General features: G+C 59.1%; 50 protein-coding genes, 1 tRNA gene, 1 pseudogene and 1 riboswitch (2 of these 53 only partly in view). Of the genes and pseudogenes, 27 read left to right on the forward strand and 25 right to left on the reverse strand.

Translation table 11 applies throughout. The features are described 5' to 3' along the window. The 3 genes in view from cobM to cbiE are tightly spaced (each overlapping or abutting the next) and all read right to left on the reverse strand, a layout consistent with a single transcriptional unit that may run on beyond the window. Window positions 1-442, reverse strand: partial view of a precorrin-4 C(11)-methyltransferase gene (gene cobM / locus GS614_RS13290; protein WP_171206612.1) — the 5' portion only. 353 nt of this gene lie to the left of the window's left edge; only the first 442 of its 795 coding nucleotides appear in the window; its start codon is at window positions 440-442; its stop codon lies beyond the left edge, outside the window. Next, entirely contained in the window at window positions 439-819 is a 381-nt protein-coding gene (locus GS614_RS13295; RefSeq protein WP_171726621.1) for a cobalamin biosynthesis protein, read from the reverse strand. The genes cobM and GS614_RS13295 overlap by 4 nt, the downstream gene beginning before the upstream one ends. Further along, the gene (cbiE, locus tag GS614_RS13300) at window positions 816-2015 is read right to left on the reverse strand and encodes a precorrin-6y C5,15-methyltransferase (decarboxylating) subunit CbiE (protein ID WP_171726546.1); all 1200 of its coding nucleotides are present in this window, start codon (window positions 2013-2015) and stop codon (window positions 816-818) included. The genes GS614_RS13295 and cbiE overlap by 4 nt, the downstream gene beginning before the upstream one ends. Between cbiE and GS614_RS13305 the strand changes: the two genes are divergently transcribed. Beyond that, window positions 2014-2745, forward strand: a complete 732-nt coding sequence (locus GS614_RS13305; RefSeq protein ID WP_171328966.1) for a cobalt-precorrin-6A reductase — start codon at window positions 2014-2016, stop codon at window positions 2743-2745. The genes cbiE and GS614_RS13305 overlap by 2 nt on opposite strands. On the opposite strand, the gene cobJ is transcribed toward GS614_RS13305, so the two are convergent. The 10 genes from cobJ to GS614_RS13355 form a co-directional block, all read right to left on the reverse strand. After that, window positions 2736-3500, reverse strand: coding sequence for a precorrin-3B C(17)-methyltransferase (gene cobJ / locus GS614_RS13310; protein WP_152457458.1), 765 nt, complete (start codon window positions 3498-3500; stop codon window positions 2736-2738). The two genes, GS614_RS13305 and cobJ, sit on opposite strands and share 10 nt — an antisense overlap. Further along, complete coding sequence (locus GS614_RS13315; protein WP_171206609.1) at window positions 3497-4225, reverse strand: precorrin-2 C(20)-methyltransferase; 729 nt, start codon at window positions 4223-4225, stop codon at window positions 3497-3499. Before GS614_RS13315 ends, cobJ begins: the two co-directional genes overlap by 4 nt. Then, window positions 4222-4851 (reverse strand): precorrin-8X methylmutase, encoded by a 630-nt coding sequence (locus tag GS614_RS13320; RefSeq protein WP_171726547.1) that lies wholly within the window; start codon window positions 4849-4851, stop codon window positions 4222-4224. Before GS614_RS13320 ends, GS614_RS13315 begins: the two co-directional genes overlap by 4 nt. After that, the gene (locus GS614_RS13325) at window positions 4851-5972 is read right to left on the reverse strand and encodes a cobalamin biosynthesis protein CobG (RefSeq protein WP_171726548.1); all 1122 of its coding nucleotides are present in this window, start codon (window positions 5970-5972) and stop codon (window positions 4851-4853) included. The genes GS614_RS13320 and GS614_RS13325 overlap by 1 nt, the downstream gene beginning before the upstream one ends. Beyond that, complete coding sequence (gene cobN, locus GS614_RS13330; RefSeq protein ID WP_171726549.1) at window positions 5969-9262, reverse strand: cobaltochelatase subunit CobN; 3294 nt, start codon at window positions 9260-9262, stop codon at window positions 5969-5971. The genes GS614_RS13325 and cobN overlap by 4 nt, the downstream gene beginning before the upstream one ends. A 5-nt stretch (window positions 9263-9267) precedes the next feature. Continuing rightward, complete coding sequence (gene cobW, locus GS614_RS13335) at window positions 9268-10323, reverse strand: cobalamin biosynthesis protein CobW (protein WP_171726550.1); 1056 nt, start codon at window positions 10321-10323, stop codon at window positions 9268-9270. A gap of 1 nt (window position 10324) precedes the next feature. Beyond that, window positions 10325-10696, reverse strand: a complete 372-nt coding sequence (locus GS614_RS13340) for a DUF1636 domain-containing protein (RefSeq protein ID WP_152457464.1) — start codon at window positions 10694-10696, stop codon at window positions 10325-10327. Window positions 10697-10787: 91 nt separating this feature from the next. Next, a riboswitch (cobalamin riboswitch) is annotated at window positions 10788-10995 on the reverse strand. A gap of 227 nt (window positions 10996-11222) precedes the next feature. After that, complete coding sequence (locus GS614_RS13345; RefSeq protein ID WP_171170677.1) at window positions 11223-13079, reverse strand: SLC13 family permease; 1857 nt, start codon at window positions 13077-13079, stop codon at window positions 11223-11225. Window positions 13080-13855: 776 nt separating this feature from the next. Then, window positions 13856-15175: a hypothetical protein gene (locus GS614_RS13350; RefSeq protein WP_171231959.1), complete on the reverse strand. Its 1320-nt coding sequence runs from the start codon at window positions 15173-15175 to the stop codon at window positions 13856-13858. Between the two features lie 256 nt (window positions 15176-15431). Further along, window positions 15432-15505: transfer RNA gene (locus tag GS614_RS13355), tRNA-Cys, on the reverse strand. 225 nt (window positions 15506-15730) lie between these two features. Here GS614_RS13355 and GS614_RS13360 point away from each other — a divergent pair. The 3 genes from GS614_RS13360 to GS614_RS13370 all read left to right on the forward strand — a co-directional run bounded on the left by GS614_RS13360 (window position 15731) and on the right by GS614_RS13370 (window position 18744). Next, window positions 15731-16384 carry a protein-L-isoaspartate O-methyltransferase gene (locus GS614_RS13360; protein WP_171231941.1) on the forward strand — a complete coding sequence of 218 codons (654 nt, stop codon included), beginning with the start codon at window positions 15731-15733 and terminating at the stop codon, window positions 16382-16384. Between the two features lie 94 nt (window positions 16385-16478). Further along, complete coding sequence (locus GS614_RS13365) at window positions 16479-17897, forward strand: TolC family outer membrane protein (protein ID WP_171170416.1); 1419 nt, start codon at window positions 16479-16481, stop codon at window positions 17895-17897. Window positions 17898-17970: 73 nt separating this feature from the next. Continuing rightward, on the forward strand, window positions 17971-18744 hold the full coding sequence (locus GS614_RS13370) for a hypothetical protein (RefSeq protein ID WP_171726551.1): 774 nt from the start codon (window positions 17971-17973) through the stop codon (window positions 18742-18744). Between the two features lie 3 nt (window positions 18745-18747). Here the strand turns inward: GS614_RS13370 and GS614_RS13375 are convergent, their stop codons facing one another. Further along, the gene (locus GS614_RS13375; protein ID WP_152457468.1) at window positions 18748-20205 is read right to left on the reverse strand and encodes a cobyric acid synthase; all 1458 of its coding nucleotides are present in this window, start codon (window positions 20203-20205) and stop codon (window positions 18748-18750) included. A gap of 62 nt (window positions 20206-20267) precedes the next feature. On the opposite strand from GS614_RS13375, the gene GS614_RS13380 reads away from it, so the two are divergent. Then, entirely contained in the window at window positions 20268-20837 is a 570-nt protein-coding gene (locus tag GS614_RS13380) for a cobalamin biosynthesis protein CobQ (protein ID WP_171228415.1), read from the forward strand. A gap of 87 nt (window positions 20838-20924) precedes the next feature. Here GS614_RS13380 and GS614_RS13385 read toward each other — a convergent pair whose 3' ends face one another. Then, complete coding sequence (locus tag GS614_RS13385; RefSeq protein ID WP_037310273.1) at window positions 20925-21245, reverse strand: DUF6280 family protein; 321 nt, start codon at window positions 21243-21245, stop codon at window positions 20925-20927. 218 nt (window positions 21246-21463) lie between these two features. Between GS614_RS13385 and efp the strand changes: the two genes are divergently transcribed. After that, a complete protein-coding gene (gene efp, locus GS614_RS13390; RefSeq protein ID WP_170346480.1) occupies window positions 21464-22027 on the forward strand; it encodes an elongation factor P in 564 nt (187 codons plus the stop codon). 54 nt (window positions 22028-22081) lie between these two features. Here efp and GS614_RS13395 read toward each other — a convergent pair whose 3' ends face one another. Together GS614_RS13395 and GS614_RS13400 are read right to left on the reverse strand one after the other, a co-directional pair. After that, on the reverse strand, window positions 22082-23023 hold the full coding sequence (locus GS614_RS13395) for an ABC transporter transmembrane domain-containing protein (RefSeq protein ID WP_171119462.1): 942 nt from the start codon (window positions 23021-23023) through the stop codon (window positions 22082-22084). Window positions 23024-23136: 113 nt separating this feature from the next. Continuing rightward, entirely contained in the window at window positions 23137-23874 is a 738-nt protein-coding gene (locus GS614_RS13400) for a folate-binding protein YgfZ (protein WP_171119463.1), read from the reverse strand. 73 nt (window positions 23875-23947) lie between these two features. On the opposite strand from GS614_RS13400, the gene GS614_RS13405 reads away from it, so the two are divergent. Continuing rightward, on the forward strand, window positions 23948-24622 hold the full coding sequence (locus GS614_RS13405) for a TIGR04283 family arsenosugar biosynthesis glycosyltransferase (protein WP_171170422.1): 675 nt from the start codon (window positions 23948-23950) through the stop codon (window positions 24620-24622). 7 nt (window positions 24623-24629) lie between these two features. On the opposite strand, the pseudogene GS614_RS13410 reads toward GS614_RS13405, so the two are convergent. Further along, a pseudogene (locus GS614_RS13410) lies at window positions 24630-25385 on the reverse strand (hypothetical protein); the annotation flags it as partial. Window positions 25386-25488: 103 nt separating this feature from the next. Here GS614_RS13410 and GS614_RS13415 point away from each other — a divergent pair. Both GS614_RS13415 and GS614_RS13420 read left to right on the forward strand, forming a co-directional pair. Beyond that, a complete protein-coding gene (locus GS614_RS13415) occupies window positions 25489-26259 on the forward strand; it encodes an alpha/beta hydrolase (protein WP_171206582.1) in 771 nt (256 codons plus the stop codon). 98 nt (window positions 26260-26357) lie between these two features. Next, the gene (locus GS614_RS13420) at window positions 26358-27197 is read left to right on the forward strand and encodes a DMT family transporter (RefSeq protein WP_171726552.1); all 840 of its coding nucleotides are present in this window, start codon (window positions 26358-26360) and stop codon (window positions 27195-27197) included. A 39-nt stretch (window positions 27198-27236) separates the two neighbouring features. Here the strand turns inward: GS614_RS13420 and GS614_RS13425 are convergent, their stop codons facing one another. Beyond that, window positions 27237-27518, reverse strand: a complete 282-nt coding sequence (locus GS614_RS13425) for a hypothetical protein (protein ID WP_152457476.1) — start codon at window positions 27516-27518, stop codon at window positions 27237-27239. A gap of 210 nt (window positions 27519-27728) precedes the next feature. On the opposite strand from GS614_RS13425, the gene GS614_RS13430 reads away from it, so the two are divergent. Continuing rightward, on the forward strand, window positions 27729-28340 hold the full coding sequence (locus GS614_RS13430) for a hypothetical protein (protein ID WP_171206580.1): 612 nt from the start codon (window positions 27729-27731) through the stop codon (window positions 28338-28340). 83 nt (window positions 28341-28423) lie between these two features. On the opposite strand, the gene GS614_RS13435 is transcribed toward GS614_RS13430, so the two are convergent. Continuing rightward, window positions 28424-29392: a UDP-glucuronic acid decarboxylase family protein gene (locus tag GS614_RS13435; RefSeq protein WP_171170429.1), complete on the reverse strand. Its 969-nt coding sequence runs from the start codon at window positions 29390-29392 to the stop codon at window positions 28424-28426. 292 nt (window positions 29393-29684) lie between these two features. Here GS614_RS13435 and GS614_RS13440 point away from each other — a divergent pair, with 292 nt between their 5' ends. Continuing rightward, the gene (locus GS614_RS13440) at window positions 29685-30134 is read left to right on the forward strand and encodes a hypothetical protein (protein WP_216601178.1); all 450 of its coding nucleotides are present in this window, start codon (window positions 29685-29687) and stop codon (window positions 30132-30134) included. A 4-nt stretch (window positions 30135-30138) separates the two neighbouring features. Here GS614_RS13440 and parE read toward each other — a convergent pair whose 3' ends face one another. Further along, window positions 30139-32097, reverse strand: a complete 1959-nt coding sequence (gene parE, locus GS614_RS13445; protein WP_171119470.1) for a DNA topoisomerase IV subunit B — start codon at window positions 32095-32097, stop codon at window positions 30139-30141. Between the two features lie 434 nt (window positions 32098-32531). Between parE and GS614_RS13450 the strand changes: the two genes are divergently transcribed. The 6 genes from GS614_RS13450 to GS614_RS13475 are packed head-to-tail and all read left to right on the forward strand — an operon-like array spanning window position 32532 to window position 42563. Continuing rightward, window positions 32532-33194 (forward strand): hypothetical protein, encoded by a 663-nt coding sequence (locus GS614_RS13450; protein ID WP_171726554.1) that lies wholly within the window; start codon window positions 32532-32534, stop codon window positions 33192-33194. A 48-nt stretch (window positions 33195-33242) separates the two neighbouring features. Continuing rightward, the gene (locus tag GS614_RS13455) at window positions 33243-37472 is read left to right on the forward strand and encodes a PKD domain-containing protein (RefSeq protein ID WP_171726555.1); all 4230 of its coding nucleotides are present in this window, start codon (window positions 33243-33245) and stop codon (window positions 37470-37472) included. A 16-nt stretch (window positions 37473-37488) separates the two neighbouring features. Then, window positions 37489-38886, forward strand: a complete 1398-nt coding sequence (locus tag GS614_RS13460) for a S8 family serine peptidase (RefSeq protein WP_171726556.1) — start codon at window positions 37489-37491, stop codon at window positions 38884-38886. A 30-nt stretch (window positions 38887-38916) separates the two neighbouring features. After that, window positions 38917-39372: a hypothetical protein gene (locus GS614_RS13465; RefSeq protein ID WP_171170442.1), complete on the forward strand. Its 456-nt coding sequence runs from the start codon at window positions 38917-38919 to the stop codon at window positions 39370-39372. Then, a complete protein-coding gene (locus GS614_RS13470) occupies window positions 39365-40339 on the forward strand; it encodes a polyprenyl synthetase family protein (protein WP_171726557.1) in 975 nt (324 codons plus the stop codon). Before GS614_RS13465 ends, GS614_RS13470 begins: the two co-directional genes overlap by 8 nt. A gap of 1 nt (window position 40340) precedes the next feature. After that, window positions 40341-42563, forward strand: coding sequence for a geranylgeranyl reductase family protein (locus tag GS614_RS13475; protein WP_171726558.1), 2223 nt, complete (start codon window positions 40341-40343; stop codon window positions 42561-42563). 168 nt (window positions 42564-42731) lie between these two features. Here GS614_RS13475 and GS614_RS13480 read toward each other — a convergent pair whose 3' ends face one another. The 3 genes from GS614_RS13480 to GS614_RS13490 all read right to left on the reverse strand — a co-directional run bounded on the left by GS614_RS13480 (window position 42732) and on the right by GS614_RS13490 (window position 48378). Beyond that, window positions 42732-47021, reverse strand: coding sequence for a thiopeptide-type bacteriocin biosynthesis protein (locus tag GS614_RS13480; RefSeq protein ID WP_171726559.1), 4290 nt, complete (start codon window positions 47019-47021; stop codon window positions 42732-42734). Window positions 47022-47059: 38 nt separating this feature from the next. Then, window positions 47060-47452: a hypothetical protein gene (locus tag GS614_RS13485; protein ID WP_171119478.1), complete on the reverse strand. Its 393-nt coding sequence runs from the start codon at window positions 47450-47452 to the stop codon at window positions 47060-47062. A 254-nt stretch (window positions 47453-47706) separates the two neighbouring features. After that, entirely contained in the window at window positions 47707-48378 is a 672-nt protein-coding gene (locus tag GS614_RS13490) for a GntR family transcriptional regulator (RefSeq protein WP_171726560.1), read from the reverse strand. Between the two features lie 128 nt (window positions 48379-48506). On the opposite strand from GS614_RS13490, the gene GS614_RS13495 reads away from it, so the two are divergent. From GS614_RS13495 to GS614_RS13515, 5 genes are all read left to right on the forward strand, one after another. Further along, window positions 48507-49451: a glutamine amidotransferase gene (locus tag GS614_RS13495; RefSeq protein ID WP_171119479.1), complete on the forward strand. Its 945-nt coding sequence runs from the start codon at window positions 48507-48509 to the stop codon at window positions 49449-49451. After that, on the forward strand, window positions 49448-50161 hold the full coding sequence (locus tag GS614_RS13500; RefSeq protein ID WP_171119480.1) for a glutamate synthase: 714 nt from the start codon (window positions 49448-49450) through the stop codon (window positions 50159-50161). Before GS614_RS13495 ends, GS614_RS13500 begins: the two co-directional genes overlap by 4 nt. After that, window positions 50146-51570: an FMN-binding glutamate synthase family protein gene (locus GS614_RS13505; RefSeq protein ID WP_152457492.1), complete on the forward strand. Its 1425-nt coding sequence runs from the start codon at window positions 50146-50148 to the stop codon at window positions 51568-51570. The genes GS614_RS13500 and GS614_RS13505 overlap by 16 nt, the downstream gene beginning before the upstream one ends. Continuing rightward, window positions 51567-52262, forward strand: a complete 696-nt coding sequence (locus tag GS614_RS13510; RefSeq protein ID WP_171726561.1) for a type 1 glutamine amidotransferase — start codon at window positions 51567-51569, stop codon at window positions 52260-52262. The genes GS614_RS13505 and GS614_RS13510 overlap by 4 nt, the downstream gene beginning before the upstream one ends. Before the next feature lie 87 nt (window positions 52263-52349). Further along, window positions 52350-52700, forward strand: coding sequence for a DUF1127 domain-containing protein (locus tag GS614_RS13515; RefSeq protein ID WP_171726562.1), 351 nt, complete (start codon window positions 52350-52352; stop codon window positions 52698-52700). Here the strand turns inward: GS614_RS13515 and GS614_RS13520 are convergent. Continuing rightward, the gene (locus tag GS614_RS13520; protein ID WP_171206568.1) at window positions 52697-53836 is read right to left on the reverse strand and encodes an FAD-dependent oxidoreductase; all 1140 of its coding nucleotides are present in this window, start codon (window positions 53834-53836) and stop codon (window positions 52697-52699) included. The genes GS614_RS13515 and GS614_RS13520 overlap by 4 nt on opposite strands. A 91-nt stretch (window positions 53837-53927) precedes the next feature. Between GS614_RS13520 and GS614_RS13525 the strand changes: the two genes are divergently transcribed. The 5 genes in view from GS614_RS13525 to GS614_RS13545 are tightly spaced (at most 40 nt apart) and all read left to right on the forward strand, a layout consistent with a single transcriptional unit that may run on beyond the window. Next, window positions 53928-55220: a glutamine synthetase family protein gene (locus GS614_RS13525; RefSeq protein ID WP_171119485.1), complete on the forward strand. Its 1293-nt coding sequence runs from the start codon at window positions 53928-53930 to the stop codon at window positions 55218-55220. Then, window positions 55220-55486 carry a EutN/CcmL family microcompartment protein gene (locus tag GS614_RS13530; RefSeq protein ID WP_171170465.1) on the forward strand — a complete coding sequence of 89 codons (267 nt, stop codon included), beginning with the start codon at window positions 55220-55222 and terminating at the stop codon, window positions 55484-55486. The genes GS614_RS13525 and GS614_RS13530 overlap by 1 nt, the downstream gene beginning before the upstream one ends. Window positions 55487-55526: 40 nt before the next feature. Continuing rightward, entirely contained in the window at window positions 55527-55835 is a 309-nt protein-coding gene (locus GS614_RS13535) for a BMC domain-containing protein (protein ID WP_117869464.1), read from the forward strand. 22 nt (window positions 55836-55857) lie between these two features. After that, window positions 55858-57042, forward strand: a complete 1185-nt coding sequence (locus GS614_RS13540; protein ID WP_171726563.1) for a hypothetical protein — start codon at window positions 55858-55860, stop codon at window positions 57040-57042. Further along, on the forward strand, window positions 57042-57671 hold the start of the coding sequence (locus GS614_RS13545) for an aldehyde dehydrogenase family protein (protein WP_171726564.1). The gene runs 750 nt beyond the window's last position; 630 of the gene's 1380 nt are visible here — the first part of the coding sequence; its start codon is at window positions 57042-57044; its stop codon lies beyond the right edge, outside the window. The genes GS614_RS13540 and GS614_RS13545 overlap by 1 nt, the downstream gene beginning before the upstream one ends.

Raw genomic sequence — 57671 nt, forward strand, 5'->3', positions numbered from 1 at the left:
CTTCAGGCATGGAAGATGCACGGCCCGGCGTCCGCGTCAGAACCACGGATTGCGCCAGCCCGGGCAGAGTAAGCTCGGTTCCCAAAGCCGCCGCAGCCGCCGCAAAGGACGGAACGCCCGGAGTTACGCTGACCGGGATGCCCATTTCCTTGAGGCGGCGGATCTGTTCCCCCATCGCCGACCAGACCGACAGGTCGCCGGAATGCAGACGGGCCACGTCCTGGCCGGCCTGATGTGCGGCCTCGATCTCGGCCATGATCTGATCCAGATCCATTGGCGCGGTGTTCACGATCCTTGCGCCTTCGGGGCAGTGGCCGAGGATTTCTTCAGGAACCAGGGAACCCGCATAAAGGCAAACGGGGCAGGATGCGATGATGTCGCGCCCGCGCAGTGTCAACAGGTCGGCGGCGCCCGGTCCGGCGCCGATGAAATGAACGGTCATGTCTGTCCTCCGATGGCAATGGCGCAGGTCGCCAGCCGGTCGTCTGAAATCTGTCTGGGTGAAAGCAGCCGCGCGCCCGGGCCAAAAAGCTTTCCGGCGGCGGCCAATGCGGATGCTTCGGCCACGCTCCCGGTGCCATAGGTGGCGCGGCTGCGGGTCGAGCAGGTGAGAGTGCGTTGATCGGCCAGGTCGGCGGCGGCAACGAAATGCAGAGGAAGGGACAGTTCTTCGGCAAAAACCGTCAGGGCGGAATGACCTTCCTTGTCGGCAACGGTTGCCAGGGCGGCGACATCGTGGTTTGCGGCCGCCGTGACAAATACGGCGCGCAAGCTGTCAACCGTGGCGGCGGACGAGAATCCCAAACCGGCAACGATCATAGCGTCACGCTCCACTGCACCACCGGATAGGCGGATTTCCAGCCGCGCCGCGGTCCAAGCGGCGCCGACTGCGCGAGTTCGATCCGCAGGAGTTCACCGCCCAGCTTCTCATGCCAATGGGCCAACGTGGCCTCGCTTTCCAAAGTCACGGCATTGGCAACCAGGCGGGTTCCGGAAGACAGGTTCTGGTGCAGCCAGTGCAGCAGGTCTGGATCAAGCCCCCCTCCGATGAACACCACGTCGGGCAGTTCCAACCCATCCAGTGCAGCGGGCGCGGTGCCATGGATGACGTTCAGCCGATCCTGACCCAGTGCATCGGCATTCCGACGAATGCGCTCAGCCCTGTCAGCACGGGGTTCAATGCTGGTTGCGGTCAGGGTCAAATCGCACATCAGCCATTCGATGCTGATCGAGCCGGTGCCCCCTCCGATATCCCACAGGTGCTCGCCCCTTTGCGGAGCAAGCGCCGAGAGTGTCAGCGCGCGGATCGGGCGTTTGGTGATCTGCCCGTCCGTCTCGAAGATGTGGTCCGGTTTGCCAGACGCCTTGGAAAGGGCAGGTCCTGCACCGGAAACCTCCAGACCGACGCAGACCGGATGGTCGAACGTACCCAACAGCGCCTCGGTCAACGTGACTGTTCGGGTGTCTTCGCGCGGACCGCCAAGCGCCTGCATCACATGCAGGGCCGAGTCGGCAAAGCCTGTCTCGGTCAGATACCGTGCCAGTTCCGCCACGGACTTTCCGTCACGCAGCAACAAGATCGCGTGCGCTCCCGGCGCCAGATGAGGACGCAAACGGGTCAGCGGCGCGGCGTGAAGGCCGAAGGTCAGTGTGCTTTCCAAAGGCCAGCCGAGCCGGGCAGCGGCCAGCGAGAAGGTGGATTGGCCGGGCAGGGCGGTCCATTCACCGGCATCGAAATTGCGCGCAATGACCGAACCCGCGCCAAACCAGAACGGATCGCCCGAGGCCAGAACAACCGTCTGCCGGCCACGCAATCCCTTCAGGATCGGCAGCCCTTCCGAGAACGGCACAGGCCACTCGACACGTTCCGCCCCTGTTTCGGGCAGCAATGACAGGTGGCGCGGCGGCCCCATGATCACTTCGGCCCGGTCCAGCACTTGACGGCTGGTTGGCGACAGGCCATCAAACCCATCTTCGCCCAGTCCCAGAACGGTCAGCCACGGAGATTCAGACATGACAACCCTCCTGATCCTTGGCGGCACGACCGAGGCCAACGCGCTGGCCAAAGCTGTTTCGCAACAAGGGATTGCGGCTGTGTATTCCTACGCTGGACGGGTGGAAAACCCGCGTCCGCAGCCCTTGCCGGTAAGGGTTGGCGGTTTCGGCGGTCCGGAAGGTCTGGCCGCCTATATCCATGAGAACGCCATCACCCATGTCGTGGACGCGACCCATCCATTTGCGGCCCGGATGAGCCGGAACGCGACCGAGGCATGCGCCGCGACGCGGACGCCATTGGCCGCGTTGACTCGCGCGGCCTGGGTGTCGCAGCCCGGCGATGTCTGGCGTCACGTGCCCGACATGGCTGCCGCCGTGGACGCATTGTCCGGCGATGCTCAGCGTGTCTTCCTTGCCGTTGGCCGCATGCATCTTGAAGATTTTTCGACCCGACCTCAACACAGTTATCTGCTGCGCCTTGTGGATGAGCCCGACACTTTGCCCTTGCCGAATGCAGAGGTGGTCGTCGCCCGAGGGCCGTTTACCGAAGCCGACGACCGGGCGTTGATGCAGCGCCATGGTACGCAGCTGGTCGTGTCCAAGAACGCCGGCGGCACGGGCGCGCGCGCCAAGCTGGACGCGGCGCGGGCGCTGGGCCTTCCCGTGCTGATGATCGACCGCCCGGTTCTGCCGAAGCGGACCGAGTTTTCGCAGGTCGCACAGGTTCTGGACTGGCTGTCTCATCCCTGATCCTCATCAGGGGTGAAGCGAGGGGTGTAAACGATGGGTGCGCCATCGCGCTCGATGACGCGCGTTCGGGATGACCCCACGATCACCACGGTCTGCATATCCGCCATGTCGGGCGTGGCTTCGGCCAGTGTCGAAATACGCATCTCTTCATCGGCCCGCGATACGGCGCGGGCGAACAGGATCAGACGTTCGGGCTCACATTCTTCACGCAGGATTTCCAGCGTTTTTACAAAGCCTTCCGGGCGGGACTTCGAGCGCGGATTGTAAAAGGCCATCGAGAAATCCGCCTGTGCGGCAAGGCGCAGGCGTTTTTCGATCAATGACCATGGTTTGAGGTTGTCGCTGAGGTTGATGGCGCAGAAGTCATGCCCCATCGGGGCGCCCGCGCGCGCGGATGCAGCCAACATCGCCGTGATCCCCGGCAGCACATCGATCTGAAGGCCACGCCATTCCGCAGGGCCGTTTTCCAGTGCTTCGAAGACGGCCGCCGCCATGGCAAACACGCCGGGATCGCCCGAGGATACAACGACCACCCGTTTGCCATCGGCAGCCATTTGCAGCGCATGTTGCGAGCGGTCGATTTCGACCCGGTTGTCACTGGCATGCAGTGTAAGGCCGGGGCGTTCGGCAATACGCGCCACATATGGGATATAGCCCACAACATCGGTGGCTTCGGCCAGCGCGGCTGTTACTTCTGGTGTAACAAGCGCCTCGTCACCCGGCCCCAGACCGGCAATCTTGACCCAGCCGCTCATGGTCGCCGTCCCTGACCGTGCACGACGATGATCGAGAAATACGGGGTGATCTTCTCGCAGGCTTCGGACAGCTTTGTCACCGTCTGGTTCGGCATCTGCGCATATTCCACGATCCACGCCCGGTCATACAGGCCAGCGGTCTTCAGAGCGCGCTTCACCTTGTCGATGTTGCGTCCGATTTTCATCACGACCAACGCATCGGTCAGAGCCATGCGTTCCGCCAGCGTGTCCTCGGGCAGGGTGCCAACCAGCACGGTCAGCACATCATCACCCCAGGTGATCGGGTCTCCGGTCGCGGTCCAGGCTCCGGACATGCCGGTAATGGCGGGTACAACTTCAACCGGCGCGTCTTGGCGCAGTCGGCTGTAAAGGTGCATGAACGAGCCATAGAAGAAGGGATCGCCCTCGCACAGAACAACCACGTCCTCACCCCGTTCTGACAGGGCCTTGAGATGCCTTGTGCAGTCTTCGTAGAATGCTGCCAGCAATTCGTTGTAACGCGGGTCTGTCACCGGGATCTCGGTGGTTACGGGATATTCCATCGGAAACTCGACCGCGCCTTCGGGGATCATCCCGTTGACGATCTTGCGCGCCTGACCACTGCGACCGGGTTTGCGGAAATACGCCACATGCTTTGCATTGCGCAGGAGGCGATCAGCCCGGACGCTCATCAAATCCGGATCGCCGGGGCCAAGGCCCACACCGTATATGGTGCCCATCTTCATTCTGCCCGGCTTGAGATGGCGTTGATGGCCGCCACCGTGATGGCGCTGCCGCCCAGACGACCTTTGACGATGCAGGATGGCACCGGTTGCGCCTGCCACAGCGCATCCTTGGATTCCACCGCGCCGACGAAGCCAACCGGGCAGCCGATGATCGCGGCAGGGCGCGGGCAATCCGGGTCTTCCAGCATGTTCAGCAAATGGAACAGTGCGGTGGGCGCATTGCCGATGGCGACCAGCGCACCCTCCAGATGCGGCCGCCACAGCTCCAGCGCAGCGGCGGAACGGGTGTTGCTCATCTCGGCGGCCAGCGGGCGTACGCGTTCATCATGCAGGGTACAGATCACTTGGTTGTCGGCGGGCAGGCGGAAACGGGTGACACCTTCGCTGACCATGCGCGCATCACACAGGATCGGTGCGCCATTTTCCAAAGCAGTGCGGGCCGTCTGCACGAAGCCGGGCGAGAAATGCACGAACTCTTCCAGTCCGACCATGCCCGCGGCGTGGATCATGCGAACGGCAACCTGCTCTTCATCGGCATCAAAACGGGCCAGATCAGCCTCGGACCGGATGGTGGCAAAGCTTTCCTTATAGATCGCCGCGCCATCGGTTTCGTATGTATAGGGCATCAGGTGAAGTCCATAGTCATGAGTGTTTCCGGGTCGAGTCCGCGTTGGCTGGGCTCATCCCCTGCGCGGCCCTGTTTGACAAGATCAAATCGTCCGTTTGCGCCCACCAATGTGATGTCGGCAGGACCCATGCGAGCGCATCCCTTGCTACAGCCCGAAACATGGAGGCGTCCGGACACCCGCACAGCCAACGCCCGGGCGATGTCGCGCGTCTCGGCCTGCGCCTGCGGGCAGAACGGCGCGCCGGGGCAGGCGTCGGTGGTCATCAACGGATCGGTTCCATCTTCGACAAAGGCCGGGGCAGGTATCGCCGCCCCGCCTTCCAGCAGGATCAGCCGCCACGGGGTGACGCGCAGGGCGCAAGCGCCGCTGTCCTCGATCAGGTCATACAGCTTGCGCGCAGGCAGCGACCCAAAAGCCGCGCCGTACAGGGCACCCAGTTCACAGCGGCCCGGTTGAAGCTTTGCGCCAACAGAACCGGGCGCACATCCCTTCCATTCCTGCGGCAGGGCGTCGATGACATGCGCCATGCGGCGTGTCTCGGGTGTGTAGGTTTCGGCAAACCACATTGCCAGCGCGATCACGTGGTCAATGGCGTCGGTCTCGGTCACGCTCCGCCCGGTTTCGCAGCCATCGGCGCGCAGGATCAGGCCGCCTGCACCGGTTTCCAGACGAATATCAGCCGAATCCGACGCCAGCAGACGTTCGCGGCCCGTGTCGATTGCAAAGCCGAACTTTGCCGGCAGGGCCGGCAGCTCCGCAAGCCGATCAATCAGTTCATGGGTCAGTCGAGCAGTCAAATCGCCCGCCTGATAGAGCGGCGTAACCAGAATATTGCGGCGTATTTCGATACCGGGTTCCGCATCCAGCAGGTTCAGCGCGGCAAGCTCTTTGAGCAGAGGCTGATGGTCTTCCTCTTCCACGCCCCGCAATTGCAGATTGGCGCGATTGGTCAAATCGATCGAGCCGTTGCCAAAGCGGTCCGCCAGATCGCACAGTCCCAGTGCCTGATCGGCCTCCAGACGCGCCAGCCGGGGCCTGACCCTGACGACCAGACCGTCACCGGACATCATCGGACGATGGGCGCCCGGGCACCAGCCCTGAACAATTGGTGCACTCATCTCAATCCCTCCAGATCAGCCCGGATAGAGTTCCGGCGCGTGTTCCAAAGCCCGGCCTCAAGCAGCGCGCGGAACCGGTCCTGCATGGCCTGGCGCGCCTTGGGATTGGCCTCTTGCAGGAACGCGTCGACCTCTTCGTTGCCCAGAGTGGCATCGTGGTAGAGGTCAAAAAGATGTGGTGCGACCGTGCCAGACAGATGCGCGAAAGAAGCCATATGATCCAGCGTTGCCGCGATTTCAGCCGCCCCCCGGAAACCATGGCGTTGCATCCCGGCGATCCAGCCGGGGTTGGCGGCACGGGCGTGGACGACTCGGCTGATTTCTTCGCGCAAAGTACGGGCCCGCGGATTTTCGGGGTTGGTATTGTCCAGATGGTAAAGCTGCGCGGTTCCGCCGGCGATCTTCTTGGCGGCGGCAAAACCCGCCTCGTGTGTGGCATAATCGTTGGCCAGAAGAAGATCGGTTTCGGTCAGGTCCTGCAAGTGGACAAAGCTGTCCGCATTTGCAACGCGTTGGGTGATGCCGTCCTTGTCCTGCGAGATGTGTTCGCCTTCCAATGCAAAAGAGCTGGCCTCAAGCCACGCTTCACCGGCCTGCGCACGGGCCTCGTCGGTATACACTTCGGAAAGTTCGGTCATATTGACGCCATAGCTTCCGGGCGCAGGTCCATAGACCCGCGCTGCCGGCTCCTGCCCGGCATAGGGGTTCCAATCCCTTGCCTCATCGCGCGCGGCCAATGCGCGAACCGCTTGGCCAAACAAAGCGGACAGCGTCGGGAAAACATCCCGGAACAGGCCCGAAACCCGCAAGGTCACGTCCAGACGCGGGCGGCTCAGGTCGGTGATCGGCAGAACCTCGATGCCGGAAACCCTCTCGGACCCTTTGTCCCACACGGGTTTGACGCCCAGCAGGTGCAGGGCCATGGCGAATTCCTCGCCCGCCGTGCGCATGGTGGCTGACCCCCACAGATCGACGATCAGCCCCTTCGGGTAATCGCCTTCTTCCTGAAGATGGCGCCGCACCAGTTCTTCGGCCAGTTTCACACCCTGAGCATAGGCCGCACGGGTCGGAACCGACCGCGGATCGGTGGTGTAAAGGTTCCGCCCGGTGGGCAGAACATCTGACCGGCCACGATAGGGGGACCCTGAAGGCCCGGCATCAATCCGCTTGCCTTCGAGCGCTTTGATCAGCGCGTCGCGTTCGGCGTGGGCCGAAGGAGCCGGATCGAAACTGCCCGTCACTTCGGGCACACGCCCGAAGATGTGCAGCCCGTCGCCAAACTGGCTTTCCTTGATGTCACAGACAAAGCGGTCGATGCGGGTGATGGCCTCGGCGGTGCAGGTTGCCTGATCGAGGCCAAGATCGCTTTCCAGCCCTATCGCCTGCGCCTCATCACGGATATCTTCCTGCAAGCGGTCGCGGCGTTTGGGGTCAAGCCCGTCGGCGTTGGAAAACTCATCCAGCAGCGATTCAAGCCGCACCATCCGATCCGGCGTGCCGCTTTCCTTCATCGGGGGCGGGATGTGGCCCAGCGTGACGGCTCCGATCCGGCGCTTGGCTTGCGCGGCCTCGCCCGGGTCGTTCACGATAAACGGGTAGATCACCGGCAGATCGCCGATCAGCGCCTCGGGCCAACAATCGGCAGACAAGGCGACCGATTTTCCGGGCAACCATTCCAGCGTTCCATGCGCGCCGATATGGATCAGCGCATCGGCACCCAACCCTTTACGCAGCCACAGATAGAAGGCGACATAACCGTGGCGCGGGGTGCGCGAGAGGTCATGATAGTCGTCATCCCGCAGCTCGGGCGAGCCGCGTTCGGGTTGCAGCGCGACCAGCGCCTTGCCGCGCCGAAGCGCGGTGAAATGGAAGGCACCATCGGCACAGGCCGGATCATCTTCGGGCGCGCCCCAAACGGCGTGCAGATCAGCGCGCAGGGTCTCGGGCAATTCCGCAAGCGCATCCTGATAATCCCCAAGCGACCACGAAATCCGTGCGTCCAGAAGAGTGTCGGCAATCGGTTCGCCAGTCGCGATGTCGTAGCCTTCTTCGTCAAGATCGGACAGCATCGCCGCGGCCGAGGCCAGCGCGTCGAGGCCAACCGCATGAGCCATCTGCCAGTCTTTGCCGGGATAGGTGGACAGGACCAACGCAGGAATCTGATCTGCCTTGGGTTTGTCGTTCAGTGCAAGCCAGCCCGATACACGGTCGATGATCGCTTCGATCCGGTCCGGTTCAGGCCGATGTGCAAAGCGCGCGTATTCCAGATGCGGATCGCGTTTGCTGGGTTCCTTGAAAGACGCGATTCCTGCTGAGATACGTCCATCCACCTCGGGCAGTACCACATGCATGGCAAGATCGGCGGGGGACAAACCGCGTTCCGCCTCGGCCCAGGCTTTGCGGCGCGAGGTGGCGAGAGCGACCTGAAACACCGGCACGCCTGCCGCGTCCAGAGGCGACGTTCCCGACGCGCCTTTTCCCGAAAACGAAGTGGCGTTGACAATGGCCGATGGGTTCAGCGCAACAACATGTTCCCGCAACCAGTCGGCGGCCACAGGCGCCTTGAGAGACGGGGCAAACAGGCCCACCGCCTGGAATCCACGGGCGCGCAGGCTGCGGATCAGGACGGCGATCGGGGCGGTGTCTGCCGAGGTCAGGTAAGCGCGGTAAAAGGTGACGAGGATTCGTTTGGCCTTGCTTTCGAACGCGGTTTCCACCGGGATTACGCCGCGATCCGGACACCACACGCCACATTCGGGCAAGGTCTTGGCGCCCATCACCGGACCGGCATAAAGCCCCGCCGCCAAAGCCATCTGCGCCAGCGCCGCCTGTGCCGCGACCTCGCCGCCGGTATCGCACAGATGCGCCAGACGCCGCAGGGTCGAGACCGGCAGGGTGGAATAGTCATCCAGCCGCGTGTCCTCGCGCCCGTCAGCGGGCAGCACCGCCAGCGCGATGCCCTTGGCCTGCGCCAGCGCCAGAACCTGCTGCAACCCATAAGCCCAGTAGGGGACGCCGCCGATCAGCCGGATCAGAATGCCCTTGGCGCCCTCGAGCGTCTGTTCGACATAGGTATCGACCGACAACGGGTGTTTCAGCGCCGTCAAATTCGCCAGCCGCAGGGTCGGCATTCGCCCTTCCGGTCCGCCACCACGATGCCAGCCCGCCGCGAAAGCACCCAGATCGCTGTCCGAAAAGGACAGCACCACCAGTTCCGCCGGGCTCTGGCCCAGATCGGTTGGGGTCTCGGTTTCCTCGAGCCCGTGGCTTTCGCGGAAGACGACGTGCATGTGTCTTACTCGGCAGCCTCACGCACACCCACGAGGATTTCGCGGATTTCCGCCTCTTTGATATCGTCATGCTCGGCGATGACGACCAGACGCGAACGACGGTCTTCACCGGGTTCCCACGGGCGGTCATACTGGTGCCGTACCCGCGCGCCGACCGCCTGAACCAGCAGGCGCATGGGTTTGCCCTGAACGGCGGCATACCCTTTGACGCGCAGGACGTTCAGTTCATTGGCGAGGCGTTCGATATTGGCGACCAGTTGGGCCGGATCGGTCTGCTCGGGCAGCTCGACGATGATGCTTTCGAAATCGTCATGCTCGTGATCGTGATGGCCGTCGTGATGCGAGGGGCGGGCGTCCATGTCATCCTCGGCGGCGGCTTCCAGACCCAGCACAACGCGCACGTCCACGGCACCTTCGGCCACTTCGACGACGGGCAGGGGGCGCGGCGCCTCGGCGGCGATGATCTCGCGCGCTTTGGCCACGCCTTCGGGGCCGGCGAGGTCGGGCTTGGTCAGCAGGATGATGTCGGCGCACGAGATCTGATCCTCGAACACCTCGGACAGGGGCGTTTCGTGGTCGATCGAGTCATCGGCCATGCGCTGGGCGTCCACCGCTTCGACATTGGGCGCGAAACGGCCTGCGGCCACAGCCTCGGCATCGGCCAGAGCGATCACGCCGTCGACGGTGATCTTCGAGCGGATGTCAGGCCAGTCGAATGCCTTGAGCAGCGGTTTCGGCAGGGCCAGACCGCTGGTTTCGATCAGGATGTGATCCGGGCGCGGCTCCAACGCCATCAGGGCCTCGATGGTAGGAATGAAATCATCTGCCACGGTGCAGCAGATGCAGCCATTGGCCAGTTCCATGATGTTTTCCGCCGGGCAATCAGGAATGGCACAGGATTTCAGGATGTCGCCATCGACGCCCACATCGCCGAACTCGTTGACCACGACAGCAAGGCGCTTGCCCTGTGGGTTCTGCATCAGGTGACGCACCAAAGTGGTCTTGCCCGAGCCCAGAAAGCCGGTGATCACTGTGACGGGGAGTTTTTCGAGGTTCGACATGTCAGGCTCCAATCGGGGGAATGCGCGAGGCACAGTTCTTGCGAAAATGTTCGGGGCGTTCGCGCCATTTCACCAAACCATCTTCCGTGGCCAGATACTTGGTCGCGCCGTCGACGATGACGTCGACATGATCTGTTTCGTTCAGGTTTTCATACACGAATGTCCAGCGGCCCGGCCCGCGCAACACGATCGAACAGCCTTGATCGCAGTTTGACAGGCATTCAACGGCTTTCAGGGTGACACCGTCGGGCAGGTCTGCCTGTTCCAGGGCCTTGTGCAACAAAGCGCCCGGGCGTTGCGCATCATCTTCGACAGGCAGGCCGCGACGGCAGGTAGTACAGACCAGCAACTCGACTGGTGCGGTCTCGGTCATGTCTCTCATCCCCCCAAATCCTCTTCGCGGGGGACGGGGTTTCATGCGGGCCACGAGTGGTCATGGACCCGACACCGGAACACCCCGCCCGGTTTCAACTTCGGTTGTTGGCAGGTCTCCCGGCTTGCGGATGCCAGAGGCGGGCCTCTGTCGGATGTCCCGCCTTCCCGGCTTTCGGGCCAGTGGCATTGGGCATCCTCTCCGTTCACGGTCGCGGGGGCGGCTGCGTTTGGCGGCAAGACCGTTGACGCATTCCCTTTTCATCGGCTCTCACCGACACCAACGAAAGGGACATGCGGCACCGCTGGCCTGCTTGTCAAGCGAGTCGCGCGCAACAATGATGCAGAGGCATGGAAAGCGACCTGTGGGCGTCGATGGGCGGCATGGTGTGCCGGGACCCAGCCTGAGGTGGGCCCGGCGACGAACGGTATTTCAGCAAGGGGCGTAGACTATGGTGAACGGGTGCCTCGGCTGAACCTGTCCAGATGATGGGAAAAGACCACCGAACACCCTGGATCCTCTTGCGCTAATAGATGACGTTTATCATGAGCAGCGAGACGACCAGAAACAGCGCCGTCATTATTCCGCCGGAGCGGACGAAATCCATCACCTTGTATCCGGCCGGACCCATGATCAACGCGTTTACCTGATGGGTTGGGATGATGAAGCTGTTCGAGGTCGATATGGCGACCGTCAGGGCAAAGACGGCCGGGTTTCCACCCGCCGCCACCGCAATCGATACCGCCAGAGGCACCAGCAGAACCGTGGCCCCCACATTGGACATGACCAAAGAAAAGGCCGTCGCCAGAATGGCGATGCCGGTTTGCAGCGACCAGAGCGGCCAGCCGTCCAGAATTATCATGATCTGCTGCGCGATCCACGCGGCCGTGCCTGTGTTCTGCACGGCTTGTCCCAAAGGTATGAGGCAGGCGAGCAGGAATACGGTGTTCCATCCGACCGCGCGGTACGCCTCGTCCACGCTGAGCACACGGGTCAGCATCATGCCCACCGCGCCGGTAAGAAGACAGAGTGAAAGCCGGACGTCCGTGAACAGGATCAACGATAGCGAAATGGCGAAGAATGCCAGGGCCCAGCCGACTTTTTGCGGCCGCAGCTCGTCCTGAGGAAAGTCCGTCGTCACAACGACGAAATCCGGATCTCGTTTGATCCGCATCAGGTTGTCCCATCTGGTATGTGCCACAAGCATGTCGCCCGCCTGAAACTTTTCGAGCCCGATCTGAGTGGATTCGTGATCCTCGGTCTCGACATGGCTCAGCGTCTCTTCGCCGCGGTGAATGGCCAGCAGCGACATCCCGTAGGTCTTGCGAAACAAAAGCTCGCGGGGGCATTTGCCGATCAGCTTGCTGTCGGGCGTGATGACCACCTCGGCCACGCCTGCATTGGTTGGGGCGAACTCTTCGACGAAAATGTCCAAATCCGGAAGAACGGTCAGCCCGTATTTCTCGGCGAACTTCTCGACCTCCCAACGGCGGCCGACGATGGCCAGCCGACACGGCGCTGCAATTTCCGCTGTCAAAACCTGAACCATCGAGGTTTTGCCGCGATAGAAGGTGGAAATGATGTACAGGTGGTTTTCGTGGTTGATGTCGGCCAGAATCTCGCCGACCAAAGGGCTGTCCTCGGGCACCACGACTTCGAACACATCGGCTTTGAGGCCATAGACCCTTTGCAGGTATTCCTGTGTCCCTTGTCCGGTACCCGTATTGTCAGGCCCTTCAGCCTCGGGCAAAACCCAACGTCCCAACAGCAGAAAGTAACCAATTCCCGTCAGGATCAGAACCGCACCGATCGGCGTGACCGAGAACAGGCCGAAGGGCTCCATTTTCTGAGAGGCCGGCAGACTGTCATTTGCCGTCAGGATCAGATCGTTCAGCAGGATAAGAGGAGACGACCCCACCATCGTCATGGTGCCGCCCAAAATGGCGCAGAATCCCATCGGCATGAGCAGGCGCGACAGCGGTATGCCCGACCGTGTGGAAATTCGGCTGACAACCGGCAGAAACAGAGCAGCGGCGCCGACATTCTGCATGAACGAGGATATGACGCCAACGGTGCCGGAAATGATTGGTACAACCCTGCCTTCGGATTTGCCGCCGTATTTGAGGATGACGGCAGCCACCTTGTTCATGATCCCCGTCTTGTCCAGACCGGCCCCGACGATCATGACCGCAATGATCGAGATGACGGCATTGGATGCGAAGCCGTCGAACAGAAGGGTGACATCCGCCAGATTTCCCAGCCCGGGCGCGTAGCTGAGCAAGCCTATGAGAACCAGAACCAATATGGCGGAAAGGTCGATCCTTATGATCTCGGAAACGAACAGAAAAACGGTGAAAGCCAGCAGGGTGCAAACGACCCCCATCTCGAAGGTAAAGGCAATGTGTTCCACAATACGTCCAGAACTTTTTCTTTGTTAGAGTCCTAGTTCATCCTTCCCGAGTTGTCATGAAGTTTCGTTTTTCGGCGATGTTGAGACATAATATTGCTCAAGGGCTGTTGTTTGAGCAATGCTTTCGGGAACCCCGTTTGACGAACACGTCAGAAAGAAGGATTGGACAAATTGCATGAGGCAGCCTGCACGTTTCGAGCGGGTGCGATGCCGTTCCAACCAGGTCGAAGCAGCACAGGTAATGGCAGGTCAATTCCAGCCATGGACGACAGACAATCCGACAGCTTTGTTTGCGGCACCATTCTGCCGCTGCCTGAACCGCTTAAAGGGCCTGCTTGGCCGTCCCTGATCGCAATCTGACTACAAGAAAGGTCTGTACCCAAATGGCTGGGACCAATGGTTGAGGTCACAAATTCTGATCATTTCGAGATGAAGATGCCCAGGAAGTACGGCGGGTGTTGCCTGAACGCAAGCTGGCGGCATATGTCCAGAATGCTCGCATTCGGATGGAACAGAACAAGATCACAATACGAAAAATCCAATAGTTGGTTGGATATTGGACCTCGAGGAGGGAAAAAGTACCGCGAGTCAGTGGAGGTATTGGAGGCGAGTACCTGTTTTGAAATCGAACCGCTTTTTCAGAAAAACATATTTAAAACAAAATCTTGGATTTGGTCGAGCCGTGCTGCACAGGGGAAATGTTGCGGGATTTGTTGCGGGATAGCTCGACCTAGTTTTTCTCTCTCGTGCTAGGTTTTGGCTTTTAGACAGAGCATTATGAAATCAGAAAGCGTACCCCAAAGCATCTTTAGGTGTTCAGGTGAAACGCTAAAATTTGGCGAATGAACGTATCTGTTCAAGGTATCCATCGAAATAATAACGTCGCCCTGTTGAAGCTTCTTGAGTGCACCGAGGTACTTGTTGTCAATTAACCCATCGTCCAACATGTGCTGAGCTACCTTGGATATGCGAAGTGCTAGCTTATCGTTTTTGTGCACAGCGCTCACGTTCCTAACTTTCACATAATGTTCCACGCCAAGCTCAAGCAGCACGCGAAGAAGAACCGAAATAGCATTTGGATGCTGGTGAAGCTCAAGTTTGAATTGAAGCTCCTCCCATATCTCGCGAACTCTGTGCTGCTGTGCTGTCCAAGTTATACCGTGCTCAACAATTGGAATTAGATGCGGCCAGACCGTTGGTTTTGGCGGTTTTGGTGAGGGTGGTTGTGGATTTGGAGGAGTCGGGCCCGGCATTGGAGTGGGCTTGGGCTTCGGCGATGGGCTGCTGGCGGTCGGCAATATGCCTTCGCGCTCCAACTGATCAATGTACCTGAGTTTGGACTCAGCGTCCCAAATATCATCAAGTGTTACTTTACGGTTAGAGAGGTCTGACGCTACACGGCTTAGTGCCTGTAAAGCTTCCTTCTTATTTCGAATGAACTCAAAGCTGTTCTTTTTTACAGAGATTCCAAGGCGATTGCGGAGGCTTTCGGCGGACAGCAAACGGTTTAAGTTAGAACGTGGAATTTTCTGCGGTGGCAAGAGGTTTTCTTGCCGAAGGAACTTTTCAACTTCATCAGCGATGTTCAGCCCGCGATGTTTTCCTGTACGGACGACAAAGTTGTTCTTCATCCGGTCGTCCCAAGTGCTTTGACCGATACCGCTTTGAACGCCTGTGTGACGTCGAAAAAGTATGTCGTCCACTCGGTCGCGGTCATCCTCCACCCGGCATTCAATTGTATCGGGGAGCGTACCGTTCCACTCAGTTCTTAGTTTTTGAAAATACTGTTGAAGTTCGACTGTGGGTGCTCGCCTGGGTTCAGTAATGAGCTTGAGGCAGGTCGTCCGTCGGTTACCATCCGCAACTATGAACTTGCCGTCCTTGGGGTAGACTAAAGGCGGTTCGAAAATCTCGCCCTTGCTGGCTAGGTCTTTTGCGAGGTTTTTCATGTGCTGCTCTCGCAGAGCAAAAAGTTGGGCAATCGCAGCAGTTTCGTTTTCTAACTCCCCATGCCGATCGTTTGCTGGGTTCACAATAAGCGCGCTAAGCGGCAAATCTTGATATGCCATTCACAAAGTCTCATTCAAATCTTCAACTTAGAAATGTTTCCCATGCCTATGGCAAGCACGCAATAGGTGTAAATCGTCGCAAGTCACTAGGAGTGTTGTTCTTGACATCCGCCAAGCGACGTAAGGTGGTTTTTGCAGCAAAAATCGTGTTGCGGGAAATGTTGCGGGATTTTTGGCGAAATTAACGGTTTGGCGCAACGTAACCAATTGAAAGCAAACAGTTTCAACGTGTTACGGGATTTAGTGATTAACTAAATGGAGGCGAGTACCGGAATCGAACCGGTGTACACGGATTTGCAATCCGCTGCGTCACCACTCCGCCAACTCGCCTTTACAAGTAAAATCAAATACTTGCCGTGGTGTGCGTGGGGTTTTAGCAGCTTTCCCAAGGGGCGTCCAGAGGATTGCGCGCAATTTTGTCGACGAGATTGAAATTTGCCGAAGCCCGCAACCGCAAACGCATGGGCGTAGGGGGGTTGCGTCAACAGGGCCGTTGCTGGGCGTTTCAGGATGTGGCAAAAGCCGGGTAACTTTGGGAATGACTCGAGAGATCCTATGACAGATTTCGCTGCCCGGCGCCGCACTATGGTTGATACGCAAATCCGGCCTTCGGATGTTACAAAGTTCCCGATCATTGAGGCGATGCTGAACGTCCCGCGCGAAAACTTCGTGCCTGACGCACAGCGTGAGGCCGCCTATGCCGACAGTGTGATCGATCTGGGCAACGGGCGCTGTATGCTCGAGCCGAGAACGCTTGCTAAAATGCTGGATGCGCTCAACATTTCGAACGACGAGATGATTCTCGATATCGCGCCGGCAACGGGGTATTCCACTGCGGTTGCCGCGCGTATGGCCCAGTTGGTTGTTGGTGTGGAAAGCGACGACTCGCTGGCGTCCGAGGCGCAAAGCCTGTTGGCTGAGGCCGATGTGGACAATGCCATTATCCACGTCGGTCCTTTGGAGCAGGGTGCGGCTGAGCACGGTCCTTACGATGCGATCATGGTGCAGGGCGGTGTTGAACGGATTCCCGACGCTCTGTTGGATCAGCTCAAGGAACATGGCCGGATTGCATGCCTGTTTGTTGAAGGCAATCTTGGAACTGTGCGGATCGGTCGAAAGACCGGAGGCCGGGTCAGCTGGCGGGATGCGTTCAACGCCAGTGCACCGATACTAGAGAGCTTTTCGGCGGAGTGTGCATTTTCGCTATAGTTCGCCGATAGATTCTGCTGGCGCCTTGATTAGTTGAAAAGAAGACCGCAAACTGCTTTCAGGGCAGTGTAATTTCGTTTGAGAGGATTTCGGTATGCGTGGTTCAGCGACAGGCAAGCTGGTCAGGGCATTCGCAGTGACCGCAGGACTTGCCATCAGCGTTATGCCAGGGCGTCCGGTGTGGGCTGACAACATAACAGACGCCTTCATCGGCGCGTATAATACAAGCGGCTTGCTGGAGCAGAACCGGGCGCTGCTGCGCGCGGCAGATGAAGACGTGGCAATCGCGCTTTCTGCATTGCGGCCAATCATCAACTGGACTGTACAGGTCAGCCAGGATTATACCCGGTCTCGGACCAACAATGTGGTCACAACGACCGAGCCGTCCCGGTTTTTCACCGGTCTGGGGCTAACTCAGCTTTTGTATGATGGTGGCGCTTCGGTTCTGGGCAAGCAATCGGCGCAGGAGACGGTTCTGTCGACCCGGCAAACCTTAATCGACATTGAGCAACAGGTGCTTATCCGCGCTGCAAATGCTTACCTGGGCGTGCTGCTACAGGAAGAAACAGTCGCAATTCGCCAGAACAACGTGGATGTTTCGGCGGAAGAGCTTCGCGCATCGAATGATCGCTTCGAAGTTGGCGAAGTGACGCGAACGGACGTGGCGCTTTCCGAGGCGCAGTTGGCAAGTTCTCAAGCTGATCTGGCGGTCGCTCGTGGTGAACTGAGCATCGCGCAGGCTGAATATGTCAATGCGGTCGGCAAGGCGCCAGGGAGGACGGCCGGTCAACCCAGCCTGCCCAATCTTCCACGGAGTGAGGCAGAAGCGATCAGCCTCGCGCAACGCAACCACCCGGCGATTCTGTCGGCGCAGCATCAGGTCCGCGCTTTTGATCTGATTGTCCAGCAACAGCGGGCCAACCTTGGGCCGAATGTCAGTTTGAATGCTGATGCGGGTGTGCGTGAAAGCTATGATAACAACGACTATGTGAACGACGCGACCGTGTCGCTGGACTTTACACAGCCGATTTACGCCGGTGGCCGGTTGGCCGCGAATGTGCGGCGCGCTATGGCAAATCGGGATGCGTCTCGTGCGAATCTTCTGAACGTACAAAAGAATATCACACAGGGCGTTACGGACCGGTATGCAGCGTTCCAGGCAGCCAGTGCCAGCCTCAGGGCATCGACGGAACGGGTTCGCGCATCGCAGGTGGCATTTGATGGCATCAGGGAAGAAGCGACCTTGGGTGCCCGGACCACTTTGGACGTTCTGAATGCTCAGCAGGATTTGCTGGACGCGCAGCTGGCCGAAGTGGCGTCGCGAACGGAACGATCCCGCGCAGCGTATCAGCTGCTGCAGGCGCAGGGCCTTTTGACGGCAGAACGTCTTGGCCTGGCGGTTCAGATCTATGACCCGACTTTGTACTATAATCTGGTCAAGAAAGCCCCCGCGCGTGTCAGCAAACAGAGCAAGGATCTGGATCGAGTCCTCAAAGCGTTGCGTCGGGACTGACCGGCAATACTATTTGTTGTAGGGCTCGGATTGTTTGGCTACACTCGATCCAACGATAGAGCGGTAGAGAACAATGTCTGATAATGTCGTGAAAGCAGGGATCGAAGACGTTCTGTCTTCGGTCAAACGTCTGGTCAGTGAAGACAGTCGCGGTAAATCCTCCTCGGATCAACAGGGTGCAACGCGCAAGCCGGGGCGCTTAGTGCTGACGGACGCGCTGCGCATCAGCAAACCCGCTCAGCCCGAGATCATGCCCGCCAAGCCGTCTCCTGATGTTGCTGACTCGGCCAAGCCGATGCTGCTGCGTGCCTGCGACATCGTCAGGGCAGGTGATCCTGCCAACACTGCGGATGACGCGACCGAGGGGCATTCCGCGGAAACTGGCTCAACCGATGATCCCGCGATCAGCCTGAGTGCCAAGATCGAAGCGCTGGAAGCGGCGATTGCGCAAACCGAGGATCAATGGGAGCCGGATGGCGACAGCGCAGACGCCTATTCCGGCACACCGACGCATTCCCTGCCGTGGAACGTCGAAGAGGAGTTTGCGGCCGCAAGGACCGTCGTTCTGACTGATCAGGAAGATACGGACGATCCTCAACCCGAGTCCGCTTCGATACAAAACGCAGAGTTCGTCCGGGCGGGACGACCGGCTGAATCCGATCGTGCCACTGAAGTCGTTGAAGACGTTTCGACAACGGATTTGGATGAAGAAACATTGCGTGAGCTGATCGCGGAAGTTGTCCGCCAGGAGTTGCAAGGCGCGATGGGCGAGCGGATCACGCGAAACGTGCGCAAAATGGTTCGGCGGGAAATCGCGCGTGCGCTCGCCGCGAAAGATCTGGGATAAGACTCAGCCGCGCTGTGGTGGCTGTGCCAGGCTCAGCATCAGGTCAAGATTCATGTGGCGCTCCAGATGATCGGCCAGATCATCCAGCGCCTGCTCTACCCCGTCTTCGTAGGCAATGTCCGACGTCACGCCCAGCGTTGACAAATAGCGGGCACGAAATGCGTCTGACGAGAAAATTCCGTGCAGATAGCTGCCCTTGACCCGGCCGTTGCTGCTGGCTGCGCCTTCTGGTCTGCCTTCGACCTCAAGCCATGCGCGGGCGCGGTCAGGGCCGTCGGTATGGCCCATGTGGATTTCGTATCCGCTGACCGGTTCTCGGTCTGGCAGGGCATGGGCGGAACGCAGGATGACCTGTTTCTGCCCGCCCATTACGGTTTCGACGTTCAGCAACCCTAATCCATCAACTTTGCCGGGCCGGCCGTCCACGCCATCAGGATCGGAAATGGTCTTGCCCAGCATCTGATAGCCGCCGCACAACCCCAGGACATGTCCACCCCGTCGAACATGGGCATACAGGTCGATATCCCAGCCCTGTGCGCGAAAATAGCTCAGATCTCCGATCGTGGACTTGCTGCCGGGAAGCAGAACCAGATCCGCATCGCCGGGCAGGGGACGTCCGCCTGGAATGACCTCGACGCTCACGCCGGGCTCGGCAGACAACGGATCGAGATCGTCGAAATTGGCCATACGCTCCAGTTGGGGCACAACGACCTTGCACGCGCCACCTGTATGGGAACGGATGTCCATCATGTCTTCGGCCGGCAGTTTCCAGGCGTCGTGAAACCAGGGCACAACCCCAAGGCAGGGCCAGCCTGTTCGGGCCGAGATGTCATCACGGCCTTCGTCAAACAGGGACACGTCGCCCTTGAAACGGTTGATGGCAAAACCCCTGATCTGCGCCACGTCGCCTTCGTCCAGAACGGCCTGAGTCCCAACGATCTGCGCAATCACCCCGCCACGATGGATGTCCCCGACCAGAACAACAGGAATGTCCGCTGCTCGGGCAAATCCCATATTGGCGATGTCACCTTTGCGCAGGTTGGTCTCAGCCGGGCTGCCAGCGCCCTCGATCAGAACCAGATCAGCGTCGGCGCAGAGCCTGTCAAAGCTTTCCAGCGCTGCGCCCAGTAGCTTGGATTTGTCCTTGCGATAGTCACCGGCCTTCATCGTGCCAGCGCGCTGCCCCTGAACGATAATCTGCGCGCCGGTATCCGTCTCGGGTTTGAGCAGAATAGGGTTCATGTCCGTGTGCGTTTCTCGCTTTGCCGCACGGGCCTGAAGGGCTTGTGCGCGGCCAATTTCGCCACCGTTTTCAGTGACGGCTGCATTGTTCGACATGTTTTGCGGTTTGAACGGCGCGACCCGAAGGCCCCGGCGCGTGTAGGCGCGCGCCAGCCCCGCCACCAGAACCGATTTTCCGACATTGCTGCCGGTCCCTTGAATCATGATGGCGCGAACCATGCCTTGTCTCCTATAAGTCTGGGCGCAGATGATCTGATTTGAGCCGAAAGGGAAAGCCCCGGATGAATACGCCTGCGCATCTTTTGATCGGGGCTGCCGTGTTCGCCCGGCCGCCGCAAGGACGTATCCTCTGGGCCGCGCTCGTGGGAGCGTTATTGCCGGATCTGTCCCTGTACGTGATGGCGGGCGTGTCCCTGTTTGTTCTGGGCATCCCCGAGCAGGTGGTCTTCGGGCAGCTTTACTTTTCCCCGGCGTGGCAGACCGTATTCGCCATAGACAATTCCTTTATCCTCTGGGGGCTGGCATTCTTGCTGGCAGTCTGGAGAGGTTGGCATGTTCTGGCTGTCGGCGCAGCGGCGGGTCTGTTGCATCTTGCGACAGATTTCCTGCTTCATGCGGGCGACGGACGGCCACAGTTCTGGCCCATCAGCGACTGGGTGTTCCACAGCCCTGTCAGCTATTGGGACAGCGACCATCATGCATTGTGGGTGGCGCCGGTGTCAGCCTTTGTCTGTCTGGCTGCATATGTTCTGCTGTGGCAGCGTGGATTGCCTGTTTGGGGCAAAGCCCTGTTCGCTACCATGCTGGCGGCTGAATTCTGGGTGGTTCGGCAATGGCTATTGTTCTTTTGAGCCATTGGCTTCATGCCTGTCGATCAGGCATAGAAAAACGCGCTCTGACAGGCAGAGCGCGTTTGTTCAATCCAAATCCACTTTGGTTCAGGCAGCTTCGGCCTGCTGTGCAGCGTTGCGGCGTTCGCTTTCTTCCCGCGACAGGGCGACCGAGGTACGGACGCCGCGTCCAACGAATTCCATCAATCCGCTGACAACCCGTTCGTTCGGGTCAATGCCTGCGCAGGACAGAACTTCGCGCCCATCGCGCGAACGCGCCCAGCGGGCGATTTGTTCGGGGCCATTGCCGTATTTCTTGTCATCGGCGATAGCATCATCAAGCGCAGCCAGGACAACGGCCGCGAAAAGTTTGCGCGCACGATTGCCTTGCTCATTGTTAAAGGCAGTGCCGTCAACGAAATCTCTCATCTCGTCTTCCTTGTTGTTCTTGCTCTTGCATTTTCGGCGTGAGGGTCTTTATGACCGATTAGGTGCGATTCGGATACAGCTAAAATGCATAGTTGCGTTGCGTCACTTGCATGGCTCGCTGCACCTGCAGCACTAGGTGTCGTTGTCTTGTCAGGTGTGATCCCGCCAGATATAGGGACCGCAACTGATGCATCAACCGTTTGTGAAGGATTTATGTAATGCCCAAGATAAATGGGAACGAAATTCGCCCCGGCAATGTGCTTGAGCATAACGGTGGCCTGTGGGCAGCGGTCAAGGTCGACCATGTTAAGCCGGGCAAAGGCGGGGCTTTTGCACAGGTAGAACTGCGCAACCTGCGCAATGGCTCGAAATTGAACGAACGCTTCCGCTCGGCGGACAAGGTCGAACGCGTGCGTCTGGAGCAAAAGGATCAGCAATTCCTGTATGAATCCGACGGAATGCTGGTGTTCATGGATTCAGAAACCTACGAACAGATTGAATTACCAGCAGAATTACTGGGTGACCGCCGTCCGTTTCTGCAAGATGGCATGACCATTGTTGTCGAATTCTACGAAAGCGAGGCGCTGAACGCAACGTTGCCGCAGAAAGTGACCTGCAAGATCGTCGAGACCGAACCGGTGGTAAAAGGTCAAACGGCGGCGAACTCTTTCAAGCCCGCGCTGCTGGACAATGGCGTGAAAGTCATGGTTCCCCCCTTCATCGGCCAGGACGAAATGATCGTCGTGAACACGGAAACGATGGAATATTCCGAACGCGCGTGACGTTTCGTCACGTTACGTATCAGGCCGCGCAGGCACCCGCCGCGCGGTCTTTTCTTATGCGTTGGGTCGATAGCGATAGCGGGTTGGATCCGGGCCGAACAATTCCAGCATCAATTCGTATTTGATACGATTGGCGCTGACCTGACGATAGAATGCGATCAGAAAGGCAGTGGGTCCCTGAATGCGGCTGAGCCCACTGGTGGCGGCCACCACGGTGCCCACATCCGTTTTGCCGTGCAAGACCAGATATCCCCCCAGCATCAGGATGCCGACGGTGCCGGCCCCGTTGATCACGCTCAGCAGGAACTTTGCCGAAAGTTTCCACAGGAACATCCGCCGCCGCGTGTCATAAATGTCATCGAACATGATGTTGATATCCCGCTCAACGGCTTCGATATCCTCGGTCGTCAGTCGGTCGGTGGCACCGCGCAGAATGCGAACCCGTTCCGCCACGAAAGTGTTCACTTTGCGCTGCGAGACCAGAACGATGATGATTTGCGGCACGATCATTGACAACGCAATCAGCCCCAGACCTGGTTGCGTGGACGAGATATAGCCGATGACGCTGATCAGCGTTCCGATCTGAACGACCGGATCCGAAAAGGCTCCACCGGCAAACTTGCCTAATTCTTCGGCTTCGGCCGAAATGGCGGTGGTCATGGTGCCTTTGCGCAGGCCTTCGTCTGAATCCTTCAGGTCGGTCGAACGCCAAAGCAGGCGTTGGCGGATCAGCCGGATCATGTCTTCGCCCAAGGTTCCGGCGCGATAGCCCAGTACCCATTTCAGGGCGAGGCTCAGCAGGATGACGGCCATCATGCCGATGCCCAGTTGGATCAGTTTTTCAGTCCCGACATCGTCGGATGTCAGGTGGTTGACGATGTCGCGCTGAAACTCAAGCGGCACGGCGGCAAGGCCCGCAATTGCGACGGACAGCATGATGAGGATGATCTGCCGCCCCGCACTGGCGCGCCAGATCGCGGAATAAAGTCGAAACATGCGGGTATCCGGTTCGTCCTGTTTGCCTGCACTTTGGCAGTGCAGGACAACGGGTTCAAACTTTTCGATACAAGCTGATGCGCGGGTCGTGCCGATTTGGCAACAAGGTGGGCTCAGTCCTCCAGGCGCACTGTGGCGTCTCCGGCCTGCATCTCAGGGCCTGCACGATCAAATCGCAGATACGCGATCCCGTTTCCGCCGGCCTGTGTGTACAATGTTCCGACAGGTTTGCCATTTGCACTGATCTCGGTCCCCACCGGGGCCGAGCCCTGGACAACGACGCGTCGCAGACCTTTGCGCAATTCGGTTTTGTGCTTCATGCGCGCGGTCACTTCCTGCCCGACATAACATCCTTTTTTGAAATCCACGCCATTCAGCGCTTCGAAGCCGGATTCCAGGATGTAACTGTCCGGGGTCAGTTCAATGCCTGACTCGGGAATGCAGTGCCGGACGCGCAGTGCATCCCAGTCGGTTCCATCATCGCCCTCGGGTTCGGGGGAGTAGTTGCGCCAGCCCATGTCCGGGTGGCGGGGATCGGGCAGGGCGGTTTCCGGCGCAGCTTTGGTGCCGCGTTGCAGGTTCAGATCGGTTCCCTCGATCGTCACATCCGCACGCAGCTTGTACATCGTCAGACGTTTGACCAGATCATCCGCAAGGTGTTCGGCCACATCCAGAAGAACTCCGTCGCCATCTCGTTTCAGGAAGAAATCCGCCAGGTACTTTCCCTGCGGAGTAAGCAGAGCGGCGTAGACCAACCCGTTGTCCAACCCCTTAATGTCGTTGGTAATCAGATCCTGCAAAAAGCTTTCGGTATCCGAGCCGGACAGGCGCAGTATGCGGCGGGTGGGCATGGCTTGGTCCTCGTCATTTCCTCAGGCCTCGTGATATAGGAAGTTCCGATGCCAAGACCAGAGGTTATCAGACGTGCCCGCGCCTATTACCGTCGTAATCCCGACCCTCAACGCCGCCGATGCTTTGCCCGAATGTCTCGGGGCTTTGATGGAAGGGGTGCATGCCGGGTTGATCCGGGAATTGATCATCAGCGATGCCTGCTCAACCGATCACACGCCGGATATTGCGGAAGAGGCCGGTGCGACGGTCGTGACCGGCCCACCATCCCGAGGCGGCCAGCTGCGCCGAGGGTGCGCGCAGGCCAAAGGGGATTGGCTGCTGATTCTTCATGCGGATACAGTGCTGCAACAGGGGTGGAGCGAGACCGTCAGCGCCCACCTGCCTTCAGCCAAACCTGCCGCGTTTCAGCTGGCGTTCCGCGCGCGCGGGATTGCGCCGGCCTGGGTGGCTGGCTGGGCCAATCTGCGCAGCAGGATGCTGGGATTGCCCTACGGAGATCAGGGATTGCTGGTTCCGCGTCACACCTATCAAGCGGCAGGCGGGTTTCCCGACCAGCCGTTGATGGAAGATGTGGCTTTGGTGCGCGCGTTGCCAAAGGTAACTGTTCTGAACACACGCGCCTTTACGAGTGCGGAGCGGTATGAGCGGGCGGGGTGGATTCGGCGCGGTGCTCGGAACCTGTGGACTCTTCTGCGTTACTTTCTTGGGGCTGACCCGCAAGCTTTGGCGCAGACGTATCGTCGCTGAGCGTGGTGCGCAACTCGACCACGGATTTCCCTAGCCGAAACGGTGCCGCAAAACTGACAAGGCATAGGGCCACGATTTGCAGGACAAGAATATGAGCATTGTCCTGTAGGTATTCCCATTCTTCTTTCAGCTTCCCGACCTGCGCGATCAGGTCGTCGTAGCTCTGCGCAAGTATCAGGTAGTCGCCAGCAATCGCGGGAACCTTGCGACGCATGTTGTCAATGGCGGTCTGTGTGTTTTCGTCCAGTGATGTGAAGACTAGGAACTGGTCGATGTCAAAGGCATCGGCCTTGGCGGCCATGTCACGTATTTCGTCCTTTTCGTCCTTGGACTGACCGCCAACCAAGAAGTGAAGCCCCTGTAGGGGGGCCACTTCGTTCGTGACCGCGATGAACAGGGGCAGTTCCGAGTTGCTGGCGGTCGAAGCTGAAAGGAATTCAACCTTTTCGCATAAAACGGCGGTATCCGGATCAAAGGCCGGATCACAGAACCGCAGGCGGAACCGGGCCGCATCCCTGTCAAATGCCAGCGTCGCGGCATAGGCCACGTCGATCTGTCGGTCCAGTCGCGAGCTGTCCGAGGTGTAAAGCCCGGCCAAAACAGCCACCAATGCCCCGATGCCACCCAGCACAACCCATACCAGATCAGCCAGTTTCCACGCCCGGTGCCCTGCCGGTTTGCGAAACAGAAAGGCAGTGCCGATTGAGCCGATGACAAAGAACAGGATCAGCAGCGGCAATTGATTGTCGGTCACAAAACTCATGCGTCCAATCTTAGGACCTGTGACCCGTCCTGCAACAGGGATCACGGGCAGTTGTAACGTCTTACCATATCCCCATACTGTAGGCAGCGCAGGGGGGACTTCGATGACCAAAGAAATCGTTCTTATCCACGGAGCATTTGCCGGACCTTGGTGCATGCAGGATTACGCGGCCTTCTTTCGGGACCGAGGTTGGACGGTTCACGTTCCTGCCTTGCGTTACCATGACGGTGATCCGAAAGCGGACCCCGACCCGGGTCTGACTGATGCCAGTGTCATGGACTACACCAATGACATCGCCGATTTTGTTCAGGGACTGGACCGCAAACCTGTCATTTTGGGGCATGCCATTGCTGGGGTGGTGGCGCAACAAGTGGCGTCTCGTGGTTTGGCCAGTGCCATCGTTCTGATCAATCCCAATGCGCCTTGGGGCACTTTGCCCGAAACCGATGATGAACGGGCTGTACCGCGCACCTTGATGGAAGGCGGCCCATTCTGGAAGCAGCCGATGCGGGTCGGGTTCGATTTGATGGCCCCATTCGCCTTGAACAAGATGGATGAGGCGCAGCAGCACGCTGTATTCGATCAATTGGGCGCGGAAAGCGGGCGCGTGATGTTTGAAATGTTCTTTTGGATGTTCGATGACCATCACGCGATCAAGGTTGATTTCGACAAGGTTGACTGCCCGGTTCTGGTGGTCTCGGGTGCCGAAGACAGGGCTGTTAACCCCGATACCTGCCGCGCACTGGCAACGCGCTATGGGGATCGCGGAACCTTTTTGCTGGTCAAAGATCATGCGCATTTCCTGTTCATGGAGCCGGGTTGGGAAGGGCCGGCCTCGAAGATCGAGAAATGGCTGACAACCCAGGTGATCTGAAACGGGCTTGACAACGATCCACCCTTTGCAGACATGGCGCCAATTGAATGGGGCAAATGACCCTTTTGGCGCGAAATCTCTGCGGGAAAGGTCCGGACATGACCCTGTTCGTTGTCCTTATTATTCTTTCGGCTGCTTTGCTGCACGCGGTGTGGAATGCAATCGTGAAGACAGCGGCGGATCGAACCACCATGCTGGGTTTGGTCGCTTTGGGTCAAGTGCTGCCTGGGGCACTCATGGTGATGCTGCTGCCACTGCCAAACCCTGAGAGCTTTGTTTACATCCTGCTCTCGACCGTTGTGCATTTCGGCTATTACTTCATGCTGGGAAAAGCCTATCAGCATGGTGATCTGAGTGTGGTCTACCCCATCGCCCGTGGAATTGTCCCGGCGCTGGTTTCGCTTTGGGCAATGGCCTTGGTCGGAGAAGTGCTGCCTTTTCAGGCCTGGACCGGTATCGCCCTGATTGCCCTGGGTATCCAGCTGAGCAGTTGGAAAGCTCTGCGCTCGGGCGTTGGACGCACCGCACTGATGTTTGCGCTGGGCACCGGGTTCTGCATTTCGATCTATTCGGTCGTTGACGGGATCGGTGTTCGGCTGTCGGGCAATACGCTCAGCTATTGGGCGTGGGGTGCGTTTCTGCACCTGTTCATTGCCGGATTTGTCGGGGTGCAGAAACGTGCGACCCTGAAAGACCTGCCAGCCAAAGTGTGGATGATCGGCATTCTTGGCGGGCTGGTATCGATGACAGCTTATGGTCTGGTACTGTACGCCAAGAATTTTGCACCGCTGGGCGCAGTTTCGGCGCTGCGGGAAACTTCGGTCATCTTTGCCGCACTGATCGGGTTCGTATTCCTCAAGGAAGGCAACTGGGCGCGACGGTTGGGAGCCGCAGTGCTCATGGCCGTGGGTGTCGCCCTGATCGGAATGGCGGTCTGATCCGGCTGAAAAGCCCTGGGCGACAGTGATATTTCTGGCTTAGCGGCCGACCTGAAACGTGCTTTGTGGCTTCCAGTGCATGGTGCCCTTGTCGCTGCTTACACATCGCAGCAGGCGTTCCTCGCGCGTGTTGATCGTGTCAGTCACGGTGTTGTCGCCAAAGATCACGATGAAGGAATCCGGGGAATAAGCCAGCCCCTTGTAATAGCAAAACCGTGTTTCCGCCCCGTCCGGGATCGGAGATGCCAGGCTAAGCGTCTGTTGCGCCGGGGCCTGGGTCGCCAGCATGGCAAAGGCCAGCCCATAGGTCAGTGTTTTCATGTCGTCCTCTCGTCCTGCAAATCTGTTGTCGATCAAAAAGGGTTTGGACGCCCGGACCTCAATCATGGTTTCTTGTTTCAGCAAGTTTGAACGAGATCAACGGGTTAGGCAACGAAAATCCTACACGCGCAGCGACAAGCCAAGGGGGCGATTTTTACGGTCGGTCACTTCTGTGGTAACATGGCCGCATTGTTTAAGGAGAATTGAGAGATGTTCAGACCCTCTGTGCAAGCGATTATGGACGTCATGTCCCAAAAGGGTTTTGTGGTTTTCGACACCCCAACTGTCGATTGGAACCTGAACATAGTGGGCATTCGCGCCCACCCGGTTTCACCCAAGAAATTCGATGATGTCATGACGGTGTTCCACCGGTTTCTTGGCGTTTGGGATATAGCGTATTACCCGATGACGGCCGATCCCAGCGATCACTACCTGAAGAACCCGATAAACCCGGATGGGACGGCCATTCTGGCGCCGGGGCAATATCGGTCCTGCTACAAGATCGATATTCATAAACGAGGCCGGCCCGGAGGCCACAAGGCGCTGTGTCAAAGGCTGGGAACCGTTACCGTGTTTCGGGACAACAACAGGGATGGAAACCTGAACCTTGTTAATCCTCAAAGCGGGATGTTCGGCATAAATCTGCACAAGGGGCCAAACAACGGTGACGATGACACGGCGAATACGATCTATTCCGCCGGGTGTCAGGTATTCGCCGATCAGCGTCACTTTGCCGAGTTTCTGCTGAAATGCGAAGCCGGGCGCGACGCGTTTGGCAACAAGTTCACCTATACGCTGCTGGATCAGGCAGATTTCGAATAAGGCGATGCTTAGCGAAGGTTCTGCAAGCGCCGGGGCAGGTCAGGGGCTGGGGGCGTGCCCGGATTCTAAACCGGGCCTTGGCCCTAGGTCTCGACTTCGGCCTGAAGGTCTCGGAAATACCGGATGGTTGCGTGCAGCCCTTCTTTCAGTTGCACTTTGGGCTCCCAGCCCAGCAGGGTCCGCGCCAATGTGATATCGGGCTGGCGCTGTTTCGGGTCATCCTCTGGCAATTCCTTGAAACTGACAGGGGTCTCGGCCCCCACAAGGGCCTGCACTTCGCGGGCCAGCTCGTTCATCGAGAATTCGTTAGGATTGCCCAGATTGACAGGGCCGGTCACGTCCGCGCCGGTCTCCATTAGGCGGATGAACCCTTCGATCAGATCATCCACGTAACAGAAAGACCGGGTCTGCGTACCGTCGCCAAAGATCGTGATCGGATCACCCGTCAGGGCCTGCATGATGAAGTTCGACACGACGCGCCCATCTGCCGGGTGCATTCTGGGCCCGTAGGTGTTGAAGATGCGGGCGACCTTGATCTCCAACCCCATCTGCCGGTGATAGTCGAAGAACAAGGTCTCGGCGCAGCGCTTGCCCTCATCATAGCAGGATCGCGGGCCAACCGGGTTGACGTTGCCCCAATAATCTTCGGTCTGCGGATGGATGGTCGGGTCGCCATACACCTCGGAGGTCGAGGCCTGAAAGATTTTGCATTTCAAGCGTTTCGCCAGACCCAGCATGTTGATCGCGCCATGAACGCTGGTCTTGGTCGTCTGCACCGGATCGTGCTGGTAATGCACGGGCGAGGCCGGGCAGGCGAGGTTATAGATCTCGTCCACTTCCACAAACAGAGGGAAGGTCACATCATGGCGCATGAACTCGAACCGCGGGTTGTTGTGCAGATGGTCAATGTTGCGCTTGGTGCCGGTGAACAGGTTGTCGACGCACAGAACCTCGTGCCCCTGATCCAGAAGCCGGTCGCACAGATGCGAGCCCAAAAACCCGGCCCCACCGGTTACGAGAACACGTTTTCGACTGTCATAAAGGCGGGCCATTGCAAATCCTTAATCGTTAAATCCAAGCCAGCTTGTCATGGGGACGCCGGTTCTTGGTTTGATTAGTAAACCGAAGGGATTTGAATTGCAGTAGATTTTGGTTTTTTGAGGGCGCGTGTGGTGTGGGGGTGTCTTCTGTCCAAGCAATACAAGATGTAAAGTATCAAGCACGCGCCCTCGGACCGGGCGCGAGGTTTCGTTTTAGGTAGGAAGAGTGTTTACACCAAAATCATTGCAGACAAAGTACCGGGTGCGAGCACGCATCTTACGAAACCAAAGTTGGAGTTGTAATTTGACAAGCCAAATAGCCTTGCATCTGAAAAACCGTCAGCTTGGACTTTATGCAAATTCGTTGTTTGTTGAGATAGAGAAGGCGCGAAAGACTGCAAACTACCAGGCGGTTTTGACAGGCTCCGCACGACACCTGTTCATTTCTCTCAATGGTCCAAACAACGTTGCGCTATCAAACGGAAAGCCTTTCGATGCGACGGAAGCCGCATTCCAACCCAGAAGGTCAATGCTACCCCCCGGAGTTGTCAATCTGTTTGCCAAATCGGCAAATTCTATCGGTCTTAAGCGTGAGCAGTTACGGGCTGAGTTTTTGCGCGGCGCTAACGTAGAGCAGGCAACTCTCGAAGACTATGGCTTGATCTACTCCAGTTCGGACGCTTGGGAGAAAGCAAAAGATGCAATCTTCTCAGTTTTTGACAAAGGCAGTCGATTCCGGCGTGTATCTAGATAGTTGGTCAAACATCCAACTCCTCCACAAACCGCGCGTTTTCCTGAATATACTGGAATCGCAGTTCGGGCTTCTTACCCATCAGGCGCTCGACCAGATCGCCGGTCTCGCCGGGTTCGTCCTCATCAATAGTGACCCGGATCAATTTCCGGGATTTGGGGTCCATCGTGGTCTCTTTCAGGTCCTTGGCGTCCATCTCGCCCAGACCCTTGAAGCGCGACACGTCGATCTTGCCCTTGCCGCCCAGACCTTTCTCAAGCCACTCGTCGCGCTCGGCCTCGTCCAGACAATAGACGCGTTTGGCACCCTGCGTCAGGCGATACAGGGGCGGGCAGGCTAGGTACAGGTGGCCCGCGTCGATCATCGGGCGCATCTGGGTGAAGAAGAATGTCATCAGCAAGGACGCGATATGCGCCCCGTCCACATCCGCGTCGGTCATGATGATGACCTTGTCATAGCGCAGGTCGTCGAGGTTGAACTTGCTGCCCAGCCCCACGCCCAGCGCCTGCGTCAGGTCGTTGATCTCGGCATTGGTGCCCAGTTTCGAACTGGCTGCGCCCAGCACGTTGAGGATCTTGCCGCGCAAGGGCAGCAGGGCCTGCGTTTTGCGGTCACGCCCCATTTTGGCCGAGCCGCCGGCCGAGTCGCCCTCGACGATGAATAGTTCGGTGCCTTCGCGTGTTGAACTGGAACAGTCCACCAGCTTGCCGGGAAGACGAAGTTTTTTAGTGGCGGACTTGCGTTGTGTTTCCTTCTCGGCCCGTCGGCGCAGGCGTTCTTCGGCCCGCAGGATCAGGAAGTCGAGGATCGCGCCGGCGGATTTCGTGTCGGCGGCCAGCCAGTTGTCGAAATGGTCGCGCACCGCGTTTTCCACCAGCCGCTGCGCCTCGACCGTGGCAAGGCGGTCTTTGGTCTGGCCGACGAATTCCGGTTCGCGGATGAAGCACGAGACCAGTGCGCAGCCCCCTGCAATCAGGTCTTCCCGCGTGATCTGGGCGGCTTTCTTGTTGTTGATCAACTCGCCATAAGCCTTGATCCCCTTGAGGATCGCGGCCCAGAACCCGGCCACATGGGTGCCGCCCTCGGGCGTCGGCACGGTGTTGCAGTAGGATTGGATGAACCCATCGCGTGAGGGCGTCCAGTTGATCGCCCATTCGACCTTGCCGGGGGTTCCGAATTTCTCCTGAAAATCCACGGTTCCGGCAAAGGGTTGGTCGGCATAGGTCGACGAGCCATTCATCGTCTCTTTCAGGTAGTCCGACAGCCCGCCCGGGAAGTGGAAGGTGGCCTCGGTGGGCGTCTCGCCGTCGTCGATGGCGGATTTCCAGCGAATCTCGACGCCCGAAAACAGGTAGGCCTTGGACCGGATGGATTTGAACAGGCGGGCGGGTTTGAACCGGTGGTGGCCAAAGATCTGGTCGTCAGCGTGGAAGGTGACTGTGGTGCCGCGCCGGTTGGGGGCGGCGCCGACCTTTTCCACTGGGCCCAAGGGGACACCGCGCGAGAAACGTTGTTCATAAAGTTGCTTGTCGCGGGCCACCTGAACGACCATCGAATCCGAAAGCGCATTCACCACCGAGGCGCCCACGCCGTGCAGACCACCCGAGGTCTGATACGCTTTGCCCGAGAATTTGCCGCCCGCGTGCAGGGTGCACAGGATCACCTCGAGCGCGGATTTGTCCGGGAACTTGGGGTGCGGATCGATCGGAATGCCGCGCCCGTTGTCGCGCACGGTCAGGGCGTAATCGGCGTGAAGTTCCACCTCGATCCGGTTGGCATGGCCTGCCACTGCCTCGTCCATCGAGTTGTCGAGGATCTCGGCCACCATATGGTGCAAAGCGCGTTCATCCGTGCCGCCGATATACATACCAGGTCGCTTGCGGACCGGTTCCAAACCTTCGAGCACCTCGATCGAGGAGGCGTCATAAGTTGTGGTCGCTTCTGGCGTCAACAGATCGTCGGGCATGGGTGCTGCTCTTGTTTTTGAGTTTCCCCCATTATGGCAGGTGATGTGGTCCGGGGGAAGAGGGGCGCGAGGTGTTGTGGACGGATTGAAGGCGCGGGGCCGCGGGAGGCTTGCACAATGTGGCGGCGTCACGATTAGCGGTTTTGCTTGAAACCACCACCCCTGGCCGTGGCGCGGGATGGTTCCGCACTGCCGTTGTCGACAGATGGTCAGGGACTGTATTCCGGGCTGCATTTTTCGCGACAAACCCGTCCGATACAACCAGCGACGCGACAAATAAAGTTACGCGATCGGGTTGAAGTCAGCCTTGCGGCGTCTCCGGCTCATTGACGGAATCGCTTTAAAAATATATCGTGAAGCAAGACTCCCAAAGTATCTATATATCAGTTCCAAGCGTTCAAGAGTTACGTTTATTTCGTAATTGGAAGGCTGCTATGGCTACGTTTCAGGACGTTCAAGCAGCAGTGCATGATATTGCTGCCCGTTTGAATGTCACCCCAGAGCTTGCTCGTGCTGCGCTGATTAACCCCGTGTTGGCGCTTGAGGAGCTTGGGTTCGAATTGGACCTGTCTGGCCGACTTGAGCTGGAGGACAGAGCGCGGTTCTCCAAGAACCAGATCGTTGAACGCAAAAGCTTGCGGAAGAAGATTTTCGCCGCGTCCGGGCATGAATTTGATCCCGGGCAGGAACACGATCTTGCTGTGGTACTTTTCGACGAGTTGAAGCTGGTCGATGAGGCTTCGAAACGCCCTGACCTGTCTCCCTTGTCCTTGCCGATGCGAAAAGTGCGCTATTCCACCTCCAAAGTGAAGGTGGCCAGGGTCAAGGCATCGGAAATCGCGCGTCGATTTCCCGGCAAAGCCAAGGGCAAATCCGTCGCCGGGATCGATCCAAGTTTGACTGAGCCCGTGAAGATTCCCGACCCGCTGGAAGCACTGGGCAAGGCGCACAAAATCATCGCTCCGTTACTTGCCTACCGGCAACTTGATGCATCGACACCGCGTTTTGCGACCGAGGCGCTGTATCGTGCCGTGCGAACCGGGAAACGTAGGCTAGTCAATATCACGCCCCGCGCCGTTGTCACCGGCACTGCTTGAAGACACCCGGGCGCGATTCCCTCGCGCCGTCACACCGAGGACGTCAGGATGGCAAATACAAGAGGATACCAAGTTGTCGTCGAAGCCTCGGAAGAGGTCCTGCGAAAGGTCATTCGGGGGGCGTGGAAGTCCGCGGAATGTGACGATGATCCCGGCGATGAAGGCCGCATTCCCGAATTCATGGATGTTCCCGCAGGTGAAACCTTTGGCGGTTTTGTCGTAGCTGACGGGTCGGTTCAGATTCCCGAAGACCAATTGGACGCCAGCTTGCGTCCGGACATCACCGGTGCCGAAATTCAACTTGGTGTCCTGATCCAGATCGAAATCGAAAACCCCCCGGTTCCATCGGCGCAAATGCTGACGATGACGGCCGATCTTGCCGCGGCTGCGCCGATTGGTCTAATTCCCGGGCGTCAGGATGTGGGATGGCTGTTGGATGGCCTGCCTCGCAACCAGGTATCCGCCACGCTGACCAGCGGCGATCCGATTGCGTCCAATATCGAGTTGTTCGCAAGCGAATTCGTGGACAAAGCTTATGAGAACGGCGGCCCCGGCGGACCGATCGATCCGGCCTTTCCCTCCATCCCCCATGTCATCGATGAGACCGAGCTGCAATTTGCCTTGGGAGCGTTGACGACGGATGTCCATGCGGAAATCTTCAACGACGCCTCGGATGCGGCGCACGATATTGAAACCACCGTGTCAGGCGGTGACATAACAATTTCGCTGCCGGTTTATCTGCGGATGTTCAACATTGTCGTTGGGCCGACGGTACAGCTTTTTTTCAATCCGCAGGACCCCATGGGGATCGAAACGCGGATCAACATCACGGCACCTTTCAGTCGGGTCGGTTCGGAATTCCGCACGGATTTGAACGCTGCCACCGTTACCGTGGACGCGATCAACCCTGCCGGTCCGGAATATGGGCCAGAGGGTGACAATTACATCGACAACCGTGATCAACTGGCGGCGATCCCGTTGGTCGCGATTGACCTCGACGCCCAGATATCCAGCGAACTGGTGTCACGGGGGCAGGAATTGGCCAGTGGGCTGGGCGAGATTTCAATTGCGGCCCCGACAGTAACCGAGATCGAAGAATTCATCGGCGACTTTTTTCATCAGGATCTTGAGGCCCGCGATTTCGTTTACATCTGGGGACCAGAGGCAACGGACGAAGAGTTTGAAGTCGACAGCATCACCGTTGGTGTGACAAACGAGTTTCTGGCGATCGCCTTGAACGATGATGGCGGCGGTGACGTAGGCGGGCTTGCCAATTTCATCCCTGCTGACAGGGATTTTGCAATCGCCATCAGCGCGGCCCAGGTCGAAGCATCGATTGAAACGGCGCGCATCGAAGCCGAATTGTCGGATGACGACCTTCCAAAGACCTTTACACCTGACGGGCGCGAAGTCCGGCTGACCGATCTGGACGTGAGCCTCAGGACTGGGGCGATCAGAATATCGGGCAAGGTGACGGTCGTAGACGCGATCCTGGGCAGCATTGATGTGGATGCCGACTTTTTCAATGATGTCGGATTGCGCTGGCAGCCGAATGGTTCGCTGGGCCCAACAGGTGGACAGCAAATGGATCACTTTGAAATCGACAGCGATGTCGATCCCGAAGAATCCGTGCTGCTTTGGGTGCTGACGGCAATCGCCGCGATATTGTCATTCGGCGCTTTCGGAATTCTGGGCGCATTGGTCGTTGTGATCGTGGCCCTTGTCGTCCGGGGAATTGCCGAAAGCATGGGCAGTGAAATCCTGTCAGATGAAGTTACGAATACAGTCACGGGTATCACCGGCTGGCCGGAGAACCTTGCCAGGATCGGGCGGGTCGAAGCGGTATTCTCGGACCCGATCGTGATTGATACCGACGGTCTTGAAATTGCCGGAGATTTCACGGTCATAAGCAGTTGCGAAGCCACGGATGTCGTCCCGGCGGATTCGGGTGGTGCACGGTCGGGTGCGGCCGCATCGGCCATGTCGCTTGCGGCTGCGAATGAACATCCTGACGCGGGGTACGAGTGGTTGCCGGGTGACGGAACACCGGCCGCGGTCTTGCCCTCGATTCAGCATGTCTATGCTGCAAGTGGTGTCTACACCGCAAAACATGCGCTGACGATCAACCAGCCGGGTGGCGCGCGCAGTCGCAGTTTCTCGCTTGTTACCGTCGAAAATGTGCCGCCGACAGTGGATGCCGGCCCTGATCTGACGGTGCAGGAGGGTGAAGAGGTCACTCTGGTCGCACGGTTCCGAGATGTCGAATACCCCGACACCCACGAGTCCATGTGGTATTTCGGTGATCACCACGCGCCCAAACCCGGCGTGATTTCTGAAACCAATGCTCCTCCTGCGGCGACAGGCACGTCGACCGTGACCCATGCCTGGTGCGACAATGGCGAATACACCGTCACGGTGCGTATTCGCGACGTCAACGGCGGCGAGGCCATCGACACCCTGCGTGTCACCGTTACCAATGTTCCGCCCGAGGTCGAAGCTGGCCCTGACCTTTATGCATATGTCTGCACACCGATTACGCTTGTCGCCGATTTCCGGGATCCCGGCTGGTGCGACACGCATACGGCCAAGTGGGATTTCGGCGATTGCAGCGAACCCCGCACCGCCCTGATCGAGGAAACGAACGAACCACCGGCAGCCGAAGGCACGGCGACCGCCTCGCATATCTATGAAAACTGTGGTGACTTCCGGGCCGTCTGTACCGTCATGGATGACGATGGCGCCTTTGGTCAGGACGACCTGACCGTCCGGGTCGTGCATTTGCTGAACCCCGGTTTCGAAGATGGTTTCCGTTCGCTTCCAGCGGGCAATGTCGGTCGGTTCTGGACACCCTATGCATGGCTGACCGACTTGGCAGCCTTTCACGCCGGAAAGGGAAATCCCGTTCCGCAATTGGCACCGATCCCTGCCGATGCCTTTGACTGCGAAGGTTGCATCGTCCGGACCGGGGACAGGTCCCAACGGGTCATCGCACAGCGCGGCCTTCGTGTCGGGCTGTGGCAATCGCTGGGCTCAAACCCGGGATGGGATTATGAGTTCTCGTGTTGGTTCGCGAAGGAGGCTGGCGACGCAGGCGGCTATGCTTTGGGGTTGGATCCGCGCGGTGGTGATGATCCGCGGGCGCCCTGGGTGGAATGGTGGACCGGCGATCTGGACGGTGCCTGGCGGCAATTGCGGGGCCGCGTGACGGCGGAAGCCGAAGCCGTGACGGTATTTCTGGAGTTCAGTGGAGATGATCCGCGCAACGATGCGCTTGGCTATGTTGATGATTGCGCTTTCATCGCGATTCAGCCGCATTGTCCGGAGCAGCCGAAGCCCGATCCGGAAATTCCCCCGCGTGAACGTTGCATTGATTTTCGCGGCCAGAAACTGCCTTCCCGCCATCCGGTATTGAACGTCGGCGGTGTGCGGTTCCTGCCGACGAAGGGCAGCGTTCTTCAGATCATTGGCGGGTTCCAGCCGCAAGGCACACCCAAATTGTTGCTTTCCATCGCCGGTGTCTTTGCCCATCTGCCGGTCGTTGCTGATTGGGCCCGCCTCAAGTTGAGCTTTGCTGGCGGAAAGCCCATAACGATCATCGCGCTTGATGCGGCGGGCAATGTCCTGACGACCCAGACAGGAACGCAGCAGCAGGGGGTACAGGTCATCGAGATTCAGGCGAGCGGTATGATGACCCTCGCCATGCGCGCGCAGGAAGCGGCGTTGATCGAACTGTGTTTCCGGCCGGAACACCCGCGCAGTACGCCCTCGGCTGAGCCTGAACCGGGGCCCGGCATTGTCGTGAATCCGCGCTTCGATCGTGCCGTCGCACCGGCCATGTTCAGTTCAAGGACGACCACGGAGGACAGAACCTTGACCGAAACCAACAGCCCCCATCCGTTCGGCCTGTCCAAGGCGGCTTGGGGCAAGCTGGACACGCAGCTGCGATCGGAATTGGCGAAGGCCGCAACAGACGGCGATGATGGGCACTCGGTGCAGGTCATATTGCGCTTGGCGCCAGACACCGAAGGCAATGCGCCCTCTTTCCGGCGCGCCGAAACGAAGGCACGCGAAGATTATTTCCGCCGACGCACACGGCCCCTGGTCGGTACCCTGGAAAACCTGGGCGGTGTCGGGATTACCGAACTGTGGCTGATAGACAGTGTTGCCGTTGAACTTTCGCCCGGGGCCATCGCGACAATGGCCAACGATCCTTCCGTGGTGATGATCACCCATTCCACCAAACGTCAGGCCATTCCTGAAAATCCCACAAGACCATGATCTAAAGGAGCACGAAATGTCCGAGTTAAGCCGGGAACACGTTGATCGCTTCGAAAGAGCGGAACGTCGTGAAATCGAGAAGCTTCGTGCCGAGTTTGGCAGCGAGTCCATCTCGAAGATGGACAGCATTATCTTGCGCGACCTCTTGGCCAACCGAAAAGAGGCGCGCCTGAACGCTCTGCTTGGCCAAACCGAAACCGCCCAGCTTCCCCGGCATCGCGTGCTGGTCTCGCTGCGCAGCGGCAGGGCATCGCCGGATCGCCCGCCCCGTGCGTTCGACCGGCGCCAGCGCCGCCGTTCGATCATGCAACACCGACGCCATGGTGAAGACGTGGTGGGCAAAATCGCCAAAAGCTTTGAAGAGCGGGGGATTGAAGTCGAGCGGTCGTTTTGGCTGACTCACAGTCTGGTTGTCCTTGCCGATGATCAGCGCATTACGGATATCGCAGGGCGCGCCGATGTCCTGAAGATGGCTCATTGCAAAAACCAGATCCTGGTCGACCTGGATAACAGCCGTCCGCTGATCAATGCCGATGTCGTGGAAGCCAGCGGGATCAACGGTGCCGAAGTGGATGTTGCCGTTCTGGATACGGGCGTGGACCAGACACATCCCGAACTTGCCGGGAATTTCGGCACCCAACAGGATTTTACCGGCGAGGGGTTGGGCGACTTGAACGGGCACGGTACGCATTGTGCGGGTGTTGTCGCCAGCAATGGCGCGACGTTCCGTGGTGTCGCCACGGGGGCGGTTATCCACGACTACAAGCTGCTGGATCAGTTTGGCAGCGGGAACGCTCCCAACTGCGTTGCGGCAATCCAACAGGCCGTAGCAGACGGGATGGATGTTCTTTCCAATTCCTGGGGCTTTTCCCACAGAAACGGCAATTGGGTCGATCCGGACGGAACATGCGTTTTATGTGTCGCCGCTGATGCGGCTTCGACCGCCGGGGTGACCTTTGTGGTGGCCGCGGGCAACGAGGGCAATGACAGTTGCGGCACTTATGACACGCGCATTCGCTGTCCGGGTATTGCGCAGAGCGTGATTACCGTCGGCGCAAGCGATGACAGCGACAACATGGCCGGTTTCTCCAGTCCCGGACCAACGCCGGATGGACGCGACAAACCGGATGTCACCGCCCCCGGCGTGGATATCGTGGCATCGCGATCGGCGACCGGCAATGACATGAATGGCGGCGCGACGGTGATAGATCCGCTTCATCTCGAGGCCAGCGGCACCTCGATGGCCTGCCCCCATGTCGCAGGGGTCGCGGCGCTGATGTTGCAGCGAAACCCGACACTGCTGCCGGCTGACATCAAGGCAGTTCTCATGGCCACCGCCGTCGATATCGGCGCACCGACCACGCAGCAGGGCGCCGGGCGTGTGGATGCTCGGGCGGCGGTCGGCTCGGTCTGATTTGGATATTTTTGAACGGAGGATACGAACGTGGCAGACTATGAACAGCGGATGCAGCCGGAAGAGGGTGCAAAGGCAGTCGAAAAACTGGCCGAAGATGCTTTGGCGGGTTTCAAGGCGGACGCCAAGAAGGAATATGCTGAACTGGTCAAGCAGTACGAGGGCGCCAGTGCAACGGTTGGTGTTTTTGGTATGGGGTCGGTCGACGTTTCGGTGATGAGCGGTGAAGTTCTCATCAACCCGAGCCAAAAGCGCAAAGGGAAAGGCCGGGGCGTCGGCGCGATTTCACCGGAAGCACTTGTGGCCATATCCGAAGGCAGGATGACCGTAATGGACGCTTTCCACCGTGGTGAGATTGTCGTTCGCGCCGAGTCCGCAGCATTGCACGAGGGCTACGACAGTTTCATCAGGAACTCCGAAGCGGCGCTCAGGTCGAAGCGTTTGCAGAAGACGCTGGCGCAGTTCCGCAAGATTGCGGATGTCTGACTGGTTGCAAGACGAACAGGTCCGGGCCACGATACCCCAGGTTGAAGCATCCATGTTGGATGCCGTCGCCTCGGACCAGCCGGGATTCGAAGAGATAGCCCACTGGCTTATCGGGGCTGGCGGGAAACGGTTGCGGCCAATTCTTCTGCTGCTTACCGCGCGAAGCCTCACCGACACAGAAGGCCGCAAGCGCGCAATTCAGGCGGCGGCGGCTGTCGAAATGATCCATGTGGCGTCGCTCTATCATGACGACGTCATGGACCGGGCCGAACTTCGGCGTGGAGCGGAAAGCGTGAACCGTCGCTGGTCTTCGCCCATCGCCAGCTTCGCCGGAACATTCATTCTGGCCCGTGCAATAAACCTGTTGGATTCCATCAGCCCCAAGGCCTCGGAGCTGGCTGGCAAACACTGCGCTGCGCTGTGTCTGGGGCAGTTGCGCGAAGCAGAAAACGCCTACAACGCCGATTGGACCATTGAAGAGCATCTTGAAATGCTCGAGGGCAAGACGGCCGAGCTGTTTGTTCTCGCCGCATCGCTGGGGGCGATGTTGGCAGACGTAAGTGATCAGGATCGAGACGCACTGATCCCCTATTCAAAGTGCCTGGGCCTTGCGTTTCAACTGCGCGACGATGTTCTGGACTACATTGCAAGCAGCGCGGAACTTGGAAAGGGGTCCGCCTCTGATCTGCGCGAAGGGGCCTATACGATGCCGGTGCTCCTGTGCCTGGGTCAGAACGGTCAGGCCGCCGATGAATTGCGGGCCAGGTTGAGGCTGGCTGAAATGCAGGATGCGGATATTTCGCGCGCTGTAGAGATCATTCGCAATTCGGGCGCGGTGGAAGCTACGGAACAGTTGGCGCGGGACAAATCCGAAGCGGCCGTACAGGTCATCTCGGGGCTGGATGATCATGTGCTGCGCGCCTCGCTGGCAAACCTCGCCCGGCTTTCGGTCGAAAGGAGGGCCTGACATGGACGGTTACGGCCCTTTAGCCGAGGATCTGCCGCTTGCGACACCTGCGGAGGCCGCGGCCGAGACATGGGACGCCGTCATTGTCGGTGCGGGGCCCGGCGGCAGCGCTGCCGCCATCGAGCTGACGCGGAGAGGTCGAAAGGTCATTCTGATCGACCGTGAGGATTTCCCTCGGGACAAAAGCTGTGGAGACGGGATCACCCGGTCCGGTATCTCTCAGCTGAAACGCCTCGGCATTCTATCCGCGCTTACAGATCAACAGGAGGTCGAAGGTGTGCGTGTCCATATGCGCAACAGGGGCCACCGGGATTTTCGATACGAGGGAGAAGACGACTATGGGCTGGTTGTACCCCGTTTGATACTGGATGACTGTCTTTTGCGTCAGGCCCGCGCGGAAGGAGCGGCTTTCTTGCCGAAATGCCGCGCCGACGATCTGGTAACGGATGAAAGCGGGACTGTCACAGGTGTCACCGCTCGGATGCAGGATGGCACGACAGCGGTTCTGACCGGGTACATGGTCATCGCCGCAGACGGGGCCGCGTCTCGATTGGCGAAAGCAGCGGGATTGCGGGAAACACCGGAACAAGGCTATGGCACCGCGCTTCGCGGTTATGTCGATGGCTGCGGAGACACTCCGCCACAGCTGGAAATAATGCTGCCGTTGACTGATGTTACGGACCGGTATTTGTTGCCGTCCTATGGCTGGGCGTTCCCAACGGGGAAGGGAACTGCAAATGTCGGTGTCGGGCTGTTTTGCAGGGCGTTTGATGCCAATGTCAGGACATTGTTCGATCAATTTCTGGACGTGCTCCGCAAGGATTATCCGGAATATTCGGGCATTCAGTTGTCCGGCACGACCTTGGGGGCACCGCTGAGATTCGATTTCGCACCGGAACGCGCCGCCCATTCGGGTCTGTTGCTGGTTGGGGACGCCGCCGGTCTTATCAGCCCGTTTACAGGCGAAGGAATCAGCTTTGCGCTGGAATCCGGTGCGCTTGCGGCGCAAACCACTGATCGGTGCCTCCGCACCGGGGCAGGCCCCTGGGTGGCGGCGGAAGACTATGCGCTTCTGCTGGGGGATCGCTTTGCCGGGTACTTCACGCTCGGGAACCGCGCAAGCCGCCGATACGAGTTCATCTGGCGCGTGTTGGACGATACGTTCGAAAGCGAAAAGCCGGTTCACAACATGCTGCGCCGTGCCGTTTTGGTGCCTGAAGGCACTGGCGGTGATGTGGAAAGCGCCATGTTGGATGACGTATCGCCCCTTGTGCGAGTGCCCGAGATGCCGCTTGGGGACGACCTGCGCGATGTGGGCGCGCGCCTCAATCACATCGTGCGCACCGATTGGCCGTTTCTGACGCGCATGTCCTTCGTGGGCAAGCGAGCTGACATGGTTGCCTTTCGACCTTCGCTGTTGCTTTTGCTGACGTCCTATCTGGGTGATGTCGAGGCAAAAAGACGTCGGGCCGCGGCCACGGCGCTGGAACTCGCGTATTTGGGATTTCTTGCCCAAAGCGGCATTCGGGGGATCGAGGCTGCGGCAGCAACAGCCGACGCCAAGGCCAACTGGGGCGACAAGCTTGGGATACTGACAGGCGACTACTTGTTGGCGAAAGCACACGAAGTCGGCGCACGGGACTGCCCGGATCTGGTGCCATCAATTCTGAGCGCCATGGCCTCGGCATGTGAAGGCCGAGTGTCCGAGCTTCGGTCCGCATGGCAACCGGATTTGACGGTCGAAATGCGCATCGCGCAGATCCGGCAATGTATGGCTGCATTTTTTCGACTGCCTTGCGAACTCGGTGCGATGCTTGCCGAACAATACGAACTGTCAGTCGCCTTTCGCGATTATGGCGAAAATCTTGGCCTGGCTTACCTGCTGACCGAGGATGAACTTGCCCTGGACCGCCCTGCGGGCAGCACACCTTTTGCGTCAGACCTTTCCAGCGGGCTATTCAGCGTGCCTATTCTCGAGGCGACGCGGGGGCAAACAGGGGGCGCGGCAGCCCGTGCTTTCCTTAGCCACCGCGACCCCGCGCGGTTTTTGGCAGAGCTTTCCCCGGCCACGCGCCATATCAAGAGGCAGCAATTGCCTGAAGAATACCGCGACCAGGCAATAGCGGCGCTAAGCCCCGTGCCAAGGGGCGGCGTGGCAAAATCGCTTTCGGCGCTTGCAGGTTACGCGGTAAGTAGACAGGTCCCAAAACGCCGCGTGCTGTAAAAGTGCGATCCAGGTTCCGAGGTGTCCCGCTGCCGGTCAAAAGCGCAACCGTCCGCGTTGCCTTGCCCCTTGCGCCGGGTGCTTCATTCAGGGGCAGGGGGTATGTGTGGACAGCCCATGTTTCGGGCGGACGGTTCAGGTTCCAACTCGCTGCCATGAGCATGCCGCCTAGGACGATTTCCACCCGTGGTTCAATTTGGTTCGATAATGTCGACACAGCGCCTCGTGGATGACCGCCTCTTCCGCGGCGGTTCCCCAGTGAAGGATCCGGTTGATGGACATATGAGCGAGGCTTCCCAGAACGTCGGCCAAGCTGTTTCCCAACCGGCCATCCTGTTCTTCTCGCTGAAGGCGTCCAAGATCCGGATGAAGCCTGGCGGCACGTGCGTTCCAGCGCGATGGCCGCGATTGAATACCCTTGCCCACACCGAGTTCACTCAGAACAACGCATGCACTTTTCCATTCCTTTCCAGTAGCACGACGGGCAATCCGGCGCGACGCCGGGCCGCCGCCGTAGTTTTGTGAACAGCGCTCGGAGATCGCCAGCCGAACACCTGTGGGCAGTTCCAAATCTTCGAACAGGGCATCGATACTGGCGGCTGATGCCATCCATCGTCTGGATCGACCGATCTTCGGATCGTTGAGCACGTCAAGCGCAGTGATCGAGTCGGCGCCGAATATCCTCTCGCATGCGCCGAGCCCCAGTTCTCCGCCGTAGCGCGCCGTTTCAGGCAGGTATTCGTCAACAAGAAACCTGTCCACCAATCCACCGGCCGTTTTCTGCAAGTGAACAAGCACCCGGTTCCTCAGAACTCTGTCATGATCGTTTGAAAATTTGATGCGGAGGCGCAGTTCAAGTTCCGGGTCTGCATATCTTACGAAGAACCAGTTCTCGATCAGGTTGCGTTTCTGCCAAAGCGTCAACCTGTTCGATTGCAGTTTCAGGAACTGTTCCAGCTTTATGGCATCCCCGAAAAGCCGCAGATACAACCATGATCCGGCCTCATCAGTGCCGTGCCCCAGCGGTTGCCATGCGGTCGGGTTGGCATCGTATTCGACAAAGGACGTATCAACGGGCTTTGCTGGGGCATAAACCAGTTCAGAGGCCAATCGACCATGCGGTGAGTCGATCCACCAATCCTTGGGCGTTGGAAGGTACTCGCAGATTGAAAGCGGCCCTTTTTTCAGCGTCTTGATCAGGTTGGCAGTGGAAAATGGGTTGTCCAGATCCCATGGCGTGGCCATGTCGCTGGCCTCATCCGTGGGGGCCACATATCGCGGCAACTCCAGTTTTTGTCGGTTGGCTTCCATCCAGAATTCCGCTTTGCCTGACCTGACCATCTCTGTCGGGATACAAAGCCGCCACCGTTGCGGTGCAAGGACCACATTTCCAGCACGGACCCTGGGCAGCCGGTTCCGATTGCTTTGCGATTGCCACGACCAGATCACCGACGGTTGCCGCATGTGCATGGCGATGTCGATGAGCAGAAGATAGACAGCGGGCGCCCCGGGAGGGCTTTGGTGCGCAGCATGCAACTGTGGAATGACCTCGACGCCTTGGCTGCCCCAGAACAGCCGGAACCGACTGCCATCGTGACGAATCCACAGATCGTGCAGCGGAATCCTCTGTTCGGACGGTAACCCGCTGTCGCCGAGGATCTCGATGACACACCGGGAAAGGCTGGCGCGCCTCAGGATGTTTGATGACCGGGGGTCCGTGGCGCACAGGATGTCTGCTTCGACAATTGTTGAATCCTCTTCACGCGTGGGGCTGTGTTGCATCAACGTGTTTGCGATCAACTGATTTCGCCTTGAGAAACGGCCGAAAATCGCCTTGGGGCCGCCCGGAAAAATTCCTTCGGGATAGGCCGTCCAGACGGGGTTGTGCCCGGAGCTGCGTCCTACTTTGCTCAGAAGAACGCCATCTTGGATGGCGAAAGGGGCCTGATCCGTGTTGCGGGCATGCAGGATCTCGATATCCTGCGCGCAAAGCACCCACTTGCGCGCGTCCCAATCGGGTTCCAGCGGAAATTCCTGAAGGTTTTGCCTGGGGGCATCACTTGACGACCCCGTACCTGTAACGAAATCCATTCGCAGCGGCATGCCGAGATATGCTAGCCCGCTTTCGGCATCCACAGCCTGACCCAGCAACACGGCGCGGTCACCGTATCGGTCAAGGAAACGCCGTTCAAATTCCAGAAAACGGTTTGGCTTTGGCACGCGAAAGCCGATCTTTTCCAAAATGTTCCATGCGTCGGTCAGTGCCTGCACCGCGCGCAGTGGAGTTTCCAACGTGCCGACGCAATGCGCATCGACATGCAGAAAATCACCTCTCCAACCCGGGGCGAAAGAGTCAGCTGTTCGCCCCAGTTGCTTTAACGCGATCATCGAAGGGGTTTCACGCGCGGCATCAAGAGCATGCCCGAGCGCCGCCAAGCCTCTCTTTTGACGGGCGGTCATATCTCTTTCCAGCCGCTTCAGGGTTCTGGCGGTTGCGTCATGCCCCAGAAGTATTGGGTCTTTCTGTGGAATCAGAGCCTCGGACCGACATAGATCCGAGATTGTCACGGCAGATTTGAAAGGGCGGTCTTTGAGGGCCGTTTCCAGATCGGAAATCGGGACGGAATCGACATCAAAGATGAACTCTGCCAGATCGGAATCCGCCGCTGCAATGATCTGTTCGTGGTTCCAGGGCCCGTCGAGATCACCGTTGGTTATCCAGTGCAGAACGTCCTGTTCCCACCAGGCCGATGGATTGCACCGCACCCTCGTGCTTTGCGTTTCGGCGAGTCCGGCGGCAATATGAGACAAAAACCCACAGTCCAGATCCATATCCAGATGGTGGTCTGCCACGGTGACGATGTCCTTGCCTGCAACAGGTATTGCCGTGCCCACTGCCGCGAATGCGCCGAACGGCGTCGGGCGAAAACACATTCTGTAAACAAACCGATACAATGTGCCGAGGACTGCGGGGGAGAGGCCTTCGCCTTTCTCGATTTCCCGCATGACCTTCGAGAAAAAACCGGGTCGTGCTATGAACAACGACAAGGCAAAGGACGGATCGCGAATTAAATCTGAAGCACGCTTTTCCAGATCCTTTTTTCGGGTGCTTTTTGTGACTCCGCCAAGATCGTGCTTCGGTGAACGCGTACATACACGAATTCCGAGGAACGGACGAGAGCTGTGCGGTTCCGGATGGGACGGGCAGTGGACATTCTGTTCAACATCCAGCCCCATGAACTTCAGATATCCGAGGTAACCCGGGTCCCTTAGGGCAAGCAGTGCCAACAAAACGCCGCTCGACCCGGTCAAAAGATCCGTCGATTGAAACGTCTTCCAGCCTGCGCCGATCGCGGGAAGCCCGTCCGGGCTCAATTCCCGTTCAACGAGGGACAAAAGCCGTTTGGCGTGCTTTTCAATCAGAGGATCGACGTCTGCTTTGGAATAAAGCGATCGAATGGCAAGGGCCATCACCACAATTCCGGCATCGCCATGGCACAGCCCGCCGTCATTGATACCCGTCTCATGAAAAGGTCTGTCGACGCAGGATATCAGAACCCGCGATGCGACATCGCGTATTTCGTCCTCCATACCCACCAGCCTCGCCGCCGCGAGCGCGGTGTATATGATGCCAAGGTCGCCATAACACCACGCAAGACGTGACGGTACCTCCCAGGCATGACTGAGCGCTGACATGCAGGGAAAGCAGGATGACAGGCCGCTGTCTGAAAACGCGCCCTGGTGCGAAAGCAGAAACAGGACCGCGTCTTTGAGGTCTTCGATGTGTCGTGGCGTGAACGCGTGCCGCCGACCCAGGCGGGCCAGAGCCAGAACGGCGCCGGGAGAACCATGCGCCAGCCCCATGTTGACGAGGTACCGCGTTGTTTTCAGGGGGCCGGTCTCGTCTTCCGGTGAGGAAAAAGGTTCTGTCCACGCAAGCCCCCGTTCTGTTCGTGCCGAGTGCCTCCAAAGCTCCTCTGACAAACGCAGGCACAGCGACTTTCCCCCAAGACGGGCCGTCCGGGATTTCGGTTCGCACAGAAATACGGATATACCCGCAAGACCGGACACGTGATCGAAGTGCCCCATCCAGGGGGCTTCGAGAAGGCGTTGCGCAACCGAACGCAGGGCACGGTCAAGCGCCAGTTGCGCTTCGGGATCGTGTGGATTGGCGTCCAGAGCATGACAGGCCAGCAACCCAAGGCCGGCGCGGCCATCGAACAGAGAAACAGGGGCTCCGCGCAGGTCTCGGTCGCAAGCCCAAATGGCCGCAAGGCGACGTGACGCGGCGGATCGCACGCGATCATCATTCAGAAAATTGTCTGCCGCCAACAATGCCAGCGCCTCTCCGGCGACGGCGCTTCCCAGTCCGATTGCATCAGTTCTGATCGGGGCTGCAACAATCGATCCTGCAATGGACTGTATTGCCGCATCAATCCGCGTTGTCGAAATAGACATGGGCAAAACAATCTTCCCCGCCAAACGGGATTTGTCATTCAGCAGGCGTTTGGATGGCACCCTTTGCTGCTGGCACGGATGCTGCACCAGTTCTTGCAGCAATTTTTGGCCCAGCTGAACGTGCGGCGCGTCGGAGCGCCAACGCTGCCGGCGTCAACGAAGCCGAAGGCAGGACCGGTGGACGTGGGGTTGAAATCAGAAGAATGATTACCCAGCTCGCCCAGGGATTCGATGGATGTCAAAAGCGCGTCCACGCGATGTTCGACGGTTTCCAGCCTGTCTTCCGGGCCTGGTTCAATGACGCGCATCAACTGGTCGAGGCGCTGCTCGATCGCGGTCAGCCTGTCATCGACAGACCGGCATTCCGGATCTGTCTTTTCGCTTTCGGTGTATTCGTGTTCTTTGCGATTGTCGTTTTCGTCAGCACTCATTTCTCTCTCCGGAATCTGAGGTGGTCGAATAGTCGACTTGGGACCGCCTGTGGAAAAACGTGTCGTTCAAATATCAACTCCGATGGAATCGGAGCGTCTTTGTAATGAGAGATTTCAATAATATACGAAAATGACCGTTTTGTCATGAAGCTGTCAGAACAGCGCGCGGATACCTTGATGGCATTGCACACGATGCATGAGCCGGTTTCAGTCAGGCGAACCGGCGCGGTCCGCTTTGCCTATGGTTCTGTGCATCAGCCGTTGTCCGCTTCTTTCAGCCCCTCGATCTGCAAATCGAACCCGGCCTGAATATGGGCGGTAAAGGTTTCCAGTGCTTCTGTCACGTCTCCGGTTTCAATCGCGTCGACAAGCGCCTGATGATCACCCAGAGACTGTGAAATGTCGACATTTTCGATGGCGGAAAACAGGTGAAAGGCCATGGCCTTGCCCCAGATCATGTCGAACATGTCCAGCAGGAACTTGTTTCCCGCTTCAACCATGAAGGCGCGGTGAATGCGCCGATTGGCTATGAAATAGTCGCGCGTCGTAGGGTTGGTCAGGTTTTCCTCACGACGAATCAGCTCGCGCAAACCCTCCAGAACCGCGGGGTCTGCGTGGGCCGCAAGAATCCGGGCGGCCTGACCTTCGATTGCGGCGCGGGCCTGATACAGTTGCCGGACTTCGGTTTGATCCATGCGTGCCAGCCGGAAACCACCGCTTGCGGCGACTTCCAGAACCCCTTCGGTTTCCAGCCGCATAAGGGCTTCGCGAACCGGGGTTCGGCTGATGTTCAGTTCCGCTGCCAGCTTTTCCTGAACCAATCGGTCTTCGGCAGAGATTTCGCGGCTCATTATGGCTTCGACCAACTGATCATAAACCTCGTCCGCCAGCCGTCTGCGCTGTGTTTTTATCTGTTTCAGAGCCACTCGAAGCCTCTCTTTCCGTGTTTTGTGAATTCTGTATTCAAAAAAGCATCTGGTGCCAAGGCGAATGGGCTTGCTATTGTCCGTGTACTGTATACAGTATACAAACGCAGTTGAACAGGGAGCTCTTCATGTGTGGAATCGCTGGAAGGATTCTTACCGCACCCGGGCAGGTCGGGGCGGACTTGGTAGACCTGATGGATGCGCAGGAACACCGTGGCGCAGACAGCACCGGGTTTGCAGTTTATGGGCCGCCACGAGACACCGGATATGTTTTACGAGGGATGGGATTTGACAAATCCCGGCAGGATGCTGACCTGAATGCGTTTGAGGCGGTGTTGAAGGATCACAGCTCTGGCTTTCTGTCCGATCCGAAGATCGTAACCGATGAGAACCGGCATTATTGCTTTCGTGCGGAAATCTCGGACCCGATTGATTTGCAGGCCTGGGTGCGGGATGCAGATGAGCTGACGGACCGGTTCGAAGTGCAGTCCTGCGGCCGTAGTCTTGAGATCATCAAGGATATCGGCGGGGCCGAAGCGGTTGCCGAAAAGCATGGCGTGCGCGACATCATCGGCACCCATGGTCTTGGCCACGCGCGGCTTGCGACGGAAAGCTCGGTTCTGCCCAACGCTTCACACCCGTTTTGGGCGCGGCCGTTTTCGGATGTGGCGATCGTGCATAACGGCCAGATCACCGACTATTTCACTTGGCGCGACAAGTTGAGCCGAAAGGGCTATCGCTTTCTGACCGAGAATGACAGCGAGTTGATTGCGGTCTGGGTCAGTGACCAGATGAAAGCGGGCCTGACGATGGAACAGGCGCTGAAAAAGTCGATTACCTCTATCGACGGGGTATTCACCTACATGATCGCAACGCCGGACGGGATCGGATTTGCCAAGGATCGGTTCGCGATGAAGCCGCTGGTGGTGGTCAATCGCAATGGGGATCTGGCCGCCGCGACCGAAGAACAGGCTGTTCGTCGCGTGATGGCCGAGGAATGCGACGTTATCAACTATGATGGCCCATCGCTGACCGGCATCTGGGGTGTCGGCAACCGGAGCCTGGCAGCATGAGCGAGGTAGCAAGACAGATGGATGAAATCGTCATCGAAGTCGGCAAGCGGCACATTCGTGAGGTGAACCGGGATATCATGGCAGCCTGCGCATCAGGACGGCCGATCCGGGTTGTCGATACGCTGTCGCGACACAATCTGGGCGTGGGCCTGCCGGATAATGTGGACATCACTTTCGAAGGTTCGGTGGGATACTATTGCGGTGGACTGAACACTGGCGCCAACATCTCCATCGAACGCAATTGCGGGTGGGCCGTGGGCGAAGGGATGGCCAAGGGTCACATCACTGTCGGTGGCTATGCGGGCATGTCCTGCGGGGCTGCGATGATTGGCGGCACCATTCATGTCAAAGGTGATGCCGGGCCGCGTGTCGGTGTTGCCATGAAGGGCGGCAACATCGTGGTCGAGGGCAAGATCGGATACCAATCCGGTTTCATGGCGCATGCGGGCCGCATCATTGCGCTGGGCGGTGCGGGTGAATCCTGTGCGGACGCGTTGTGGGAAGGCGAGGTTTGGGTCGCAGGCGAAGTCGACAGTCTGGGTGTGGACGTCTCGGTGATCGAACCCACTGCCGAAGAGGTGGCCGAGGTCGATGCGATCCTAGACCCTCTGGGGCTTGTCGACAGCTCTCGTAACTGGCGCAAAATGGTCTCTGGCCAGCGCCTTTGGTATTTTGAAAGCAGGGACGCAAGCGCATGGCTCATGATCTGAGTAAACCTTATGACTACCCGTTCGAAGTCGCGTCAGAGGAAGAAATACGGTTCCGCGACGCAGGCGCGGTCGATGGACGACCGGCCGGTGTGCCTTCGTCTTATGATGAGGGGGGATCAACCCGTTGGACGCCCGAAGCGATATCGGAAGTTCACGCATTGGCGCAGCTTGGGCGGTATCAGGTGCGTGGCTACAACACGTTCAACAAGCAGTTGCCGACATTCGACGATCTGACATTTGTCCCGGCGACGATGACCCGCCTGCCGCTTGAAGGATACCGCGAGAGCTGCGATACGACGACGGTTCTGGGCGGCGGGCGCGGATTGGTGGAACGGCCACTGGAACTAAAAATCCCGATTTATATCGCATCGATGTCTTTCGGCGCGCTCTCGGCCTCGGCCAAGGCGTCGCTTGGTTATGGTGCCTCGAAGGTGGGAACCATGACCTGCACCGGCGAAGGCGGCATGCTGGAAGAGGAGCGCGAAGCCTCCCAACGCCTGCTCTACCAGATGTCGCCCGCCCGCTATGGGGTCGATCTGGATCACCTGCGCCGCGCCGATGCACTTGAACTGGTGGTCGGGCAGGGGGCCAAACCGGGCACCGGCGGTCTGTTGCTGGGAATGAAGGTCAGCCCGCGGGTCAGCGAAATGCGCACTTTACCCGAAGGGGTCGATCAGCGATCCACTATCCGGCATCCCGATTTCCTTGGGGCCGACGATCTGGCCGTCAAAATCGAGGAATTGCGGATCGCCACGAACTATCAGGTGCCGATCTTCATCAAGATGGGGGCCACGCGACCACGGTTCGACGTGGCCGTGGCTGCAAAGGCGGGCGCGGATGTGGTTGTGGTGGATGGGGCCGAGGGCGGCACCGGTGCGTCACCCGAGTTGCTGCTGAATCACACGGGCATACCGACCATGAGTGCCATACGAGCGGCACGCGAAGCGTTGGATGAGTGCGGGATGAGCGGCAAGGTCTCGCTTGTCGCCGCGGGGGGTATTCGATCAGGGGTGGACGCGGCCAAATGTCTGGCGCTTGGGGCGGATGCGGTCATGATCGGGAATGCCGCGATGGTCGCGCTGGGATGCAATACTCCCAGATATCTGGACGATTACCAGGCGCTGGGAACATCGCCTGGGGCGTGCCATCACTGCCATACGGGCCGTTGCCCGGTTGGGATCGCAACGCAGGATCCTGACCTTGAGGCGCGAATGAACCCGCATGCAGGTGCAGAGCGCGTCGCGCGGTATCTGACCGCGATGACAATGGAGATCACGGCGCTTGCCAAGGCCTGCGGCAAATCTTCGGTGCACAATCTGGAAACCGAAGATCTGCGCGCGCTCAGCTTTCAGGCCTCGGCCTTTACCGGCGTCAAGATGGCGGGCATCGACCGGGCCTTCGACTGGTGAGGATAGCACTTCTTGAGTTGACCCTTCATCCATTGCCGCTGCTTGAGGGGCTGCCGCGTACGGCCCAGCAGATCCGCGCATGGCTTGAACCACATCTGCCCGAAGCCCGATTTTCCACGGTGGATGTGGTCGACGGCGAGGCATTGCCTCAGCTCGGGGATTTTGATGGGGTTGTTGTCGGAGGGTCCGAATTCGGCGTCTACGATGACACGGAGTGGATGCGGCCCCTTCGCGATTTCCTGGAGTTGTGCCGGGACCATGCCAAGCCGGTCTTTGGCATCTGCTTTGGTCATCAGATCATGGCGGATGTCTATGGCGGCAAAGCCGAGAAGGCCGAGATCGGCAATGTCGTCGGCGCACGAGGCTTTGACTATGGCGGAGCCAGCGTTGATGCCTTTGTCTGGCATCAGGATCAGGTCACGCATGTTCCGCCTTCGGCGCGGGTGACAGGGTCGGCGGATCACTGCCCGGTAGGGGCCTTGGATTATGATTTCCCGGCCCGTTCCGTGCAATTCCATCCCGAATACCGGGCAAGCCATCTGCGTGAATTGTTCGTGCGCGGGCGCGACGTGTTCCTTGCACCGCAAGAGGCGGATGAGGGGCTGGCCTCGATTGAAATGGCACATGTGCCGAAGGATCTGGCCGCCGCGCAGGCGGTTGACTTGTTTCGCAAGGCCTGCGGTCGGCCGTAAGACCTGAAAACCCGCTTGATCCTGATCAATTCCGGCTTTGAAACACTGTGTATACTGTATCCATAACGTGGTGGAGGAGGCCGCGAGATGTCGGGATACACAGATTTCTTTCATAAAAAAGCGCGCATTGTCAGCTCGCCTCGGGATGAAAACCTGAGTGACCGAGAGCTTTCGGACCTTGGCTTGTCCCGCGCGGATCTGGCCATGTTGCGATCGGGCGCACCGCAGGCACGAGAGCGTATACTCGCCATGGCCGGACAATTCGGACTGACCGAGGCAGACCTGAACGCGCACCCGGAGCTGGGGTTGGAACTGGCGGAAAAATGCGGGCACTGCCTTCAGGCCGAAACCTGCCGTGACGCAATTCGGGCGGGCGCGCGTCTTCCCCAGGGCAAATGCCCGAATGCTGGAATTTATCGCGCCCTTTTAGATGGTTAGCGTCCGCTGGGGCTTTCCTTCGGGCTCAGCTTTCTGCGGCCGCTGATCTTGAACCGGTCCGCGGTCCCAAAATCCTTCAGCCCAACGCCTGCGGCAAATTCTGCAAACACCGGGGCGTGCTTGAACAAATGGCCAGAGCATCCGCCGGCGAACAGCACGTTTTCATGCTCGGGGTGCCAGTCGACAATGAAATGTGTATCCGGGGTCAGAATGATCTGGTTGAACTTGGAATCCACAACCCGTTGCCCCTCCAAACCCGGAAGCCGGTGGCGGATATAGCTGCGTGTGCGGCCAAGCGTTTCCTGGCGGATCAGCCGTTCATCATTGTCCAGATCGATCTTGTCCGGGATGACAACCGCCGCCTTCACGCCGGATCCTTCGGACGAGGGCAGACCAAATGACCCTTGCCCGTGATCGATCCAGCAGGGCATCCGGCTCATGTCGAAATCCTCCGACCCGTCGGGTGTCGAAGTGTAGAGGACATTGACGCCGACCACGGTCGAGATCGGCTTGATCGTTCTGGGAAACATGTCGGCCATCCATGGGCCGGTCGCCATGATGATCAGATCAGCCTCGAGCGGTTTGCCGTCAAGCATCGGACGTTCCGATCCATCCGTGGTGACGCGACCGCGCCGTATTCTGCCTCCTGCCTTTCGGAACAGGTCCAGACCGGTCAGAACGCATCGATGGGCCATCAGCATTCCGGCTTCGGGTTCGAACAGCGCATATTCGATATCGGCGACCTTGAACTGAGGGAACCGCGATTCGATATCCTGCTGACCGAATTTGTAGTAGGGCACCCCGACCCGGTCGAAAGTCTGTGCGGTTGCGTCTTCCCAGTCGCAATGTCCCGCAGTCGCCAGAATCAAGGCGCCGCATTCGTACATCAGGTTCTGGCCGCTTTCGGCCTGCAACTCCAGCCAGCGCAGGCGGCTTTCGCGCGCCCACCGCGTATAGAACTCGTCCCGCCCGGATATGGCGCGGATCACTCTGTTGTAATCCGTTGAAGATGCACGGGAATGTCCCGGCTCCCACCTGTCGATCAATGTCACGGCCTCGCCGCGCCGTTGCAGTGTAAGCGCCGTCATGACGCCAACTATGCCGCCTCCGACAACGATGACCGAGCTTTTGGACATGGCGCAGATTTTCCTTGTTTCCTGACTGGCTTTGTGAATACTGTATACAGAATACAGCAATTATAAAGCTAAAAACAGGGAGTACGCGCAAATGAGTTCGGGGTTTGATCTGCCCGAGGGCACACATACCGTCATTCTTGGTGTCGGGGATCTCAACGGCATCATGCGTGGCAAGCGCATTCCGGCCAGCCATTGGGATCATGTCTGCAAAAGCGGCAATGCCTTGTCGATTGCGCTGCTGGCGATCGATATGACCTGCGACGTCTGGGATACGCCTTACGTCAATTTCGACAACGGCTATCCCGACATGCATGTCTTTCCGATGACAAAGCCTGTCGCTGTCCCGTGGGAACCGGGCGTGGCCGTCTGTTTTGGCCGCGCTGAGGGCATGGATCACAAACCGGTGCCGATCGATCCGCGTCAGGCTTTGGTGCGGCAGGTGGACCGGGCCCGCGACATGGGGTTCGAGGTGAATGTCGGCACGGAACTGGAATTCTATCTGCTGGACCCGGAAACCGGCCAGCCCCGCGACACGGGCATCCAGGTCTACGGCCTGGGCCGCGCCGCCCGGATGGAACACATCGTTGGCCCGATCCGTCAGCAGATCAACGAATGTGGCATTCCCATCGAACAGTCCAACCCGGAATATGCGGCCGGCCAGATCGAGGTCAACATTCGTTATGGTGAAGCCCTGGCAGCTGCGGATCGTGTCGTTCTGTTCAAATCCCTGATCCGGCAATTGGGGATCGCGCACGACTATCTGGCGACTTTCATGCCCAAGCCGTTTTTTGATCAATCGGGCAACGGGTTTCATACGCATTACTCGCTGTGGAAAGACGGCAAAAACGCCTTTGCCGACAACGGCAAGATCAACGACACCGGAAAATCCTTCATCGCAGGCCTGCAAAAGCGCATGTGCGAGACGGCGATTTGCGGCAGCGGCACGGTCAACGGATATCGCCGTCGCCAGCCCTATACGTTCTGCCCGATCAACGCGAGCTGGGGCTATGACAACCGGACGGTTGGTATCCGTGTCATCGAAGGCTCGGACAGTGCCGTGCGGGTGGAAAAGCGCGATGCCGGTGCAGACGCCAACCCGTATCTGTTGCTTGCGGCCGAGATTGCCGCCGGGCTTGACGGGATCGAACAGGGGCTGTCCCCTTCGGAACCGACGACAGGCAACGGGTATGAAGAAGGGATCGGAGACCCAATTCCCACCGATTTGCCAACCGCCATCGATCTGGCGCGCGGATCGGAATGGCTGCGCGATGTCATGGGCGAAATGCAGTGGGAACTGGTCCTGCAACAGGCCGAGCGAGAGCTGGAATTCTTCAATCAACAGGTCACACAGGTCGAGCTGGACCGCTACCTGAGGGCGTTCTGATGCACTTGGGCAAGGTCGCTGGAACTGTCACGGCAACCGCCAAGGATGCCAGGCTGGTCGGAGCAAAGCTGCTGGTGACGGATCTGGTCGACAGCAAGGGCAGCCTGATCGATCCCGCGCGGGTTGCGGTCGATACCTGCGGCGCTGGGGTCGGGGATACGGTGCTGGTTGTCAGCGGGTCTGCCGCCCGCATGGCGGCCGGGCTGTCCACGACCCCCGTGGACATGGCCATCATCGCGGTGATCGACCGCGTCTCGACGACCTGAATCACACAACGCGAAACATCAATTTTTGGAGGAACAGAAAATGGCGAAACCAGTGGCGGGGCAGATGGCCCTGGGCATGATCGAAACACGCGGCCTGGTCGGCGCGATTGAAGCCGCGGATGCGATGGTCAAGGCAGCCAGCGTTGCCATCGTGGGTCAGACCAAAGCTGGCGGCGGGCTGGTGACAACCCTTGTGCGCGGCGAGGTCGGCGCGGTCAAAGCCGCCACCGATGCAGGCGCGACAGCGGCCAACAAGGTGGGTGAGGTGGTCTCGGTTCACGTGATCGCACGGCCGCATGACGAGCTTGAGGCAATCATCGACGGGCTGGGTGCCGGGTCGTCGGCCTGATCAACCCCTTTGAGGAGGTACCATGTCAGCCGGTTTCGAGGATTTCACGCGCGCGGTGACACGTGGCGCGACACGGGATGCACCCGTTGCCCAAAGGTTTGAGCGCATTGCTGTATTGGGTGGCGGCTCGGATGCCCGTCTTCTGGCAGCGCTGTGTCTGGCCGAAGGGGCTGAGGTTACGCTGTTTTCGGCCTATGGGGCGGAACTGTCACTGCTTGCGCAATCCTCGGGCATCGGTATTCGCGGCGAAGGGCCTGTGGGCACGTATCAGGTGGATCGCGACGGGCCTTCAATCCGCACCACGGCAGAGTTGGATGCAGCAGTGCGGGACGCACAGGCGATCTTTCTGACCGGGCCGATCCACAAACAGCGCACCTATGCGATGGTGCTGGCTGATCATCTGCACGATGGGCAGGTGCTTGTTCTGGCGCCCGGTCGCTCTTTGGGCGCGGTCGAAGCGGTCTGGATGCTGCGAATAGGCGGCTGCACTGCCGACGTTACTCTGGTCGAGGCGCAGGGCCTGCCATACTGGTATCAGGCCGAAGGTGCGGGCCTGACCCTGACGCAGGCGGCACCGATGGCTGCTGCGACATTGCCACGAGGCCGCGCGGACGTTCTTGAAGCGCTGCAACCCTATCTTTCGAACATCCAGCCGCTGGATTCGGTTCTGGCCTCAGGCTTTGCCGATCTTTCCGCTGCGGTCGAGATTCCGGCGTTGATCCTTGGTGGCGCGGGGCTGGGGTCCGGTGGACCGGAGGTGCCGATGGGCGGGGTGCCGCTGGAAGGCAACCGGACATTCTCTGCGTTCATAGGGCCGGAACAGCATGAGGTGATCCGCGGGTTGGCTGGCGAAAGGCGGCAGGTCGCAAAGGCCTTTGGCGTTCGAAACCTGCCCGAGACCGATGACTGGATCGCGACCTATGCCGGCGCCGAGCGGGGGGCGGGCGCGCGTCCGGTCCCGGATCGGCAGGCCGCGCGCCAATTGATGCGCGACGGCGTCTTGGGGTCATTGGTGCCCCTTGTTTCCGCCGCACAGCTCGCAGGTTTGACTGCGCCTCTGACGGAAAGCCTGATCTGCATGACAGATCGCATCCTGGGCGCTGACGTGGCCGCGTCCGGGCGCAGGCTGGAAACCATCGGAATTTCCGCAGGCGATGTCGATCAGGCCCGCCGTATCTTTGACACCATTGCCACCGGAGCCTCGTGATGGACGCTGATCTGAAATCCATCGCCGCCGCACGGCGCGCTGCTGAAACGGCTTTCGAAGCCTATCGCGCCTTTCTCGGCACCGACCCGGCACAGGTGGATGCCATCGTCGATGCCATGGCTCGGGCGATCGAACCTGAAGCTGAACGGTTGGGGCAATTGGCGGTCGAGGAAACCGGGTACGGCAACGTAGCAGACAAGCGGGTCAAGAATCTGTTCAACGCCTTGTCGGTCGCCGATTACCTGCGGGATGTCACGACGCTGGGTCTGTTGTGGCGGGACGATGCGACAAAGATCGCGGCCTTCGGAGAGCCGATGGGTGTGGTCGCGGCGCTTATCCCGGTGACAAATCCGACCTCCACGATCATCTACAAGGTTCTGTCTGCGGTGAAGGCGGGAAATGCCGTTGTCTGTGCCCCGCATCCGCGCGGCGTGGAATGCGGGAAGGAAACCGTCCGCATCATGGCGCGCGTTGCCGAACAGATGGGCGCACCCAAAGGGTTGATACAATGCCTGGACGCCGTGACCATTCAGGGCACCGCCGAGTTGATGAAGCATCGCCGCACGTCGGTTGTCATGGCGACAGGTGGCCCTGCCATGGTCAAGGCCGCCTATTCCAGTGGCAAACCG

Origin of the sequence: Ruegeria sp. HKCCD6604 (genome assembly GCF_013110635.1) — a bacterium.
In the GTDB taxonomy this organism is placed as follows: Bacteria; Pseudomonadota; Alphaproteobacteria; order Rhodobacterales; family Rhodobacteraceae; genus Ruegeria.

Bases quoted from the DNA above. Each gene is read 5' to 3' on its own strand.
- GS614_RS13295 (WP_171726621.1), bottom strand. From the start codon at position 819: ATGATCGTTGCCGGTTTGGGATTCTCGTCCGCCGCCACGGTTGACAGC.
- GS614_RS13305 (WP_171328966.1), top strand. From the start codon at position 2,014: ATGACAACCCTCCTGATCCTTGGCGGCACGACCGAGGCCAACGCGCTG.
- cbiE (WP_171726546.1), bottom strand. From the start codon at position 2,015: ATGTCTGAATCTCCGTGGCTGACCGTTCTGGGACTGGGCGAAGATGGG.
- cobJ (WP_152457458.1), bottom strand. From the start codon at position 3,500: ATGAGCGGCTGGGTCAAGATTGCCGGTCTGGGGCCGGGTGACGAGGCG.
- GS614_RS13315 (WP_171206609.1), bottom strand. From the start codon at position 4,225: ATGAAGATGGGCACCATATACGGTGTGGGCCTTGGCCCCGGCGATCCG.
- GS614_RS13320 (WP_171726547.1), bottom strand. From the start codon at position 4,851: ATGCCCTATACATACGAAACCGATGGCGCGGCGATCTATAAGGAAAGC.
- GS614_RS13325 (WP_171726548.1), bottom strand. From the start codon at position 5,972: ATGAGTGCACCAATTGTTCAGGGCTGGTGCCCGGGCGCCCATCGTCCG.
- cobN (WP_171726549.1), bottom strand. From the start codon at position 9,262: ATGCACGTCGTCTTCCGCGAAAGCCACGGGCTCGAGGAAACCGAGACC.
- cobW (WP_171726550.1), bottom strand. From the start codon at position 10,323: ATGTCGAACCTCGAAAAACTCCCCGTCACAGTGATCACCGGCTTTCTG.
- GS614_RS13340 (WP_152457464.1), bottom strand. From the start codon at position 10,696: ATGACCGAGACCGCACCAGTCGAGTTGCTGGTCTGTACTACCTGCCGT.
- GS614_RS13345 (WP_171170677.1), bottom strand. From the start codon at position 13,079: ATGGGGGTCGTTTGCACCCTGCTGGCTTTCACCGTTTTTCTGTTCGTT.
- GS614_RS13350 (WP_171231959.1), bottom strand. From the start codon at position 15,175: ATGGCATATCAAGATTTGCCGCTTAGCGCGCTTATTGTGAACCCAGCA.
- GS614_RS13360 (WP_171231941.1), top strand. From the start codon at position 15,731: ATGACAGATTTCGCTGCCCGGCGCCGCACTATGGTTGATACGCAAATC.
- GS614_RS13365 (WP_171170416.1), top strand. From the start codon at position 16,479: ATGCGTGGTTCAGCGACAGGCAAGCTGGTCAGGGCATTCGCAGTGACC.
- GS614_RS13370 (WP_171726551.1), top strand. From the start codon at position 17,971: ATGTCTGATAATGTCGTGAAAGCAGGGATCGAAGACGTTCTGTCTTCG.
- GS614_RS13375 (WP_152457468.1), bottom strand. From the start codon at position 20,205: ATGGTTCGCGCCATCATGATTCAAGGGACCGGCAGCAATGTCGGAAAA.
- GS614_RS13380 (WP_171228415.1), top strand. From the start codon at position 20,268: ATGAATACGCCTGCGCATCTTTTGATCGGGGCTGCCGTGTTCGCCCGG.
- GS614_RS13385 (WP_037310273.1), bottom strand. From the start codon at position 21,245: ATGAGAGATTTCGTTGACGGCACTGCCTTTAACAATGAGCAAGGCAAT.
- efp (WP_170346480.1), top strand. From the start codon at position 21,464: ATGCCCAAGATAAATGGGAACGAAATTCGCCCCGGCAATGTGCTTGAG.
- GS614_RS13395 (WP_171119462.1), bottom strand. From the start codon at position 23,023: ATGTTTCGACTTTATTCCGCGATCTGGCGCGCCAGTGCGGGGCGGCAG.
- GS614_RS13400 (WP_171119463.1), bottom strand. From the start codon at position 23,874: ATGCCCACCCGCCGCATACTGCGCCTGTCCGGCTCGGATACCGAAAGC.
- GS614_RS13415 (WP_171206582.1), top strand. From the start codon at position 25,489: ATGACCAAAGAAATCGTTCTTATCCACGGAGCATTTGCCGGACCTTGG.
- GS614_RS13420 (WP_171726552.1), top strand. From the start codon at position 26,358: ATGACCCTGTTCGTTGTCCTTATTATTCTTTCGGCTGCTTTGCTGCAC.
- GS614_RS13425 (WP_152457476.1), bottom strand. From the start codon at position 27,518: ATGAAAACACTGACCTATGGGCTGGCCTTTGCCATGCTGGCGACCCAG.
- GS614_RS13430 (WP_171206580.1), top strand. From the start codon at position 27,729: ATGTTCAGACCCTCTGTGCAAGCGATTATGGACGTCATGTCCCAAAAG.
- GS614_RS13435 (WP_171170429.1), bottom strand. From the start codon at position 29,392: ATGGCCCGCCTTTATGACAGTCGAAAACGTGTTCTCGTAACCGGTGGG.
- parE (WP_171119470.1), bottom strand. From the start codon at position 32,097: ATGCCCGACGATCTGTTGACGCCAGAAGCGACCACAACTTATGACGCC.
- GS614_RS13450 (WP_171726554.1), top strand. From the start codon at position 32,532: ATGGCTACGTTTCAGGACGTTCAAGCAGCAGTGCATGATATTGCTGCC.
- GS614_RS13455 (WP_171726555.1), top strand. From the start codon at position 33,243: ATGGCAAATACAAGAGGATACCAAGTTGTCGTCGAAGCCTCGGAAGAG.
- GS614_RS13460 (WP_171726556.1), top strand. From the start codon at position 37,489: ATGTCCGAGTTAAGCCGGGAACACGTTGATCGCTTCGAAAGAGCGGAA.
- GS614_RS13470 (WP_171726557.1), top strand. From the start codon at position 39,365: ATGTCTGACTGGTTGCAAGACGAACAGGTCCGGGCCACGATACCCCAG.
- GS614_RS13475 (WP_171726558.1), top strand. From the start codon at position 40,341: ATGGACGGTTACGGCCCTTTAGCCGAGGATCTGCCGCTTGCGACACCT.
- GS614_RS13480 (WP_171726559.1), bottom strand. From the start codon at position 47,021: ATGTCTATTTCGACAACGCGGATTGATGCGGCAATACAGTCCATTGCA.
- GS614_RS13485 (WP_171119478.1), bottom strand. From the start codon at position 47,452: ATGAGTGCTGACGAAAACGACAATCGCAAAGAACACGAATACACCGAA.
- GS614_RS13495 (WP_171119479.1), top strand. From the start codon at position 48,507: ATGTGTGGAATCGCTGGAAGGATTCTTACCGCACCCGGGCAGGTCGGG.
- GS614_RS13500 (WP_171119480.1), top strand. From the start codon at position 49,448: ATGAGCGAGGTAGCAAGACAGATGGATGAAATCGTCATCGAAGTCGGC.
- GS614_RS13505 (WP_152457492.1), top strand. From the start codon at position 50,146: ATGGCTCATGATCTGAGTAAACCTTATGACTACCCGTTCGAAGTCGCG.
- GS614_RS13515 (WP_171726562.1), top strand. From the start codon at position 52,350: ATGTCGGGATACACAGATTTCTTTCATAAAAAAGCGCGCATTGTCAGC.
- GS614_RS13520 (WP_171206568.1), bottom strand. From the start codon at position 53,836: ATGTCCAAAAGCTCGGTCATCGTTGTCGGAGGCGGCATAGTTGGCGTC.
- GS614_RS13525 (WP_171119485.1), top strand. From the start codon at position 53,928: ATGAGTTCGGGGTTTGATCTGCCCGAGGGCACACATACCGTCATTCTT.
- GS614_RS13530 (WP_171170465.1), top strand. From the start codon at position 55,220: ATGCACTTGGGCAAGGTCGCTGGAACTGTCACGGCAACCGCCAAGGAT.
- GS614_RS13535 (WP_117869464.1), top strand. From the start codon at position 55,527: ATGGCGAAACCAGTGGCGGGGCAGATGGCCCTGGGCATGATCGAAACA.
- GS614_RS13540 (WP_171726563.1), top strand. From the start codon at position 55,858: ATGTCAGCCGGTTTCGAGGATTTCACGCGCGCGGTGACACGTGGCGCG.